Origin of the sequence: Streptomyces sp. NPDC048352 (genome assembly GCF_040651895.1) — a bacterium.
In the GTDB taxonomy this organism is placed as follows: domain Bacteria; phylum Actinomycetota; class Actinomycetes; order Streptomycetales; family Streptomycetaceae; genus Streptomyces.
In genome coordinates this window covers 55,899-108,537 of sequence record NZ_JBEZKZ010000003.1, presented here as the reverse complement: position 1 = coordinate 108,537, position 52,639 = coordinate 55,899, and the positions used below count along the sequence as shown (strand labels likewise).

Sequence of the window (52,639 nt, the reverse complement as noted above, 5' to 3'; positions counted from 1 at the left end):
CTCCCGCAGGGTCGGGATCCCGCCCTGCGCGAGTTCCTTCAACTGCGGGGCCGTGACGGCGTCCAGGCGCACGTCGTGCCCCCACAGCCGCTCCAGCGTCTCGTCGTGCAGCAGGACCGGCACACCGTCGCGGGTGAGCCGTACGTCGATCTCCACCGCGTCCGCTCCGCGCGCGAAGGCGGAGCGGACGGAGGCGAGGGTGTTCTCACGGAAACGGTAGGGATCGCCGCGGTGGCCGACGGCAGTCAGGGTGCTCATGCCCCCATTCTCAGGGGCGCCGGCGGTCAAGTGGACTCAGCGGGCGAGCCATTCGGCGGTGTACGCGTCGATCTCCGCGATGAGCTCCGCCTTGCCGGCCGCGTCCAGGAAGGAGGCCTCGACGGCGTTCTTGGCGAGCTGGGCGAGGCCGCGCTCGTCGAGGTCGAGGAGGCGTGCGGCGACCGCGTACTCGTTGTTGAGGTCGGTGCCGAACATCGGCGGGTCGTCGCTGTTGACGGTGACGAGCACACCCGCCGCCACCATCTCCTTGACCGGGTGCCGGTCCAGGTCGGTCACGGCGCGGGTGGCGATGTTGGAGGTGGGGCAGACCTCCAGGGCGATGCGGTGCTCCGCGAGGTACTTCAGCAGCTCCGGGTCCCGGGTGGAGCTGGTGCCGTGGCCGATGCGCACGGCGCCCAGCTCGCGGATGGCGTCCCAGACGGTCTCCGGGCCGGTGGTCTCGCCGGCGTGCGGCACGCTGTGCAGGCCGGCGGCGCGCGCCCGGTCGAAGTACGGCTTGAACTGCGGGCGCGGGACGCCGATCTCGGGTCCGCCCAGGCCGAAGGAGACCAGGCCCTCGGGGCGCAGGTCGACGGCGAGGCGGAGGGTCTCGGCGGCGGCCTCCAGGCCGGCCTCGCCGGGGATGTCGAAGCACCAGCGCAGGACGACGCCGAGTTCGGCCTCGGCGGCCTTGCGGGCGTCCTCGATGGCCTCCATGAAGGCCTGCTCGTCGATGCCGCGGCGGGTGGAGGAGTAGGGGGTGATGGTGAGTTCGGCGTAGCGGATGTTCTGCCGCGCCATGTCGCGGGCCACCTCGAAGGTGAGGGTGCGCACGTCCTCCGGGGTGCGGACCAGGTCCACGACCGACAGGTAGACCTCGACGAAGTGGGCGAAGTCGGTGAAGGTGAAGTAGTCGGCCAGCGCTTCGGGGTCGGTGGGGACCTTCGAGTCGGGGTGGCGGGAGGCGAGTTCGGCCACGATGCGGGGGGACGCGGAACCGACGTGGTGGACGTGGAGTTCGGCCTTGGGCAGCCCCGCGATGAAGGGGTGCAGGTCGGACATGGAGGCCTCCGGGAGGACACGCGTGCGGGCAGGTCGGGTTCATCGTAGGCAGGCCCCGGCGGTGTCGGTGGCAGCGCTTAGCATGGCCGTACGAGAGGGGGGCGCCGTATGACCGACCACAGCCCTGAACCGAGCGACCCGTGGGCGCCGCCCGAGCGACCCGCGGCCGATCCCGGCGGGCGCCCGGCGGACCGGTCGGTGCCGCCGGTGCACGAGCAGCCCACGATGGCGGGGATGCCGGGAGTGCCGCCCGCCGCCGCCCCCTCGGCGTACCCGCCGCCCGCGCCGGCCCCTTCCGCGTACCCGGCGCCCCAGCCGGCCCCGCACCCCGGGTACCCGCAGCCGCCGGCTCCCGGGCCGGCGTACGGGTACCCGGCACAGCCGGGCCCCGGAGCGTACGCCTACCCCGGTGGGCCGGTGCAGCCGGGCCACCCCGGGTACCCCGGATACCCGGGCGGGCCGGGAGTCCCCGGGTACCCGTACCCCTACGCGGCGCCGCCCGCGAGCAACGGCTTCGGGGTCGCCTCCCTCGTGCTCGGCATCATCTCCGTGATGGCCTGCGCCACCATGATCGGGCCGATCGCCCTCGGCATCGCGGCCGTGGTCTTCGGGGCGCTGGGCCGGGGCAAGGCCGCCCGCGGTGAGGCGACCAACGGGGGCGTGGCCCTGGCCGGCCTCATCCTCGGCGCGGTCGGCATCGTGCTGGGCATAGGCATGACGCTGCTCGTCTTCGTCCTGCCCGAGGTCGGCGACTCCGACGACGGCGGCGACGCCCCGTCCTCGGTCTCGCAGGTCGACACCCGGGCCCGCGAACGGGTCTGATCCGCCCGCCCGGACGGCCCGGCCCCGCCCGGCCCCGGTTACCGCGGGACGGCCGACAGCAGGGTCGGGACCATGTACGGCCCGTCCGGGGCGGCGCGGGGGAGCGGGACCCAGGTCAGCCCCACCATCCGCGGGCAGGCGCAGTCCAGGTGGCCGTCGACCCCCAGCACCGGCTCGCCGGGGGCGACCTCCACCCGGAAGCAGGTGGTCCACCCGGAGGGGTAGGGCGCCTCGTACGCGTACCGCACCTCCAGGGGTCGCAGCCCCGTCTCCTCGGCCACCTCCCGCCGGACCGCCGCCTCCAGATCCTCGCCGGGCTCCACACCGCCCCCCGGCAGCGTCCAGTACTCCGCCCCGTCGTGCCGCCCGGACGGCCCCCGTCCCCGCTCGCGCACCATCAGCACACGGCCCTCGCGCACGATGACGGCCGCCACCCGGAGCCGGCCCGTCACGCGGCCTGCGAGCGCAGCCGCTCCCGCGCCTCCATCAGGGCGAAGCCCAGCAGGTTCAGGCCGCGCCAGCGGGCCGGCTGGAGGGCCCGCTCGTCGTCGGGCGCCAGCCCGATGCCCCAGATCCGGTCCACCGGGCTCGCCTCGACCAGCACCCGCGACCCCGTGCCCAGCAGGTAGGAGCGCAGCGCCGGGTCGGAGCCGAACTTGTGCACGCTGCCCTCGACGACCAGCGCGAACCGCTCCCGCTGCCAGACCTGTTCGTCGAAGCCCCGCACCAGCCGCCCGGCCTTCTTCGCCGCTGCCGGACTGCGCGCCTCCAGCGCGGCTCGCCCGGCCTCCATGTCCCCGAACAGGCGCGCCTTGCCGGCCATCATCCAGTGCTCGGCCGTTGCGTACCGGACGTCACCCACAGTGAAGGGAGACGGCCACCACTGGCTGAGGCAGCTCCGCCCGAGCTTCCCGTCCGGCTGCGGCCGGTGGCCCCAGAAGGGCAGGTACTTCACCCGCTCACCCCGGCTGACCTGCCGGATCAAGTCGTCGATCATCTCCATGCACGCGAGTCTGGCAGTCACCACTGACACTTCGTACGGGATTTCGGGGATGCCTCGACATATGGTCGACCGATTCCGTCGCGTAATCAAAAGGCAACAACGGAATCACTTGGCGGGGGAGGGCGCCTCTGTCAGGATCGGCACTCAACTCGAGCTGTAGCTACGGAGAGCGTGAGAGCGATGGGTAACCGCTTCCAGGTCAAGGACCGCTTCGCAGACGGCGCGCAGTACATCGACGGCAGGCTCCGGTCGGGCACCTCGGGGCGGTCGCACACCGTCGTCGATCCCGCCACCGGCCAGGAGGTGCTCACCTACGAACTGGCCGGCCCGGCGGACGTGGACGAGGCCGTGGCCGCCGCGAAGCGGGCCTTCCCCGCCTGGTCCGGCGCCACCCCCGGCGAGCGCTCGGACGCCCTGCACCGGCTGGCCGCCGTACTGGCCGCGCAGGCGGAGGACTTCGCGTACGCCGAGTCGCTCCAGTGCGGCAAGCCCCTCAAGCTGTCGACGGAGTTCGACGTGCCGGGGACCATCGACAACACCGCCTTCTTCGCGGGTGCGGCCCGCCACCTCCAGGGCCAGGCGGCCGCCGAGTACTCGGGGGACCACACCTCCTACGTACGCCGCGAGGCCATCGGGGTCGTCGGCTCCATCGCCCCCTGGAACTACCCCCTCCAGATGGCCGCCTGGAAGATCCTCCCGGCGATCGCCGCGGGCAACACCATCGTCCTCAAGCCGGCCGAGCTCACCCCGCTCACCTCGCTGATGTTCGCCCAGGCCGCCACGGAGGCGGGCATCCCCGACGGCGTGGTCAACATCGTCACCGGCGCCGGACGGGACGCCGGCGAGCACCTGGTCGGCCACCCGGACGTGGTCATGACCTCCTTCACGGGCTCCACCGCGGTAGGCAAGCGCGTCGCCGAGATCGCGACCGCCACCGTCAAGCGGCTCCACCTGGAGCTGGGCGGCAAGGCGCCGTTCGTCGTCTTCGACGACGCCGACCTGGAGGCCGCCGCCCAGGGCGCGGTCGCCGCCTCGCTGATCAACACCGGCCAGGACTGCACCGCCGCCACCCGGGCCTACGTCCAGCGCCCCCTCCACGACGCCTTCACGGCCCGCGTCGCCGAGCTGATGGAGGGCGTCCGCCTCGGCGACCCCTTCGCCCCCGGCACCGACCTGGGCCCGCTCGTCTCGCACGCCCAGCGCGACCGGGTCGCCGCGTTCGTCGAGCGCGCCCGCGCGTACGCCACCGTCGTCACCGGCGGCGAGATCCCGCAGGCCGGCGAAGGGGGCGGCAGCCTCGCCGAAGGCGCGTACTACCGGCCGACCCTGATCTCCGGCGCGGCCCAGGACAGCGAGGCCGTCCAGTCGGAGATCTTCGGCCCGGTCCTGGTCGTCCTGCCCTTCGACACCGACGACGAGGGCCTGGCCCTGGCCAACGACACCCCGTACGGCCTCGCGGCCTCCGCCTGGACACGGGACCTCTACCGGGCGAACCGCGCCACCCGCGAGCTCAAGGCGGGCTGCGTCTGGGTCAACGACCACATCCCGATCATCAGCGAGATGCCGCACGGCGGCTACAAGGCGAGCGGCTACGGGAAGGACATGAGCGCTTACTCGTTCGAGGAGTACACGCAGGTCAAGCATGTGATGTTCGACAATACTGCGGTCGCCGCGAAGGACTGGCACCGCACCGTCTTCGGGGACCGATAGAAGCCTGCCGCCCGACCCGCGGCCACGAATCCCGAAAGGGCAACGCGCATGGAGCAGTTCGAGCCCGACCGTCTCTCGGCGGCGCAACTCGCCGCGATGCGGCGCAGCCTCACCAGCGGGCGCGGCGCCCTCACCCGCCGCTCCCTGCTGCGCGCCTCCGGAGTCGGGGCGCTCACCCTGGGCGGCCTCTCCGCCCTCACCGCCTGCGGCATCCCGCCCGCCAGGCGCGAGGGCGGCGCGGTGGCGTCCGACGACCACTCGGACCAGGAGAAGGAGATCACCTTCTCCAACTGGACCGAGTACATGGACACCAGCGACGACGAGAAGACCCGTCCCACGCTGGAGGAGTTCACCAAGCGCACCGGGATCCAGGTCAAGTACACCGAGGACATCAACGACAACGTCGAGTTCTTCGGCAAGATCCGCCCGCAGCTCGCCGCCGGCCAGGACACCGGCCGCGACCTGATCGTCGTCACCGACTGGCTCGCCGCCCGCATCATCCGCCTCGGCTGGGCGCAGAAGCTCGACCCCTCCCACCTCCCGCACGCCTACGCCAACCTCATCCCGCAGTTCCGCAACCCCGACTGGGACCCGGGCCGCGCCCACAGCTACCCCTGGACCGGCATCGACACCGTCATCGCCTACAACTCCAAGGCCACCGACGGCAAGAAGGTCGACTCCGTCACCCAGCTCCTCGACGACCCCTCCCTCAAGGGCCGCGTCGGCTTCCTCACCGAGATGCGCGACTCCGTCGGCATGACCCTGCTCGACCAGGGCAAGGACCCGGCGCACTTCACCACCGCCGACTACGACACGGCGATCGGCCGGCTCCAGAAGGGCGTCGACACCAAGCAGATCCGCCGCTTCACCGGCAACGACTACACCGCCGACCTCGACAAGGGGGACCTGGCGGCCTGTCTCGCCTGGGCGGGCGACGTCATCCAGCTCCAGGCCGGCAACCCCGACATCAAGTACGCGATCCCGGCGGCCGGATACATCACCTCCAGCGACAACCTGCTGGTCCCCGTCAAGGCCCGGCACAAGGCCAACGCCGAGAAGCTCATCGACTACTACTACGAGCCCGAGGTCGCGGCGCAGCTGGCCGCGTTCATCAGCTACGTCTGCCCCGTCGACGGCGTCAGGGAAGAGCTCGCCAAGATCGACCCGGCGCTCGCGGACAACCCGCTGATCGTCCCGGACAAGGAGATGGCCTCCAAGGCCCGCGCCTTCCGCTCCCTCACCAGCGAGGAAGAGACGGCGTACGAGGAGAAGTTCGCCAAGCTCATCGGCGCCTGACCGGACCGACGTACCGGCACCCCACCCGCGCCCCGCCCCCTTCCACGACACCACCACCGAAGGCCCAGGCCCATGACCGACAAGACCGCGAGCGGCGACGTCCGCCTCGCCGGGATCAGCAAGCACTACGGCTCCTTCACCGCGGTGCACCCGCTGGACCTCACCATCCCCCAGGGCTCCTTCTTCGCCCTGCTCGGCGCCTCGGGCTGCGGGAAGACCACCACCCTGCGCATGATCGCCGGCCTGGAGGAGCCCTCCACCGGCACGGTCAGCCTCGGCGACCGCGAGGTGACCCACCTGCCGCCGTACAAGCGCCCGGTCAACACCGTCTTCCAGAGCTACGCGCTGTTCCCGCACCTGAGCATCTACGAGAACGTCGCCTTCGGGCTGCGCCGCCGCGGCGTCAAGTCCGTCAAGAAGCAGGTCGACGACATGCTGGAACTGGTCCAGCTCGGCCAGTTCGCCCAGCGCAAGCCGCACCAGCTCTCCGGCGGCCAGCAGCAGCGCGTGGCCGTCGCCCGCGCCCTGATCAACCACCCCCAGGTGCTGCTGCTCGACGAGCCGCTGGGCGCCCTCGACCTCAAGCTGCGCCGCCAGATGCAGCTGGAGCTGAAGCGCATCCAGACCGAGGTCGGCATCACCTTCGTCCACGTCACGCACGACCAGGAGGAGGCCATGACGATGGCCGACACGGTCGCGGTGATGAACGGCGGCCGCGTCGAGCAGCTGGGCGCCCCCGCCGAGCTGTACGAGAACCCGCGCACCACCTTCGTCGCCAACTTCCTCGGCACCTCGAACCTGATCGCGGCCTCCGTGGAGTCCACCGGCTCCGACGTGACCGTCTCGGCGTCCGGCACCGCCCTCCGGCTGCCCGCCGCCCGATGTTCGACCACGCCCCGCGCGGGCGGACAGCTGCTCGTCGGCGTGCGCCCCGAGAAGATCTCGCTGGTCCCGGCGGCCGAGGAGCACACCGTCGCCGCCGGCCGCAACAAGGTCACGGGCAGGATCGCCGACTCCTCCTTCATCGGCGTCTCCACCCAGTTCGTCATCGACAGCCGGGTCTGCCCGGAGCTGGAGGTGTACGTCCAGAACATCGAGCGGGACGAGCGCCTGGTCCCCGGCGCCGAGGTGGTCCTGCACTGGAACCCGGAGCACACCTTCGGCCTGGACGCCGCCCAGGACATAGAGGCGGGCATCGAGACGGTCGAGGAGAGCGCGTGACCGCCACCGCCGCGCCCCCCGGGGCCCCCGCACCCGCCGAGCCCCCGGTCCACAGGGCGTCGCTGAAGAAGCGCCTGATCCCGTACTGGCTGCTGCTGCCCGGCATCGTCTGGCTGCTCGTCTTCTTCGTGCTGCCGATGGTCTACCAGGCCTCCACCTCGGTCCAGACCGGCTCCCTCGAAGAGGGCTTCGAGGTCACCTGGCACTTCCAGACCTACTGGGACGCCCTGACCGAGTACCTCCCGCAGTTCCTGCGCTCCCTGCTCTACGCCGGCACCGCGACCGTGCTGTGCCTGCTGCTGGGGTACCCGCTGGCCTACCTGATCGCCTTCAAGGCCGGCCGCTGGCGCAACCTCCTGCTGGTCCTCGTCATCGCCCCCTTCTTCACCAGCTTCCTGATCCGCACGCTGGCCTGGAAGACGATCCTTGCCGACGGCGGCCCGGTCGTCGGCGCCCTCGACGCCGTCGGCTTCCTCGACGTCACCAGCTGGCTCGGCATGACCGAGGGGGACCGGGTGCTGGCCACGCCGCTCGCGGTGGTCTGCGGTCTGACCTACAACTTCCTCCCCTTCATGATCCTGCCGCTCTACACCTCGCTGGAGCGCATCGACACCCGCCTCCACGAGGCCGCGGGCGACCTGTACGCCCGCCCCGCCACCGTGTTCCGCAAGGTCACCTTCCCGCTCTCGATGCCGGGAGTGGTCTCCGGGACCCTGCTCACCTTCATCCCGGCGAGCGGCGACTACGTCAACGCCGAACTGCTCGGCTCCACCGACACCCGGATGATCGGCAACGTCATCCAGTCGCAGTACCTGCGGATCCTCGACTACCCGACAGCGGCCGCGCTGTCCTTCATCCTCATGGCCATCGTGCTGATCATGGTCACCGTCTACATCCGCCGAGCGGGCACGGAGGACCTGGTCTGATGCGTTGGCTCCGCCGCAATCTCGTGGTCATCGCGGGCCTCGCCACGCTCGCGTACATGATCCTGCCGAACGTCGTCGTGACGGTGTTCTCCTTCAACAACCCCACCGGGCGGTTCAACTACGCCTGGCAGGAGTTCTCCCTCGACGCCTGGAAGGACCCCTGCGGGGTCGCCGACCTGTGCGGCTCCCTCGCCCTCTCCCTCCAGATCGCCCTGTGGGCCACCCTCGGCGCCACCGTCCTCGGCACCGCCATCGCCTTCGCGCTCGTGCGCTACCGGTTCCGGGCGCGCGGCGCGGTGAACTCGCTGATCTTCCTGCCGATGGCCATGCCCGAGATCGTGATGGCGGCCTCGCTGCTCGCGCTCTTCCTCAACATGGGCATCCAGCTGGGCTTCTGGACGATCCTGATCGCGCACGTGATGTTCTGCCTCAGCTTCGTCGTCGCCGCCGTCAAGGCCCGCGTCCTGTCCATGGACCCGCGCCTGGAGGAGGCCGCCCGCGACCTCTACGCCGGACCGGTGCAGACCTTCCTGAGGGTCACCCTGCCGATCGCCGCCCCCGGCATCGCGGCGGGCGCGCTGCTGTCCTTCGCCCTCTCCTTCGACGACTTCATCATCACCAACTTCAACTCGGGCAACACCGTCACCTTCCCCATGTTCGTGTGGGGCTCGGCCCAGCGCGGTACGCCCGTCCAGATCAACGTCATCGGTACGGCGATGTTCGTCATCGCGGTCCTGGTGGTCCTCGCCGGCCAGTGGGCCGGCAACCGCCGCAAGAAGGCACAACCGAAGTAGACCCCTGTAGGGAGTTGGAAGCCATGGCCCCAGTCGCCATGCGTAGTGTTGCGAAATCCCTTTCCGAAGCGAAGCCGGTCTCGTACTGGCTGGACGACCCCGGCCGCCCCGCTCCGCAGCCGGCCCTCACCTCCGACGAGCGCTGCGACCTGCTGGTCGTCGGCGGCGGCTACAGCGGCCTGTGGACGGCGCTGCTCGCCAAGGAGCGCGACCCGGGCAGGGACGTCGTACTGATCGAGAGCAAGGAGGCGGGCTGGGCCGCCTCCGGCCGCAACGGCGGGTTCTGCGCGGCCTCCCTCACCCACGGCCTCTCCAACGGCCTCGCCCGCTGGCCCGGCGAGCTGGCGAAGCTGGAGGAGATGGGCGCCCGCAACCTCGACGCCATCGAGGAGGCCGTCGCCCGCTACGGCATCGACTGCGACTTCGAGCGCACCGGCGAGATCGACGTGGCCACCGAGCCGCACCAGGTCGAGGAGCTGCGGGAACTGTACGAGGAGGCGAAGCGGCTCGGCCTCGGGGACGGTTCCGCGTGGCTGGAGGGCGAGGCGCTGCGCGCGGAGGTGAACTCGCCCACCTTCCTCGCGGGCCTGTGGGACCGCGAGGGCGTCGCCATGCTCAACCCGGCGAAACTGGCCTGGGGCCTCAAGCGGGCCTGCCTGGAGCAGGGCGTGCGGATCTACGAGAACACGCGCGGCCTGAAGCTGGCTCAGGCGGGCGCCGGGATGACGGTGGAGACCCCCTACGGCACGATCCTCGCCCGCCGGGTCGCCCTGGGCACCAACATCTTCCCGTCCCTGGTGAAGCGGATCCGCCCCTTCACCGTCCCGGTCTACGACTACGCCCTGATGACCGAGCCCCTGGACGATGAGCAGCTGGCCTCGGTCGGCTGGAAGAACCGCCAGGGGCTGGGCGACAGCGCCAACCAGTTCCACTACTTCCGGATCACCCGGGACAACCGGATCCTGTGGGGCGGCTACGACGCGGTCTACCCCTACCGCGGGAAGCTCGACTCGGAGTACGACCACCGCCCCGAGACCTACCTGAAGCTCGCCGAGCACTTCTTCACGGCCTTCCCGCAGCTGGAGGGGGTGGGCTTCAGCCACGCCTGGGGCGGGGCGATCGACACCTGCTCCCGCTTCTCGGCCTTCTTCGGCACCGCGCACTCCGGGAAGGTCGCCTACGCCGCCGGGTACACCGGGCTCGGCGTGGGCGCCACCCGCTTCGGCGCCGACGTCATGCTGGACCTGCTGGACGGCCTGTCCACCGAGCGCACCCGGCTGGAGATGGTGCGGTCCAAGCCCATGCCGTTCCCGCCCGAGCCCTTCGCCTGGACCGGGATCGCCCTCACCAAGTGGTCGCTGGCCCGCGCCGACGCCCGGGGCGGCCACCGCAACCTGTGGCTCAGGACGCTGGACCGGCTCGGGCTGGGCTTCGACAGCTGAGACCCGCCCGCCCGCAGCCGCCGTACGCCCCGGCGCGCACCCGGCGCCCGCCCCGCGAGCCGCTTCACCCCCACGGGGCGCGCAACCCGCGTCATAACGCCGCCCGGCCCCGCTCTCTCCCGGTGAGAACCCTCACCGCGACGAGACGAACGGAGGCCGGGCGATGACCCTCCCGGGGGCGAGGACCGCAGTGGAATGGCTGGTTTCGACGGCGCCGGACCCGGACGCCTGCCGGTGGGAGTGGGAGCGCAGCCCCCTCGGGGTCGCGCTGCTGCCCGCCGGCCGGGACTGGGACGTGCTGATCGTGCCGGGGGAGCTGGGGCGGGGCGCCCTCGGCGTCCTCCACCTGCTGGCCGGCCCGCCCGGCCCGGTGCTCGCCCACTCCGGCGGCGGCCGCGTGGGCTTCTTCGTGCCCCCGGGCACGGCGGCCCGCTGGATCGGCACGGGCGTACGGGGCGCCGGGCGCGGGAGCTGGGTCGTGGTCCCGTACCCCGGCCGGGCGACGGGCGGGGTCCGCTGGCTGGTGGTCCCGGACGGGCGCGGAACGCTCACCGACCCGGCGGCGCTGGAGCTCGCGCTGCACGAGGCCGCCGCGGAGCGGGCCCTGGCGGAGCGGGACGGCACGCCGTGACCCGGTCGGGGGCCGGCCGGAGCCTCAGCTCCCGCTCCGGCCCCCGACCGCCCGGCGGACCCCCAGCAGGAGCGGCATGCACAGCAGGACGCTGGCCAGCACGTCGAGGGGCCAGTGGAACCCGCGCAGCACCAGGCCGGCGGCCGTCGCCGCCGACAGCGTGAGGGCGGCGGCCATCGGCCACGCCCGGCGGGTGTACGGGGAGAGGAGCAGGGCCGCGCCCACGTACGCGGTCAGGGCCGTCGCCGTGTGCCCCGAGGGGTAGTAGCCGGCCGCCCAGGGCTCCAGCGGGCCCGGGCGGGCGGTCCACGCCTTGAGGGGGACGACCAGCGCCGGGACGACGGCCATCGCCAGGCCGGCCGCGAGCGCCGCGAGGCGCCGGCCGCGCCGGACGGCGTACGCCATGGCCAGCACGAGGACGGGCACGGCGACCGGGACGTTGCCGAGGTCCGCGAGGCGCTCGGTGACGGCGTCGGGGACGGTGCGCACCAGGGCGCGGCTGACCGCGTGGTCGGTGGCCAGGAGCGGGCCCGACACCAGGACCTGCCAGGTGATCAGGGCGAAGAGGGCGGCGCACAGGAGCAGGGCCGCGGGGAGGATGGCCGGCCGTCCCGGAACAGGGGGGATGGTTCCGGGACGGCCGCCCGGACCGGGTTGCCGTACGCCCCGGGGGGTTTGGGGCGGACGGCCGTCCGATCTGAGAGGAGCGTGCGCGAACGCATGACCAGTACGGCGCTGGGGAAGCCCGGTACCGGTATCGCCCCCGGTCTCCCGGGAACGGTCTGTCTCACTCATCTGCAGAAACCGTACGCCAGCGAAAGGGGGACCGACAGCGGGAACGCGCTCCCGCCATCGGCCCCCCACAGCTTCTTCACAGCGCCCGCCCGTTACCGGTGGTACGAGGCGCGCGCTGCGTCCGTGCGTTCCAGTCCTTCGAACTGGACGTTCGGTCAGATGCCCGCGAAGGCCGCCTCGATGATGTCCAGGCCCTCGTTCAGGAGGTCCTCGCCGATGACGATCGGCGGGAGGAAGCGGAGCACGTTGCCGTAGGTGCCGCAGGTGAGGACGAGCAGGCCCTCGGCGTGGCAGGCCTTGGCCAGCGCGCCGGCCGCCTCCGGGAACGGGGTCTTGGAGACCGGGTCCTTGACGAGCTCGATCGCGATCATGGCGCCGCGGCCGCGGATGTCGCCGATGATCTCGTACTTCTCCTGCATGGCCGTCAGGCGGGTCTTCATGACGGACTCGATCTTCTTCGCCGCGGCGTTGAGGTCGAGCTCCTTCATGGTCTCGATGGAGCCGAGCGCACCGGCGCACGCCACCGGGTTGCCGCCGTAGGTGCCGCCCAGGCCGCCCGCGTGGGCGGCGTCCATGATCTCGGCGCGGCCGGTCACGGCGGCGAGGGGCAGACCGCCCGCGATGCCCTTGGCGGTGGTGATCAGGTCCGGGACGATGCCCTCGTCCTCGCACGCGAACCACTGGCCGGTGCGGCAGAAGCCGGACTGGATCTCGTCGGCGACGAAGACGATGCCGTTGTCGTTGGCGAACTTCACGATCGCCGGGAGGAAGCCCTTGGCCGGCTCGATGAAGCCGCCCTCGCCGAGCACCGGCTCGATGATGATCGCGGCGACGTTCTCGGCGCCGATCTGCTTGACGATGTTGTCGATCGCCTGGGCGGCGGCCTCGGGGCCGCAGTTCTCGGCGCCGGTGGGCCAGCGGTAGCCGTAGGCGACCGGGACGCGGTAGACCTCGGGGGCGAACGGGCCGAAGCCCTGCTTGTACGGCATGTTCTTCGCGGTCAGCGCCATCGTCAGGTTCGTACGGCCGTGGTAGCCGTGGTCGAAGACGACGACGGCCTGGCGCTTGGTGTACGAACGGGCGATCTTGACGGCGTTCTCGACGGCCTCGGCGCCCGAGTTGAACAGGGCCGACTTCTTGGCGTGGTCACCCGGGGTCAGCTCGGCGAGCGCCTCGCAGACCTCGACGTAGCCCTCGTAGGGGGTGACCATGAAGCAGGTGTGCGTGAAGTCGGCGAGCTGCGCGGAGGCGCGGCGCACGACGGCCTCGGCGGAGGCGCCGACCGAGGTCACGGCGATGCCGGAGCCGAAGTCGATCAGACGGTTGCCGTCGACGTCCTCGATGATGCCGCCGCCCGCGCGCGCCGTGAAGACGGGGAGCACGGAGCCCACGCCGCCGGCCACCGTCTCGAGGCGGCGGGCCTGCAGCTCCTGCGACTTGGGGCCGGGGATCGCGGTGACGATGCGGCGCTCCTGCGGGACAGCGGTCATAGAGGGCTCCTGGGGGGTGTTTTCGGACGCACTTGTGTCTTTGTCCGCAGGCTAGGCCCGGCGGCGGGGGGAAAGCATGCTCCGTTCGGGAGTGGTACCCGCGTGTCCTTGTCCGCGGCGGCCATAGGAAGGATCCGGCACCGTCCCGGCGATCACCGCGGGGTGCGGCCCGAACGGCCTGACCGGGCACTAGATTGAGCGCCGCGGCGCGTTGGGAACGGGCAGGGGGCAGGGGTACATGGACACCGAGGGCATGCACGACGGACAGTCGACCCGCCGGGGTCACGTCCCCCGGCCGGCGGGCCCCCCGCCACCCCTCGGGGCCCCGCCGAAACCACAGCACGCACCGGCCTCCGGTGCCCCCTTCACGGACTGGCTGCGCACCCCGCGCCCTGAGGCCGAACCGGGCGTCTGGCGCTTCGGGCACGTCCCGCGCGCCGGGGGCGAGGAGGATCCCGCCACCGACCGGTCGCTGCTGAGCGGCGCGGTCATCTCCTTCCTCGCCTGCGTCCTGCTGTGGTCCCTGATCACCGACAACTACATCCCGTACACCGACCTGCCGGTCAAGCTCCTCACCCCGCACGACTGGTGGGAACTGGGCGGGGCGCCCAAGGACGGGCCGGGCGTCGCCGCCCTCCAGGCGTACATGCTGCTCGTCACCGGGGCGCTGGTGTGGTGGTTCAGCCGCCTCGGCTCCTGGGGCACGGCCTTCGAACGGCTCGTCGCCGCCCGGGGTCCCCGTGCCCGGTTGGCGGGCGCGGCGGCGGTGGCCCTGTTCGTGGCGGTGACCATCTGGACCCGGACCGTGCCGCTCATCGACCTGCTCGGCGGCCACCTGCCCCTGGCGCAGATGAGCCGGGGAACACAGCAGCTCGTCACCTACCTCGTGTACGGGGTGGCCCTGGCGCCGGCGCTTGTCCTCTTCGCCCGGCTGGCCCGCAAGCCCGTCCCCGACGGCGGCACCCGGGCCGTCCCCGCGCCGGCGCCCGCCGGCGCCGACCCGGCCGGATGGCCCGAACTTCGGGACGCCGGGCTGGGGGAGGTGGCCGCTCGGCTCGCCGGAGAGGCCGGGGCCGGGCGGATGAACGATGTCGACTATGCGCGCATCCGGCGGGCCTGGGACTCCGTCCGGGCCGATCCCGCCCGGCTGCGGGCCTTCGACGCCGCCGTGAGGGACAAGGGCGCCGCCGCCTGCGTCCACCCCTCGGGCGACCGCGACCTGCCGGTGCGCGCCGCCCGCCACGACCTGCTGGCCCGCCAGGTGCTGCTCGGCACCGTCGAGGACGGCGAGCGCAACCCCCGCGCCCGCCGCGGCACCGGGCTCGCCCTCGACCCCGGGGTGCTCGGCACCTCCCTGCTGGCCGTCGGCCCGTCCGGCACCGGCAAGACCGCCCGCCTGGTGCGGCCCGTCGTCGAATCGCTCGCGCTCCAGGCGCTGGCCGGGCAGGCCGCCGTCGTCGCCGTCGGCGCGGCCGGCTCCCAGCTGGGCCCCGATGGCGCCTACGACATCGTGGTGCGCATCGGCGACCCCGCCTCCGTCCACGACCTCGACCTCTACGGCGGCACCGCCGACCCCGACGAAGCCGCCGGCCTGCTCGCCGAGGCCTTCGTCGGAGACGTCCCCGGCATCGACGTACGCCGCGCCGCAACCGCACTCGCCCAGCTGATCGGCCCCTTCCGCGAGGCGTACGGCCGCTTCCCCGCCGTCCCCGAACTGCGCGAGCTGCTCGACGGGGTGCCCTCCGCCCTCACCGCGCTCCGCCAGGCCCTGGAGGGCACCGGGCGCCAGGCCATGCTCCGCGAGCTCGACGCGCGGCTGCGCCAGCAGGGGGCCCCCGGGGACCCCGGCCCGGCCCTCGCCGACCGGGCCGCCCTGCTCGACCGGCCGGCCTTCGCCGGGTTCTTCGACGTCGGGGCCTCCGCCAGCGGGGCCTTCGGCGCCGCCGCCGGCCCCGGCTCCGAGCGGCGGGGGCGGCCCTTCTCGCTGCGCGCCCTCGAACACCCGGTCCGGGTCCGCGTCGACCTCCCCGAACGCGGGCACGCCGACGCCTCCCGGATGCTGGCCCGGCTCCTCCTCGCCCAGTTCAACGCCTCCGCCGCCGCCCGCGCCGACCGCTCGCTGTTCGCCTTCCTCGCCCTCGACGACGCCTCGCACACCCTGACCCCGGAGACCGTCCGGGGGGTGCAGCGGCTGCGCTCGGCGAACGCCGGGGTCCTGCTGACCCTGCGCACCCTGGACGACGTACCGGAAGGGCTGCGGACTCCGCTGCTCGGTGCGGTCGGCTGCCGGATGGCCTTCTCGGGGGTCACCACCTGGGACGGGCAGCGCTTCGCCGAGGCCTGGGGCACCGAATGGGTCGAGACCCGGGACGTCACCCACCGGACGGTCTTCGCCGACCAGCCGCTGACCCGGGCCGTCCACGCCTTCCGCAAGCTGGTGACCGGCAAGGCCGTGACCACCGACGCGGTCACCGTCCGCCAGGTGGAGCGCGAACGCTGGTCCGCTTCCGAGCTCGCGCACGCCGTGCCGCCCGGGTGCGCGGTGCTCTCGCTCACCTCCGTGCGGGGGGAACGAGCCGCTCCGCTGCTGCTGCGGCTCTCGGGCACCGGGTGAGCAGCGGCTGAGAGGACCCGTACGGGGTGGCAGAATCGAAAAGGGCCGTTCATACGCCATGGCGAAAACCCGCCCGGCCCCCTCCTCCCTCCCCGTCTGGAACCCGATGCCGCTCACCCTCGCCTCGCTCGTCCAGCACTCGGCGCTGAAGCTCACCGTCCGGGCCGGGGAGAGCCGCCTCGACACCCCCGTGCGCTGGGCGCACGTCAGCGAGCTCGCCGACCCCGTGCCGTACATGGAGGGCGGCGAGCTGCTGCTCGTCACCGCGATGAAGCTGGACGCCGACGACCCCGAGGAGATGCGGCGCTACGTCCGCCGCCTCGCCGCCGCCGGCGTCGTCGGCATCGGCTTCGCCGTCGGGGTCAACTACGAAGCCGTCCCCGAGGCGCTGCTCCAGGCCGCCCGCGAGGAGGACCTGCCGCTGCTGGAGGTACCCCGGCGCACCCCGTTCCTCGCCATCAGCAAGGCCGTCTCCGCCGCGCTGGCCGCCGACCAGTACCGGGCCGTGACCGCCGGGTTCGAGGCGCAGCGGGAGCTGACCCGGGCCGCGCTCTCCTCCGACGGCCCCGGTGAGCTGCTGGCGAAGCTGGCGGCCCACGTGCACGGCTGGGCCGCGCTGTACGACACCTCGGGCGCCGTCGTCGCGGCCGCCCCCGACTGGGCCGCCCGCCGGGCCGCCCGGCTCACCCCCGACGTGGAGCGGCTGCGGGAGCGGCCGGCGCCGGCGAGCGCGGTGGTGGGCGGCGCCGAGGACCGGGTCGAGCTCCAGTCCCTCGGCACCGGCCGGCGGGCCCGGGGCGCGCTCGCCGTGGGGACGGGGGCCCCGCTGGGCACCGCCGAGCGGTACGCGGTGCACTCCGCCGTCGCGCTGCTGACCCTGACCACCGAGCGCTCCCGGTCGCTGCACGACGCGGAGTCCCGGCTCGGGGCGGCCGTGCTGCGGATGCTGCTGGAGGGGGAGCCGGAGCACGCGCGGGCCGTGGCCGGAGACCTGTACGGGGCCCTGCTGGAGGCACCGTTCCGCATCATCGTCGCGGAGCCGGCGCTGCCGGGGACGGCCCAGCCGGAGGGGCTGGCGCTGCTGGCCGACGCGGTGGAGTCGGCGGCGGCCCGGGCCGGGGAGGCGCTGCTGGTGGTCCCGGAGCCCGGCCGGCTGGTGGTGCTGGCCGCCGACGGGGGCGCGGCGGTACAGGCGTGCGCGGACCACGCGGAGGCCCTGGAGTCCCGGCGCGGCCGGGAGTCGGTGGGGCCGGAGCCCGACGAGCTGGTGGTCGGCCTGTCGGCGCCGGCCGGCCCGGCGGGGGTCGCGGCCGCCTTCAAGCAGGCCGACCAGACCCTCGCCGTGGCCCGGCGCCGGGGCCGGGCGCTGGTCGAGCACGAGGACCTCGCGGCGGGATCGGTGCTGCCGCTGCTCGCCGACGACGCGGTACGCGCCTTCGCGGACGGCACGCTGCGGGCCCTGCGGGAGCACGACGCGACGGGCCGGGGCGACCTGGTGGCCTCCCTCCAGGCGTGGCTCTCCCGCCACGGCCAGTGGGACGCGGCCGCCGCCGACCTCGGCGTACACCGCCACACCCTGCGCTACCGCATGAAGCGGGTGGAGGAGATCCTCGGCCGCTCCCTCGACGACCCGGACGTCCGCATGGAACTGTGGCTCGCCCTGAAGGCCAGCCCGGCCGCCTCCTGACGCGCCGCTCCCCTTCCCGACGCGCCGCTCGACCGGCCGGCCGCAGGCGGCCGCCCGGCGCGAGGGGCGCATGGCTGCCCGTAGCGGTACGCCATCCGCGGACGGCCCCGACCCCGGCCAGGCTTCCGGCGCCCAGCCGGCAGGCCACCGGACCGAGGCCGGCGCGCCGGCGCGGAGCCGGCAAGCCGCGCGCGGCCGAGCCGTGCGAGGGGCGCGTCGGGAAAGGCACAGTGCCAAAGCGGCGCAGGGGCGGCGGAAGGTGCTCCATGCCGGATAAACACCGAAGGCCCGGCGGAGTCCTACCGTGGTGGAGACAACGACCCGCCCCCAGCTACCGCTGGGAGGTGCCCCCAGCACACACCGAAGGGCCGGGATTCGCATGACTTCCACCCACGCCTTCTGGCTCGCCGGCCGCCAGGCCACCGGCGAGGACAGCTTCGACGTCCACAACCCGTGGGACGGACGGCTGGTCGGCACCGTCAGCGTGCCCACCGACGCCCAGGTCGAAGAGGCCGTGGCCGCGGCGTACGCCGTGACGGCGGAGTTCTCCGCGACCCCCGCCCACGTGCGGGCCGCCGCCCTGGACCACGTGTCCAAGCGGCTCGCCGAGCGCACCGAGGAGATCGCCCAGCTGATCTCCGCCGAGAACGGCAAGCCGGTCAAGTGGGCGCGCGGTGAGGTCGGCCGTGCGGTGTCCGTGTTCCGTTTCGCCGCCGAAGAGGCCCGCCGCTTCAACGGCGGAGAGGCCCAGCGCCTCGACACCGACGCCGGCGGCGTCGGCCGCCTGGCCCTGACCCGCCGCTTCGTCAAGGGCCCGGTCCTCGGCATCGCGCCGTTCAACTTCCCGCTGAACCTGTGCGCCCACAAGGTGGCCCCCGCCATCGCCGTCGGCGCGCCGATCATCCTGAAGCCGGCCCCGGCCACCCCGCTGTCCGGCCTCATCCTCGGCGAGCTCCTCGCCGAGACCGACCTGCCGGCCGGCTCCTGGTCCGTGCTGCCCGTCGCCAACGACAAGATGCCGGCCCTCGTGAAGGACGACCGCCTGCCGGTCATCTCCTTCACCGGCTCCGACACCGTCGGCTACGCCATCCAGCAGTCGGTGCCCCACAAGCACTGCACCCTGGAGCTCGGCGGCAACGCCGCGGCCGTCGTCCTCGCCGACTGGTCCTCCGACGCCGACCTCGAGTGGGCCGCGACCCGTATCGCGACCTTCTCGAACTACCAGGCCGGCCAGTCCTGCATCTCGGTGCAGCGCGTGATCGCCGACGCCTCCGTCTACGACCGGCTCCTCGAGAAGGTCGTCGAGAAGGTCCGGGCCCAGGTCACCGGCGACCCCGCCGACGACGCCACCGACGTCGGCCCGCTCGTCTCCGAGGACGCCGCCAAGCGCGTCGAGTCCTGGGTGGACGAGGCGGTCTCCGCCGGTGCCAAGCTGCTCACGGGCGGCAAGCGCGACGGCGCCACGGTCGAGCCCACCGTCCTCGCGGACGTCCCGGCCGGCGTGAAGCTCGCCACCGAGGAGGTCTTCGGCCCGGTCCTGACCCTGACCAAGGTCGAGAACACCGACGAGGCGTTCGCCGCCGTCAACGACTCGAAGTTCGGCCTGCAGACCGGCGTCTTCACCCGCGACGTCCAGGTGGCCTTCCGCGCCCACCGCGAGCTCGAGGTCGGCGGTGTGATCATCGGCGACGCCCCCTCGTACCGGGCCGACCAGATGCCGTACGGCGGCGTCAAGCAGTCCGGCGTGGGCCGCGAGGGCGTCCGCTACGCGATGGACGACTACACGTACGAGCGCGTCCTGGTCCTCACGGGCCTCGACATCTGACCGACTCGTACGGTCACAGACCGACGGCCGGAGCCTACTGTGCGGGGGCTCCGGCCGTCTTTCTTTATCCATGCGCTGACCTGCTGCGATGGTGGGATGTTGGCCGGTTCCTGTGCACCCTTGGGAACACGGTGGGAACACCGGAGTACTGTCACCCGCTATGGCGAGCGTTGTTCCACGCAAAAATGCGGCCGGCGAGGTCACCAGCTACCAGGTGAAGTGGCGTGATGGTGGGTCGAGGACCGGCGACTGGCAGAACGAGCGGTTCGAGGATGAGGACTCAGCGAAGGTCTTCAAGGACTCCGTTGACGAGCACGGTCAGAACTGGCCCCCGGGGTGGGTGAAGGGCAAGGGGTACATCGACCCGGAGTCCGAGGACGAACTGCGTTACCGGTTCGACCAGTTCGCCCGTGCCTCCATCGACAACCGCACGGCGGGCGACTACTACAAGCGGCAGCGCATCAGGAACCTGGAGATGTATATCTTCCCCACGTTCCAGCACTGCGACATCCGGAGCGCCGAGCACTTCAGCAAGGCGACGATCGGCGCCTGGATCAACAAGATGCGGGCCACGAAGGTTCGACGTGGGGGCGGTAAGCCGAAGGACATGTCATCAGGAACGCTGCGGGGACTTCACGGCCTGCTCTCGTCGATCCTGAAGGAAGCCATGGTGGCCGAGCCGCCACTACGCGACCGCAACCCATGTGACCTCACCCGGCTACCGAAGGACGACGAGCACGGCGTCGAGGACAACTCTGGCGACGAGATGGAGTTCATGACTCCCCAGGAGGTCGCCGGCCTGGTCGCCTGCTTCCCTCGCGCCTCGGACCGGATGCTCGTACGGACTGCCTACGGCACCGGGCTCCGCTGGGGCGAGATCACGGCCCTGGCCACCAAGCACGTGCGCAACCCCGTACCGGACAGCTACGAGGTGCGCGTCACCCGGGCCTGGAAGCGGCAGACGCCCTCCGTCTTCTACCTGGGGGCGCCCAAGTCTCCGGCCAGCCGGCGGACGGTCGAGATCACGGCCGGGCTGTGGCGGGAGCTCCAGGACTACATCCCGGCCGAACATGGCATGGACGAGCTCGTGTTCCCTGGCCAGGACGGTGAGCGCATCAAGTACGGCACGTTCTGGGAGCGTTGGAACCGGGCGGTCAAGAAGGCCAAGAAGGAGGGCCTGCTGCCTCACTGGAAGTTCCCCACCTTCCACGACCTTCGGCACTCCCACGTCGCTGCGCTGCTGTCGGACGGGCACAGCTTGACCTACGTGCAGCGGCGCCTGGGGCACGAGTCGATTCAGACGACCAGCGACCGGTACGGGCACCTCCTCGAGTCGGCACACAAGGCCGCGCTGGTCACGCTCGACCGTGTCCTGGATGTCCGGCTGGAGAGCGATCCCGCCGTAAAGGCCGTGGCCGAGTTGGTCAGGTTGCCGCAGCAGAAGCAGGGCGAGCAGGTGCACGCGGTCCACGTGGGGGCTCAAGTCCTCGGGTTCTGGGACGCGGACGACGCCGCGGCCGTGGCTGAGCAGTGGGAGCTGGACCGGGGCGAGGCCGCACTGGTTGAGGCGGTCTCGGCGGCCTGGTGGCAGCGCGCGGTTGCCGGCGGCCGGGACACTGTACGCAGCCACATTCCGGCCCGCGTCCAGGCGTGGAGCGTCGGGCCGGCCTGCTACGAGCCGGACGGCACGGAGCGCGTGGCCAGTCCCGAGATGCACGAGCCGCGGCGGGGGTGGGTGTGGGAGTGGGAGGAGACCTACACCACCGAGGCGGCCGTCCGGCACACGGAGCACCGTCCTGAGGGTCACACCGAGGCTTCCGCGTGGGGGCTTCAGCGGGAGGCGGTCCTGGCGGCGTACGCGGCAGCCCGCACGGAGGCGCTGCGGGTGTGCGCGCTCAATCCCTGGACGCGGACGGCGACGGAGGACGGACAGGAGTCAGTGGCCTGACGATTCGCGGACATGCAGAAGGGCCCCGTCCAGCGGGGCCCTTCTGCATGTGGGGCGAGGGGCTATCCGGCGTCGCCAACGCCTTCGGTCGCGCGGGTGTGCTCGTCGTGCGGCTGCGGGATGGCCGTGAGGGAGGTGCGAAGCCGCGCCGGCCCGTGGGGCGTGGGGGACCCCGCGGAGCCGGAGGTTGAGGAACTCGCCGGGCGGCTGGCACCTCGGGTGAAGGCGGAGGCTCGCTCTCGCAGGACCTCCACGATCAGTGCGTTGTGATCGGCCGCGAGCTGATCGAACTCCGTCTTGAGCACGGCACGGAGGTGCCGCTCCGTCTGTTGTCCGGCCAGTGCCTCGTCAAGGCGCTGGGCCAAGCTGACGAGTTGGGTGTTGTGGGCGTCTGAGAGCTGATTCAGCCGCTCCTCGCGGGCCTGGATTTCCAGCAGTCGACGGCCGTGGTCTTCGTCAAGCTGGCGGCGCAGTTCCGCCATGTCGTTGAGCTGCCCTTGGGTACGTGCCTCGTGGGCGTTGATCCACTTCTTGGCGAACGCCAGGGCGACCACCGTGACGGCCATCATCGGGAGCAGTCTGGCGGCAGCAAACAGAAGGATGCTGCCGATGTCACCGGGTTCGTACTCGCTCATCGCCGCGATAGTGAGGGTGATACCAGCGCCGAGCCCGCACATCACGGCGATGGTGTTTCTACCCGGCATACAACGTCCCCCTTGCTTCGTGCCTTGCTTACGGGCCCCCTGTAGACGCCGTTCCCGGCTGATCTGCCTCGTGCTGGAGCCGAATCGCCTCAACGATGTTGCTCAGGAGCATGCCGCGAATGATGGGGTTCTTGATGCCCCATGCATCGGCTGCTGCTTCTGGGGTGAGTGGGTGTGTTTGTGAGGTAGCTGAGCGTACATCTGTGCCAGCGCTTTTGCGCCTGTCTTCCTCGGTGAGAATTCCGCCTTCAACCATGAGGTCGAGGACGTCGACGTCGAGAGCGCGGGCCAGGCCGGCGAAGTTGCTGGGGTTGGGGAGCGTCTGGCCGTCGAGCATTCGGCCAACGCTGCTCTTGTGCATGCCGCTGCGCCTGGCGAGTTCTAGCCGTCCGCCGGCACCTGGGGTGAGGTCGTAGCCCGCGCGCGTCGCGAGGGCGTGAATGAGGGCACCGAAGCGCTGCGCCACGGTCCCCTCCTTGGGGGGTTCCATACTCCGCATGGGCGGAGGGTAGCGCCCATGCGTGCAACTGGCGAGCGCTTGCATGCGTGCAATCGACCAGGTGAGAGGCACCTTTCGCCTTACCGCAGGTGGGATGCCCATCCGCCCTGGTCCAAGGTCAGAAAATTCATCTTCGGATTTCGCATGCCGCCAGTTGCACGCATGCAAGCAACTGATCTAGGGTTGCACGCAAGCAACCGTGTTGCAGCGATGCAACTCACGCGAAGGGAGGGACTGTGTCCATTCGCCTCCGTAGCGACGTTCTCAACGCCAAGGCCGAGGAGGCCGGGGATCACACGAGCCTCGCGATTGCCACCCGCGCCGGGGTGCAGAACTCCACCATCACGCGGCTCCTCGCCGGCGAGACGACGCCGAGCATCACGACGCTCGTCAGGCTGAGGGACGCGTACGGGCTCGACACTCTTGACGAACTCCTGGCGCTCACAAGCGAAGTGCCCGAGGTCGAGCAGGTACCGGCATGAGCCGGGCTCTCCAGGTCCGTGCAGCGGCCGTGTCCGCCCGGCGCGAGTACTGCCGGTGCACCACCGTCCGGAACTACAGGTACCCCGAGGCCGCCGACAAGCTCGGCTGCAAGGAGGGGTGGCTGCGTGACCACATCAGCAGCCTGCCGCACCAGCGAATTGGCGAGGCAGCCGTCTTCTGCGAGTGCGAACTCGCCATCATCCAGGCCCTTTGCAGCGTCATGCCGACCACGGTCGAGCCGGCGCTGACCCAGGCCGAGGCCGCACCCACCAGCGCGGAGACTCCCGCCGCCAACCTGCGCACAATCCGCCCCGCCCAGGGGCGCAAGCGCGGCGCCTGACGGCGAACGGGGCCGCCCGGACCATGCCGGGTCCTGACGACCCCGCCCACCCAGTCACCTCAACCACCAGTGAATCGAGGGACCGTGACCGCACACTCTAACTCCCAGGCCCAGGCCGCTACGGCGCTGAGCCAGCTCCTTGCGGAGCACCCGGACGTTACCGGGCTCACCTGGTCGATCGACCCCCTGGGCGTCCTCCGGGGAGAGCGCCACGCCGAATCCGGCGACGGCAAGATCGTGGACGAGGTTGCCCAGATCATCGGCGGCACCGCCGCACACGTCTGCTTCACCCGTGACGGCGACCGTCAGGGACTGGCTCAGCTCACCACCGTTTGGCGTGACGTCCCCGTGCACGTGTGGGCGAGCTACCCCGAGGCCCCATTCGGCGGTGCCCGGTGAGCACCTTCCTCCTCGCCGCCATGGCCGCGGCCTTCCTCGCCCTGGTGGCCTCGATCGTCGCGCAGCGCCGGGCCACCGACGCCCCCGTGGACGAGCACAGCACGGGCTGCCGCCACTGCGCGGCCCTGCGCCACCCCTCCCAGCTCGCGACCCGCGCAGCGCTCTCCACGATCCCCGGCCAGAAGGGAGGCGAGTGATGGCGATGCGCTCCCCCTACCGAGCCGCGACCGACCACCATTCAGCCGCCGAGGCCGCCCGCGCCCAGCGCGGTACCTGGGTCCTCGCCGGAGTCTTCTCCAGCACCATGAGCGCCAAGACCGCCGCGCGCCTCATCCGCACCGGCTCCGAGAAGTACGTCTGCTACCAGCCTGCGGGGGCGTTCGAGGCATACGCCATCCCGACCGGCGACGAGGTGACCGTCTGGGTGCGGTACGTCGCCGGTGAGGAGCCGGTCCCGCCGCTCCCGGACCGCATGACCGTCCGGATCCGCCACGACGGCGACGGCCCTGGCTACAGCGGGGTCGGCGTCGTGACCGTGACGATCTCTACCCGGTGCCCCGCTTGTGGTGGTCCCCGTGGTTGGGAGACCGTCCGCCCTCACCACTTCCACCACGACGGCGACCAGTACACCGTCGACCGCTGGACGAACCCCTGCGGCCACACGGACATGTACGTCGCCGTACTGCGGGAGTCCCGCGACCGGCAGCTCCCGCCGCCACGCCCCGCGCCGCCGGAGCAGGCGGCACCGCCGGCCGAGGACGGCCCTGTCGCCCTGGTCCTCGCAGCCGCCGCAAGCCGCCGGGGGATGCACGCCAAGCAGGCCGCCTTGCTCCTGGAGGAGCACGGCCACGGTGACGCCGCCGCGCTCATCCGCGCCGAGCTCAAGGAACGCCGGGGCCACATGTCCGCCAAGGGCGCCGCGAGTTTCCTCCGTGACCTGGCCAGGCCCATTCCCGACTCCGCCGCGAGCTCCACGACCACGAGGAACGTCCCGTGACCATCACCACCACCGAGCGGTCCGGGGCTTCGGCCCCGGCCGCCGGTCGGCCCGATGCGCCGACCGCTCGCCTGCTGCTCCCCGCCACCGCCTCCGCCGACGAGTGGCACGCGGTGCGCCGCTCCGGGATCGGCGGCTCGGACGTCGCCGCGATCCTCGGCCTGGACAAGTACCGGGGACCGCGCCACGTCTACGAGGCCAAGCACGGCCGGGACACCGAGGCCGACAACGAGGCGATGGAGTTCGGCCGGGAGCTGGAGGACGTCATCGCCCGCAGCTTCTCCCGCCGCGCGAACGTCCCGATCGTCACCCCGCCCGGCACCCTCGTCCACAACGAGCACCCGTGGATGCTGGCCAACGTCGACCGCTACGCGCTGGACGAGGCGGGCGCCGTCGCGGCCCCGGTCGAGTGCAAGAACAGGTCGGAGTACCAGGCTGACGACTGGGAGGAGGGCGTCCCCGACTCCCCGGCGATCCAGGCCCATTGGTACATGGCTGTGGGCGGCTGGGACTACGCATGGGTCGCAGCCCTCATCGGCGGTAACCGGCTGCGCTACCACCGGCTGGAGCGCGACGAGGAGCTGATCGGCTACCTCGTCCAGCACTGCGGCGACTGGTACCAGCGCCACGTGGTCGAGGGATTCCCGCCGCCGGCCGACGGCCTGGAGGCCACGAAGGAGCTGCTGGGCCGCCTGTGGGTCGCCAAGCCCGAGGACATCGTGGAAGTCGACCGCGACCGCGCCCGTGAACTGCGCGCCCAGCGGGCCTACCTCCGGAAGCAGATCGAGTCCCTGGAGGCCGATCTGACCACGGTCGAGAACGAGATGCGGCTGGTCAACGAGGCCGCCGAGGTCGCGAAGTGCGGCAACGACGTGGCCTGGACGTGGAAGCAGAACGGCAACTTCGCCGCAAAGCGGTTCCGCGAGGCGCACCCGGAGCTGGCCGCCGAACTGACCCACGTGGTCGAGCAACTGGACGTCGACCGGCTCAAGGCCGAACACCCCCACCTCTACACCGAGTTCCGCGCGCGCGTGCTGCGCGTGCCCGCGAAGGAGCTGTGACATGGCGACCAGCCTCAAGGACCGAGTGAAGGCCGCCACCGAGCGCGGCACCGGGCCGGTCGGCCCGGCCCTGGACGACGTGCACGAGCGGACGGCGGACGGCGAGGGCGAGCAGGGCGCCGGCCACCCAGACGGCGCCGAGGGCGTCATGGAGTGGCTGCGCCGGTACGAGGAGCACTTCAACGAGGCCCTGCCCGCCCACCTGGAGACCGGTCCGTTCTTCGCCGCCGTGCGCGCCATCCTGCCCTCGCTGAGTAGGTGCACCCCGGCGTCCAAGCTCCAGGCCCTGCTGACCTGTGCGCGGTTCGGCTTGGTCCCGGACGGTCAGCAGGCCGTCATCACCGCGTCCGGGAACGTAGCCACGTTCATCCCGACCTACCGGGGCTACGTCGAGCTGATGTACCGGTCCGGCCGGGTGGAGTCGGTCCACGTGCTGATGATCCACGCGAACGAGGAGTGGAGCTACGAGCCCACCGCCCCGTACCCGCTGGACTTCACGCACAAGCCGCGGCCGGACCTGCCGAAGGCCGAGCGCGGCGAGGCGAAACTGGCCTACGCGTTCTGCCGGATGAAGGGTGGCGGCCGGTCGCAGGTGGTCCTGCTCAACCGGGAGGACGCCCAGGAGATCCGCGACGAGTACAGCGAGGCGTACCGGCGCGCGGAGGAGTCCGGCGCGCGGGACTCCTTCTGGCACCTCCGCTTTGACGACATGTGGTTGAAGTCGGCGATCCGCCGCCTGGAGAAGGTCGTGCCGACCTCGGCGGAGCTGCGCGCACTCGGCGCCGTCGAGGACGCCGGCGACGCCGGGCAGCTCCAGATCCTCCACGCCCCGGACCCGGAGACGGCCGCGCTTGTCGCGGAGGCGGAGCGAGCGCACCGAGCCGCCGAGGCACCCCAGTTGATCGCCGTCCAGCCGCTGCCCGTCAAGGGCAAGGGTCGGGGCCGGTCCAAGCCCAAGAAGAACCGGGGCGGTCGCCGGTGATACCGGCCCCTCGCCCCTTCCCCGTGGGGACTCGTCACGGTCGCCCGGCCGTGGCGGGCCCCCCGCGGTCCGGTCTCTGCACGTCGGAAGGAACGGCATGAGCTGGCATCGGAAGCCCTTTTGCGGCTTCGACCTTGAGACTTCCGGGACCGACCCGGAGCACGACCGCATCGTCACCGCCTCGGTCGTCCACTACGGCGGCGGCCAGCCCACCACCGGCCGGTCGTGGCTGGCGGACCCGGGTGTCGACATCCCCGCCGGGGCGACCGCCGTGCACGGCATCACGACGGAGTACGCCCGCTCTGCGGGCCGCCCGGCCCCGGACGTGGTCGCGGAGATCACCGAAGCGCTGGCCGAGGCCGCAGACGCTGGCGTGCCTATCGTCGCCATGAACGCGCAGTTCGACCTGACCATGCTGGACCGGGAGGCACGGCGCCACGGCGTGCGTCCGCTGTTCGAGCGAGCTGCCCCGCGCGTGCTGGACCCGCGCGTCCTGGACAAGAAGGTGGACCGGTTCCGCAAGGGCGGCCGGACCCTGACCGACCTGTGCCGGCACTACGTGGTCCAGCTCGACAACGCGCACACGGCCCAGGCCGACGCGGTCGCGGCGTGCGCCGTGACGTGGAAGCTCGCCAACCGGCACCGGTGGCTCACGCGCGTGGACTTGGACGACCTCCACGAGCAGCAAGTCCACTGGGCACGCGAGCAGGCCGAAGGGCTGCGGGACTACTTCGCCAGAACGGACGGCAAGGAGCACTTTGCAGCGAGCGTCCGGCTGGACTGGCCACTGATCCCGGCCACTCTGGCGGAGGTGCGGTCATGAGCCGTATGTCCCGACGCGCCGCGCGGCAGGTGGCTGCCGCCGAGGCCGCCGCCCAGGTGTGCCAGGCCGAGAACGAGCGGCTCCGCGCCGAGAAGACCGCATTGAGCCGTGAGGCCGAGGCACTGCGCGTCCAGCTCCGGGAGACCTCCCGCCTGCTGTACCTCTCCGAGGGCGCCCGGCTCAGCCTGGACCGGCAGATCCGCGCTGAGCACCGCTCGCTCGACTACCTGTGCCGCGAGGCCGTCGACCGTGCCGGGACGCTCGCCCCGGTGCCGGCGAAAGGCGGTGCGTCCGGTGAGTGACCTCTACCTGATCGGCGTGAGCGTGACGGCGTGCAGTGCCGGGCTGGTGGCGGCCGCGGCGTACATCGTCGCCCCGCTCGTACAGAGCTGGCGCCGCGCCCGCCGCCTTGCCTTGGCCCTCCCCGTAAACGCCGAGCCCTGCGAGTTCCACCCCTGCCCCAACGAGCGCCGCACCCGGCCCCACGCCGTCCACGCCGACGGCTCCCGGAGCTGCTGGTACTGCGGGCACAACTCCCCTGGAGACCAGTGACGATGATCACCGAGACGTTCGGGCCGGAGTACGTCCGCCCGGCCGAGAGGGACTGTCCCAACTGCGAGTGCTGTACGGCCCGTCTGTGCGAGAAGGGCGCGACGTCCATCCTGGAGTGCTTCGGCCACACCGCCACCGAGGACACCCGGAGGGTTGTCGCCGGCTGTCCTTGCTCGTCGGAGGAGACGAGCGGCACGGCCGCGTGGCGGGCCGGGAAGATGCGCGCGACGATGCGGGCCGAACTCAATCCGCTGCCGGTCGACGTGGAGGCGGCGCTGCGCTGCGTCGCAGCTGGCGAGTTGGTCGCCGAGCACCTCGACCAGATGACCCCGCTGGGGCTGCTCCGCTACGTCGCGTTCGTCGACTCCCGCCCGGTCATCACCGAGCTCGGGGCCACGTACCTGGCAGCCCGGCGCGAGCCGAGGTTCACCACCCCTGTGGAGGTGGAGATGGTCGACGTGGCCGCGCGCACGGCGCGGGTGATCGTCGTTGGGTGGAGCCTGACCGAGCCGGCGACCGTGCTCCTGGACCAGCTCATCAGTGCCACCGGCCTGAAGGCCGAGGAGCTGCCGGGCAAGTTCCTGGAAGCCACGGCCAACTGCTACACCGAGCACGCCGACGACCTGGTGCTCACGAACATCACCCTGGCGCCGCCGCTGCCGTCGTCCTGGACGGCCGGAGACATCCCCCTGGTACAGGACGAGACGGCCGACGCCGACCAGCCGCAGGGGCGCGTGGACGGCGCCTCGTCGGGTGGTGAGGCGTGATGGAGACCTTCCCCCTGTTCGAGGTCGAGGCACCGCCCCCGGCCCCGCTGGCCGAGGGCGAGGAGGCGACGGAGGAGGCGCTGGCGCCCGCGCTGGTGGTTGTCGTGCGCGGCCTGCCCGGTCCCCAGGGCAGTAAGCGGCACGTCGGCGGCGGCCGCATGATCGAGTCGTCCGCGAAGGTCAAGCCGTGGCGCGAGGCCGTGGTGTGGGCGGCGGTCGCGGCCCGCACAAGGAACAAGGGCTTTACGAAGCTGGACGGGCCGCTCGCGGTCGACATGGTGTTCACCTTCGACCGGCCGAAGGGGCACATGGGCTCCGGCCGGAACGCCGGCCTCGTGCGCCCCTCGGCGCCGGTGCGCCCGCACGTCAAGCCGGACCTGAGCAAGTTGGTGCGGTCCACGGAGGACGCGCTGACGACGGCCGGGGTGTACGGGGACGACGCGCTGATCGTGGAGTACCGGCAGCTCGGGAAGCACTACACGACCGACCACGGCGTGGTGCCCGGAGTCCTCGACGGCCCCGGCTGCACCGTGCGCCTTTGGCCCATCGAGCGGCCGAAGGCGGTGGAAGAGTGATCACCAGGGAGGACATCGCCGCCGCGCTGGACGGCGCCGACCGGTCCAATCTCGCGGTCGCCCGCACCCTGGGCGTCAGCCCGGCACGCGTGCGCCGGGTCCGGGCCGCGGCCGGGGTGCCGCCGTACCAGCGCGGTCGCCGGCGCTCCTGCGAGACGTGGCAGGAGGCATTCGAGACCCGGACCGTGGCCGTCGAGGGTGGCCACCTCCAGTGGACTGGGCCGACGAACGAGCACGGCACCCCGCTGCTGCGGCACGGCCTGGAGGCCGAGACCGCGTACCGGTACGCCTTCCGGATCCACCACGAGCGGGAGGCGGAGGGGAAGGTCGGCCCGTCGTGCGGCTACCCCCGGTGCGTGGCAGGTGCCCACCTCGAGGACCGCGTCCTCCGTGAGGAGCGGCGTGCGACGGAGCAGCGGCAGGCGCCGCGCGGGGTGTTGGTGCCGCCGGACTGCGCGACGTGGCACAGGGACGTGGACCTCGTGGCAGTCGAGCGGGTCACGCGGGGGGACCACCCGCTGCCGGAGTTGACCGAGGTCGAGCAGCGGTACGCCGTGGTCGTGATGACTCGCGACGCCGGCATGGGCGCGGAGGAGATCGCGGAGCGGCTCGGCATCGCGGAGCGCACGGTCACCCGGTGGCGGGATGAGGCGGGGCTGACCAATGACCGCCCTTGACCTCCTGATCGTCGTGGACGTGTTCATCACGGTGGCGACCACGGCGCCGGTGTGGGGTCCAGCGCTCGCCGTCCTGCTCGCGGCCGCCACCTGGTGGCGGCTGCGCCCGACCGGCCGTCACCGCAGCGGCCGGCCTCCCCTGCGGACAACCGTCCGGACTGCTGTCCGTGAGGTTGTCCGCCACCTCGCGGACACCGGTCCGGACCCGGCCGCGAACGATGCGCTGATCTGCGCGGACACGCGTCCGGACGTGTCCGCCGAGCACTGTCCGGCGGTGTCCGGACACGACGAGGAGGGAGAGCGCTGATGCCTCGTCCGACCCACTACGGCCCGCACCGGGCCCCGGACACCGTCGCGCGGCCGACGCACTGGGACCGGCGTGCCGCGTGCCGCCACGAGGACCCCACGGTGTTCTTCCCGGAGGGCAGCGAGGCCGACGTCATCGCGATGACGGCCATGGCCAAAGAGATCTGCCGCACCTGCCCGGTGTCCGGGCGCTGCCAGATCGAGGCCCTGGAACGGCGCGAGCCGTTCGGCGTCTGGGGCGGCCTGGACGAGCACGAGCGGGCGGAGATCCTGCGCCGGGCCGCCGAGCACGCCGCCGCCCGCTTCAAGGAGGAGGCCGCGGCGAAGGAGGCGGCCGATGCCCAGGCGCCGGCCCCGGCAGCAGCCTGACCCCCCGCCCGCCGGGCTCCTGGACTGGACGGACTCCCGGCACTGGAGCCAGCAGGCCCGCCCCTGCCGGTACTGCGGGGAGCTCACCCAACTCCGGGACTCCCAGCGCAGGGCCGCGCACAAGACGTGCGCTGAGGCCGCCCTGACGCAGCAGCACCAGGACATGGCCGCGGCCTACGAGAACGAACGACTGACCTGACCAGCACCACCCCGAGAACGGAGCCCTCGTGGCGATCACCGACAAAGAGATCCGCACCCGCTTCGCGCCGCCGGCGGCCGACGAGGCGCGGACGGCCATAAAGGCCCGACTGGCAGCGGCGGCGCAGGAGTTCGCCCTGCTGGTCCACGAGCTGGTGCCCGGGTCGCGCGAGGAGTCCGAGGCGATCTCGTCCGTGGAGCTCGCGTTGTGGTGGGCCCAGGCCGGAGTGGACCGCCGTGTCCAGCCTCGCGCCCAGACTTCACGGCTCGCGCCCGTCGACGCGGAGGCCGCCTGCCTCGCAGCCATGGCCGAGGCGGACATCGCGTCTGCACCCGGGCGGGTGTGATGGCCCTGGTGCTCACCGGGCTCGGCCCCGGCGACGTCGCGGAGGCAGTGGAGTGCCTGATCGCGTGCGCGGAGAGGTCCACGGAGCCGGAGATGTCCGCGTACAGGCGGCACCTGGCCGACCTCCTGGGCGATGCCCTGGAGACCCTGCCCACGCCCACCGGGGAGGTGGAGGAGTGATCGGCCCGGCCGGTCTGGGGCCCCTGGTGGGCGACCTCCTGGACCACCTCGTCGCTGGCGAATTCGACGGGGCCGCGGCCGTCCTGGACCACGTGGTCCAGGACGGGGACGACGCCGACGTGTACGGCCTGTGCATCGCGGCTGCCGAAGCCGTACGGACCGCGCTGCAGGAGCCCGCTCTGGACGGGCCCCTGTGCGGGCTGCTCACGGAGGGCTCGGTGCCGGCCCATCCGCACCGGCTGGTCGCGGCCCGGTTCCTGGCCGCGTACGGGCGGGGGGACCGGGAGATGACCGTTGCCCTGTTCCGCGCCGCCGCCGAGGCCGGCGACCCCCTGGTGCTCACGGAGTTCGTGTGCGCCCTGCTTGCCCTCGTGTCCGGCCTGCTGCGGGCCGGGCTCACCAACCCTTGCACCGAGAGGACTTGACCATGTCCAGCACTACCGCCCGTCTGGCCACCAGCTACCGGCCCCGACTGCGGGGCGAGGACCGGGCCCGGGTCGCCCGCGAACTCGCCGAGGGATACGACGCCGGGTCCTCGATCCGGGCCCTGGCCTCCGGGTCGGACCTGTCGTACGGCACCGCGCGCACCCTGCTGCTGGAGGCCCAGGTCAAGCTGCGCGGTCGCGGCGGCTCCCGCTGACCCTGTCCGGACACCTGTCCCGCCGGTGTCCGGACACCCCTTCTTCCTCGTCCCCGGGCGCGGTCGTGTGCCCGGGGAGTTCCTCGTCCCACACGCGGAGTCTCCTCATGACCTCACCCCAGCAGCCGGATGCCGTGCGGTACTTCCACGGCGGCGTGCCCGGCCTCAACCCTGGTGACCTGCTCGCCCCGCACCGGCCCAACACCGTAGACGGCTGCCCGATCTGCGCGGCGAAAGCCGCCGGCGAGCAGCCGATTGTGCCCGGCCTGGGCAACGTGGACCCGCTCACGGAGCGGCCGGACCGCATCTACATCACCACGGACCGGGAGTACGCCCGGTTCTACGCCTCCAAGTGGTGGCTCGGGGACCTGTACGTGGTCGAGCCGTTGGGGGCGGTCGAGGAGTCGACGGAGGACCTGTTCCCCACCTGGTGCGCGCAGGGGGCGGTTGTGGTCTCGGTGGTGTCCAGGGCCGTGCGCCTGACCGACAGGCAGCGGCGGACGCTGCTGCGCCGGTGGGGCGCGCTGGAGGACGCCGCGAGGCGTGAGCGGCTGCGGATCGTTCCTGGGGCCGGTCAGTGACGGGGTGGCGGGGAGACGGCCCGTAACCCATCCTAGTGTTGCAACTTGACCATGCAACATAGGAGTGCAACATTAGGCAACGAGTTGGGTGGGGCGTGTGGACGTCGCCCCGACCGCACTCGACTGCCCTGACCAGCAACGACGAAGAGAGCGCGCATGGCCAGCACGAGCACCGACCGCGTGCAGACCGTCCGTAACGCATGGATCAATCGCCTGCGTGACGAGGTACTGCGCACGGGGCGTGCCGAGGTCGCGAAGTGCGCCAGAGTCGGCGTGTGGATCGCGACGTACGCGGACGCCGACGGATCAAGCGCCTTCCCCTCGAACGAGACCCTGGCAGCCCTGGCCGGTTGCACCGACGAGACCGTGACCCGGGCCGTGAAGGTCCTCGTCGCCGTGGGGCTGTTGGTTCGCCGGCGCCGCCCCAACAGGTCGTCCATCTTCCAACTGATGCTGCCCCCCGGCCGCCTGGCGTGGGACGCCCACCTGCACCTCTACACCGACACCCGCCAGGCCCGCCGCAAGAAGGCGCAGAAGGTGCAGGAGATCGAGGAGCAGCGGAACCCGTCGCGGAACGGTTCCCGGAACCCGTCCTCCACAGGGGTTCCGGAACCCGTTCCCGCCGGGGATTCCGAAGAATCCGGAAACCGTTCTGGAACGGGTACGGACACCGTTCCGCACCGGGTTCCGGAACCCGTTCCCGCCGGGGGGGACCATTACCCCCCTACCTACGGTAGGGACCCAGACACCCACCACGACACGGTTGCTGTAGTACCTCAGCCACAGGACGCGGGTGCGCGAGGCGGCGACGAGCAGGGTTCCCCGGAGGAGGGCAAGCCGTGGGGGAGCTGCGCTCACCCGGGGTGCGGGGTCCGGCTGATCCGCGCCGCGAACGGCGGGCTTTGCCACGGTCACCAGAAGGAGGCCGAGGGGGCCCAGCAAGATCCCCAGGCGCCGGTGCAAGGGGCCTTCCTGACACCGATGCCCTCGGGTCCCACCGGAGGCACCGCAGCCCCGCAGGCAGGCACGCAGCCGTTCAAGATCCCCGCACAGGACCCCGGCGCCCCGCTGAGGCTGTGCCAGTGCGGGCGGGAGCACCGGGCGCACAAGCCGACCGACCGCTGCCCTGACTGCCAGTGGGCCCAGCACGCCGAGGCGGTAGGCCGATGAACCGCACCCCGCTGCCCTCCCTGGTGACCGTGCTGCGCACCCTCGGCAGCTACGGCGAACGCCTTTCGCCGGCGGAGGCCACCCCGGAGCAACTGGCCATCGTGTCCCAGGCCGTCGAGGAAGCGCGCCGCCTGCTCGCCAACGCCCACCGGCCCGCCCCGGCCACCGGGTGCACGGCCCACCCCAACGGCCCGGTCGACCCGACGGACGGCCTGTGCCTCCTGTGCCGCCGCCGCCGTCACCTCGCCCGCCTCCAGGCCGAAGCCGTCGACCGTGACCTCGGCGCCGTCGCCCGCACCCTCGCCGAGCACGGCGAGACCGAGGCCGTACACCAGCACGGCGCCCGCGCCGTCGCCCGCGCCCAGGCCGCCGCCGGCCGCGGCACCCACAAGTACCCCCCCAACGCCCGCCCGGCCGCCCTCGCCGCGCGCCAGGCCGCCACCGAGACGGAGGCCCCCTGATGCCCGGACGTCGTGTCGAGCCCCACCCCCAGGAGCAGCAGATCCGCGCCCTGCTGGAGCAGGGCCTGCCCAACACCGAGATCAGCCGACGCCTGTCCGTCGGGCCCCGCGCGGTCGCCCGCATCCGCGAGGAGGCCGGCATCCCGGCCGTGCCCCGCAACGCCTACCGCCGCCCCCAGCACCCAAAGCACCAGGAGATCCTGGCCCTGCTGAACGAGGGTTACAACGACGCGGAGATCCGGCGCCGGACCGGCGCAGATGTCGGCACCGTCGCCCGGATCCGCCACGAAGGCGGGTTCGGCCGGGCCACCCAGCCTCGCCCCTCCCGGCCACACCCGAGGGACGCCGAGATCCGCGCCCTACTGCGACACATGAGCAACAACCAGATCGCCCTGGAGCTCAAAGTCGACCGGGCCGCCATCCGCCGCATCCGGGGCGAGGCAGGCATCACGTACATGCCGCCGAAGCACAGCAGCGCCGAGGAGAAGTGGGCCGGCCTCGTCCGCCAGGTCGAGGGCGGACACCTGGAGTGGCTCGGGGAGCGGGCCGGCGGCAGCGGCACCCCGGTCATGCGCTTCCGCGAGAAGTCCGTGAGCCCGGCCGGAATCGCATTCACGAAGCGCACCGGCCGCCCGCCGGTCGGACAGGTCCGCGCGGAGTGCGAGTTCCGGCACTGCGTCGCCCCGGCCCACGTGGACGACGAGCCCGGCCGCCTGCGCGTACGGGAGCAACTGCGCGCCATCACCGGCGCACCCGAACGCCCCAAGGTCTGCCGCTACGGCCACGACCAGGCCGCCCACGGCCGCCTGGAACCGGACGGCGCCCCCTACTGCGGCGTCTGCAAGCGCGACCAGAAACGCGCCCACCGTGCCCGCACCACCTGACCCGACCGCCCACCCCTGGAGACCCGCATGTCCCTGATCACGCGCGACGAGGCGACCGGACTGCGCCGCGGATTCATCCGGTACCCGGACGGATCCCCGCCCGAGCTGGACGGCTGCCGCTGGTGCGGCACCCCGCACGAGACCCACGGGCTGCGCTGGAGCGACGCCGCGAGCTGGCACCAGTGGGCCCGCCCCACCCACGCCCAGGTGGAAGCCCGCGCCCGCGCCCACATCGTGCACGGCATCCCGCGCCCTGCCCTCCCGGCCGGCGCCGCACCCTCGCTCCTCGAGGCCGCGATCGGCGCGTTCCAGACCGCCAACGACCACATCCGCGACGGGTGCACCACGTGCGCCCCGGCCGCCCGGCTGCCGGACATGTGCCCGGAGGGCCAGCACCTCGCGCTCGCCGCCGTCCACACCCTGGCCACCGACCCCACCGACGGACCCGAAAGGCAAAGCCCGTGAACCGCTTCACCGTGGGGCTCCTCCTGGGAGGCATCTCCGGAGGCTTCACCTACGCCCTCACCGCCGACACCACGCCCGCCGTCGTCGTCGGTGCGATCGCCGCCGTCCTCACCTGGCTCGGCCTGGCCACCTTCCTTCTCGCCGACGACTGACCCGAAAGGCAACGCTGTGCCCACACGAGACTTCACCCGCGACGAACTCGCCGCCCTGGGCGTCCCCCCGGACAGCCCCGAGGACGTCCGGTGGTCCGAGACGCTGCTGGCCGACGAGCCGATCGCGACGCTCAAGTACACGCAGAAGCGCCGCGCGGTCGTCCTCGCCGACGACGAGCGGACGTACGCGGTTGAGTACGAGGCTCCGATCGACGCCGGCGACCACGAGACCGGCCCGGCGCCTGACGGCCACGGCTGGCACGGGGACACCGTCCAGGCCGTCCAGGTCATTCGCCGGCCCGTGGTCGTCGACCAGTGGACCCCCTACGTGCCCGCGTTCCACGACGGTCCGGACAGGTCCGTCCTCCAGGAGCTCACCGAGATCTATGAGGAGGGCGGCCTGCGCACACGTGACGCCCGGCAGAACGCCGCCGAGCTGCTGGCCCGGCACGCCGCCGAACTGGGAGCCACCGCCCAGCACCTGGTCGTGGAACGGGGGCCCGGCCGGTGACCCGCCTGTCCCGCGCGCTCCTGGCCGTCTACCTGGTGGCGTTCGTCTGGCTCGCGTACGTCTCGGCCGTCTGCCTCCAGCACCAGGCGCCCGTCCAGGCCGCCGCGTTCTACGCCACCGCTACGGCCCTCGCCGTCGCGGCCGGCAGGGAGTGGCGGCACGCCACCACCCGCCAGGCCGCGGCCGTCCGTGCCCGGCGCTCTCGCCCGCGCACCTACCCCAGCGACCTGGAGGCGGTCCTGCGCGCCGAGCTCGCCGGCGCCTGCCGCTGCGAACGGTGGTGGACCACCCTCGGCACCGACCACGACCCCACTTGCCCGCAGCAGACCCACGCCACCAACCACCGACAAGAAGAGGAGAGTTGACCATGAGCCCCACCGACACCGTTCTCCACCACGTCACCGAGGCCCTGCTGACCGAATGGCACCAGCGCGTCGAGGACGGCATCGTCGCCGACCCGGCCGCCCACTGCGCAGCCCTGGCCGCTGCCGCTCTCGCCCAGATCGGCCACCGTCCCGCTCCGGCCGCGCCCGCCGGTACCGAGCTGCCGCCGTACAGCGGCCCGGACACCCTGTGCGCGAAGTGCTCCCACGACCAGGCCATCACCCGCTACCGGGCCGAGGGCGAGCACGGCACCGACGAACACGGCCCCTTCGGCCGCTCCCGCCGAGGGGAGCGCTTGGAGCGCCAGTGCTGGAGCTGTGACTACGTCTGGGACGAGGCACTGAACCCGCCCGCCGGCGATCCGCGCCTCATCGACGTCCCCACCCTCGCCCGTGCGCTGCAGGAGGCCCACGACGGGTGGGCCCTGGACCTCTCCCCGGAGTGCGCCGAGCACATGGCCCGGCAGCTCCTGGGCAACCTCGTCGTCTACCGCAACCACGTGCCCGACGAGGAGCCCGCCGCGGCCGACGCCGAGGACGGAGCAGCGGCATGAAGCGCGTTCGCCTGGACGACATGACCACCGACGACCTGGACGATCTGTATGCCCGGCTGGAGGCCGCCGAGGCCCTGGCCGAACGCCTCTCGTACGCGGACCCTCACATCCGCCGCGCCCTGGAACAGCTCCCCGAGCGCTGCCGGTACCACGGCGAGCGCCTGGACCCGGATCACTACTCCTGGGGGCGGGAAGCCTGCTGCGACACCGGCACCCCCTCGCTCCTCCGGCGCCGAGCGCTCGCCGCCCTGGACCAGCTCACCGCCCCGCCCCCGGACACCGGTCCGGACACGTCCACGGACACCGTCCCCGCGTCCGGCGGCATCGTCCGGACACCTGTCCTCGCCGGGGAGACCGTGGACTGCGGCCCCCTGCCCACCAGCACGGACAGTGTCCGGACAGGTGAGGACACGGACACCGAGGACACCGGACATGGCGTCCGGATCCAGTACCGCGCCCGCGTGCCTCGTCACCTGGTGGGCGACGCCGTCGCGGAGGCCCTGGGCATCATCGCCCGGGAGACCGCGCCCCGTCCCGAGGAGCCGGCCGCCATCGACCCTCCACCTGATCACCTCTGACGGCTACGCTCGCGCACTGTGGGACAGCGCCCCCGTGCCCCCGCCCTCCGAGCCCAGGGCGGGGGCACACCCCCGTCCGGCCCCTGAACACACGTGACCCCCCGCAGCCGACTGCGGGGGGTCACGCGCGTCACACCGTAGGGATCACAGCAGCCTGTCCGTCACCGCCTCCAGCAGCGCCGTGTTCGCGGCCGTGTCGTGTCCCAGGACGAGCGACTGGTGCGGCAGGTTGGCCAGGACGCCGGCGAGGCCGGCGGCCGGGCGGCCGGTCGGCAGCAGCCGGAACACGTCCGGGTACCGGTCCTCGGTCTTGGCGTTGAAGAAGTCCCGGTCCTCGACGGTCCGGTCCTCGTCGGACACGGCCGGGACGGCGCCGGCCGTGATCCGGGGGAACAACAGCGCGGCAGCCCGGCCCTCCCGGGCCAACCTCATGCCCAGCATCGTGTCGAGCTGGTCGGGGAAGAACTGCGGCTTGAGCTCCTTCCCGGACGACTTCCACAGCGGCTTCCGCTGGTCCGCGAGCAGTGCGTCAGTGACCCGCTGGTGCTGGGTGGGGTGCATCTGCTCCCCATCCCGCAGCCGGTCCCGAAGGATGTCGTACAGCCCCATGGCGTCCAGCAGGCCGAACCCGATCGCGGCCGCCGACGGCCACGGCAGGATGCGCACCGCCCCGTCCTCGACGCGTACGAACACCCGGTCGTTGGCGAGCAGCCCCCACCCGGCCCGCGCGAGGAGGAACCCGACGGTGGTCTTCCCGGCCCCCTTGTCGCCCAGGGACAGGACCGCGCTCCCGTCCGGCCGGGTCACGGCCGAGGAGTGCAGGATCTGCCACCCGTCGTGGAGGAGCTGCCCGCGCACCATCTCCCGCGCGAGCCGGGCCGCGGCCGTGGCCACGGCGGTCTCGTCCGCGCCCAGGACCGTCATCCGGCGCAGGCCGGGCTCCCACCGGTAGGCCATCCCCGCGTCCGGCTGCACGGCCCGGACCACCCCGTCCCCGTTGACCGCGTACAGCATCCGGTCGTTGGCGTACTCCACCTCGGCGTGCTGGTCGCCGGTGACCCGCCCGGTCAGAGCAGCCACCTCGCCCGGGTCGACGTCGGCGACCACGACCGGCCCGGCGACGTCGGCCGCGTCCACGCGCTCCGCGTTCCACCACGAGCCGAAGTACCGCACGGCCCAGTCCGTGACGGACTCTGCCCGGCTGGTGACCGTGACGGCGTACCCCTCGGCGGGCGTGATGCGGGTGGCGAACATGTCGGTCATGCGGTCCTCTCCTTGATCGTCTGGTGGAGCTGGTCGTACGCGGACCGGATCTTGACCTCTGCGGCGTCGAGCTGCCGGGTCTCACCGGGGTCGAGGGGCGGGATGCACACGGTGGGGCGGCCGGCGGTGAACCGCAACGGGATTCCGAGCCACCCGGTCCTCCAGGAGGTGGACAGCTCGATCACCCCGTCCGTGTGCCCGAGGGTGTGTTCCAGGGCGGCCAGCGTCGCGCCGGCCGGGCCGCACCTGGTGCGGCCGATCCCCGCGTTGATCCGGCCGGGACGGGCCGCGAGCTCGTCGCGGACGGCTTGCACCGGCACGGGCACGGGCCGGCCGTTGACCGTGGTCGAGGAGGCACAGATCACCGCATGGGTGCCGTGCTCCCCGATCACGTGCCCGGCGACCGCCGACGGGGACACCGTCAGCAACCGGGCCAAGATGAGGCGATATCGGGCCGTGTCGGTGTTGGAGCCGACACCGAACACCCGGTCACAGCCGGACACGGCGGCGAACAGTCGGCTCATGACGTCCACCGGGTTGGTCACCACGACCACGACGCCCCGGTAGCCGGCGAGCGCCCGGCCCAAGGCCGCGATGAGGGGGCCGTTCGCGGTGAGCCCGGCCATGCGGATGTCGCTGGTGGCCCGGTTGGTGAACTGGGCCCGGGGGCATACCACGACCGCGTCACAAGACCGCATCCGTTCGAGGTCGCCGTGGACCACCCGTACGGGGGAGCCCGTCACCTGCCCCATGTCCTCCAGGTCCGCGACCAGTCCGGCCGCGGAGCCCCCGCTGCCGGAGGTGATGACCACCTCCTGGCACCACCTGGTGGTGAGCAGCAGTGCGCCGAGGGATTGGCCCACGGCCCCGGCACCGATCACGCCGACCCCGCTCATGCGACGACCCCCCACACGGCGTCATCCAGGCACACCCGCCACCAGGCATGCGTCGACGCCCGGCTGGCCATGGACACCGTGGCGTGGTCCAGCATCTGCACCACGGCCTCCGCCCGCTCGACCACGGCCGCGGCGAGGGCCGGCAACGGCAGACCGGGCGGGGCCGACAGGTACGTGGTCAGGATGTTGACCGTGTCCATCAGCCACAGCAGGACGAACCGCCGCAGCCAAGCGTCCCGTTCGTCGGTCTCCAGGTCGGCCGTCAGCCGGGCCGTGAACGCCGTGATCCCGCTCAGCACCGCGCGGGAGTCCTCGCGCGAGGGAGCACCGGCCACCAGGCCGAGGACCGTACGGGACACCAGCTTGGCCACGTCCGCCCCCGGCCAGCCGCGTTGCAGCCCCGGGTCGAGGAACACGATCGGCCCGTCCACGTGGCCGGACGAGAACACGGCGTGCTCCGGCTTCAAGTCGCCGTAGATCACCGGCGGGTACGGCACCGCCCGCAGCGGCATCGCACGCAGCCGGTCCACCACCGTGCCCAGCAACTCACCGTGCCCGGTGCTGCGCAGATACGGGCCACAGCCGGACGTGAACTTCCTGCCGAACGTCTCCGCGATCGAGCGCTCCGGGATCGCCACCCGGTCCACCCGCGCGGCGAACCCCGGCCGCTTCAGCCCCCTGCCGAGCTGGTCCATGACGCGCCCGAGGAGCACGGACGTGCTGTGCGGGTCCCGCGCCACCAGGTCACCCAGCGACCGGCCGGCCACGGGCTCCGTGAACAGCACGCCCCCGCCGCAGCCGGCGACCCTCGGCACCAGCACCCCGGCCGCGGCCAAGGTCTTGAGCTGCTGCGCCTCGCGCCGCACCAACGAGTCCGGCGCCTGCGCGTAGGCGGCCTGGGCAGCCTTCACCGTCGGCCAGTCCCCGCGAGCTCCGCGCAGCACCGACACCAGGGAGGCGCCCAGGATCGGCAGCTTCCCGTACAGCGGCCGCCCGTCGACCTGGACGCACTGCACGTAGCTCGTGACGCTCGGGGTGGCCTGCCCGGCCTGGACGGTGGAATGAGGCCACAGGGCTTGAGCGGCTTTCACGGTCTGGGCCGCCGCGTACGCCAGCACCTCCTCGGCCGGGGGCGGCATGAGCCCCTGTTCCCTCGGGGCGGGTACGGTCAGGGCCATAGGGATCCTCCTTCGGCCAGCGGACAGCCCGGAAGGCACACCGGATGCGGTAGCACTCGGCCCCCGGGTGGTCACGCAGACACGGAATGTGACCCCTGAACCCTCCAGCCGGCGAAGCGGTCTAACCCCTAGGTTTCCTATGGGCGTTCACGTGCTCGACTCCCACGCCCCACCCGCCCCGGCTCATGACGGCCAGTGCTCCGGGCCGCCGCCTCGCCACTCGATCAGTTCCGACCGGGCAACGGCGACCTCGTCCAGCCCTTCCAGGCCGGCCCGCCGCAAGAACTCAACCAGGTCCGCCAGATTGAACGCGAGCCCCAGGATCTGGCCGTCCACACGCACCCGGCGCCCGCCGGTCGGGCTCGGCGGGTGCACGATCACAGGCAGGCTCCCAGACATACCCCCACCCTCCGCTCAGTCTCGGCCAGGCGCATCCGGACAACGTCCGGACACTGTCCAGACGCGCAGCGGCCCTCTCCCTCTGCGGGAAGGGGGCCGTTCTGCGCGCCTCCGCAGCAATAGGAACGCGGGTTCTATTCTTGTAGGGCGGTGTCCGTCCACCGCCTCCACGACAGGACCGATCATGAGCAGACCCATCCCATCCCCGCCGCCGATCTACGCCTCCAGTCAGGCCGGCCCTTGCGCGAAGTGCCACCAGACCATCCAGCGTTACGGAGTCGGCGGGAACCCCCTCTGCCCCACCTGCCGCGCGCGGGTCGAAGCTCTCCGGGCGAAGAAGACCGCCCCCGCCTGACAGTCCGGCGGCGTCCGGACGACGACGGCCCCCTCCCGCGCGCTGCGGGTAAGGGGGCCGTCTTCATGAGGTTCAGCGCGATCGCGCGATAACGGCCGGGCGGACGTCCACGGCGCCCGGCCACGCCGGTGAACTACTCGCCGCCCCCCTCGTCGTCGGCCTCGCCCTCCCCCTTGCGTGGCCGACTCGACCAGGTGCCGGTATGGCCACGCAGGATGTCCTGGACGGTCCCGAGGGAGGTATGCACCTCGGCCGCGATCTTCCGGTAGGACATGCCATCGGCGCGGAGGCGGCGCACGGTGTCGTCACGCAACGCCTTGAGTCGCTTGTTCCGGTTCGGTTGATCTTTGAGCAGCTCGTTCACCGCTCGCGCGCGGGCTACGGGGTCCTCCATCGCCTCGACTTGATCAAGCGCGTCTAGCACCCGCCGCACCTCCTCCGTGGGCTCCTCTGTCACACCCATGCCCCTCAATCCGGGCGGGTCGCTTGCGCCAGTGTATGGAGTTCCATACGCTAGCGGAAGCGACTCAGCTACCGGGGTCGCACGTACAAGTCGGCCCCCGGTCGGGGCCTAGGAAACGCCGACCGGGGGCCACGTCAGATGGAGCTGACGCATGGCCCAGATTACTGATCGGAAGCCGGAGGACGTCCAGGAGGCGGCGCGGAGCGTTGTGCTCGCCGTCGCGGACCACCTCACGGCCACGAACCCGACCGACGTCCTGGAGCGCACCAACCTCCTCGTGTGCGTCGGGGCGGAGGCATACCTCCTCGCGGACCGCAGCTACAACGGCAAGGGGCAGGCGATCTCCCAGGCCGCCATGGACCTGGTGCCGGAGCTGACCGAGGGGACCGCGCGCGGCGCGTACGCCGAGCTGCTGCGCGAGGTCCTGGCCGCGAACGGGGGGCAGGCATGATGACCACCCTCCTGGAGCGCGCGCCTCTGGCCGCCGGCCACGAGTGGCCCGACGGCGACAACGACCGGGCCATTCCCCGCATCCCCGGTATCCCCGCTCCGCGCACGGAGCCGGTGCCGGTGCCGGTGCCGGTGAAGATCCCTAAGCAGCCCGGCCCGGCACAGTCCACGGGCCCGACGTGCTGCGGGCGGAGGATGCGCCGCGACGGGCAGCAGCTTGTGTGCTCGAACTGCGGCGGGTGGACCGACGCCGGGGTCGCGCTCGTGACCGTGGCGCCGGCCGCCGCCCGCCAGTGCGGCACCTGCCAGGGCCAGGGCGGCAAGACCGTCGACACCTCGTCCGGCGGCGTGACCCGCAAGCAGTGGAAGACCTGCGCCGACTGCCGGGGACGGGGGACGCGCTGATGAGCAACGCAGCCAAGCTCCTCGCCGAGGCCCGCGACGCCTACCGCAACGCGGCCCCGCAGCGCGACCAGGCCAACGTCGCCGCCGCCACCCAGACCGCGCGCCAGAGCGGCGCGCAGTCAGCCGGAGCCGACAGGGGTGGCCGCTGATGGGCCTCCTCGACCGTCTGATCGGCAATGACCGAAAGCTCGCGGCCACGAAGTACGCGGGCCGTGAATCCGCCTCCGACCGGGCCGCCCGGGTGCGGCAGCACCAGCACCGCGCCCGGGGGGTCCGGGAGGCGGCCCAGCAGGGCCAGGCGTGGGAGGACGCCGACCGGCAGCGCGAACGCACACGCGGACGCCGGTAACCACCTCCTCGCCCCCGCCCTTGACCGGCCGGGCCCACCTCGTGTGGGCCCGGCTCTCCGTCCGTTCCACAAGCGCGAAGGGCGCCCCGATGACCCACCCCACCCCCGATCACGAGCAGCAGCCGCGTATCCCCGGCCGCCGGTACTGCGAGGTCACCCGCTACCGCACGGAGACGACCACGATCAACGGCATCTCCGCGACCGAAGAGGTGCCGTACACCACGTGGGAGCCGGTACCGCCGCGCGACTGGGACGGCATGGTCATCCGTGGCGTGACCGCCGGCGCAGTCGGCGTCACCCTCCTCGCCACCACCAGCACGGCCGCCGCCATCGGTGGCCTGCTGGACAAGACGGTGCCCGCCCCGGTCGCGTACGCCGCAGCCGTGGTGTTCACCGTCCCGTGGCTTGCCTGTCAGGGCGTCGAGTACGTCCTGCGCCGCGAGCCGGACCGCGCCCGGAAGGCCCGGATCGCTGGGTGGGTCCTACTGATCATCTCCATGGCCACCGTCGTCGCGTACGGCGTCGACAAGGGCGAGCCCATCGCGGGTGCGGCTGGCGCAGCGGTCGACCTCATGTCCAAGGGCATGTGGGTCCTTGTGCTCAGCCTCCACGCCGTGCCGCTCTCCAGGGGCGTGGCGAACTGGCTCCGCCAGCGCAAGGAGAAGCTGACCGCCGAAGCCGTGGTGGCCGCCGACATCCGACGGCAGGACCAGTTCGAGGCGTACATGCGCGCGGTCTTCCCCAACTACGAGACCGTCCAGGCCATCACGACCGTGGCGGAGCAGCCTGCGCTGCAGAGCGGCACCCCCGTGCAGACCGTTGTGTCCGGACAGGCTCCGTCCGCGTCCGTGTCCGGACATGCCTCCGTACCTGCGCCGGTCCCGGCCGCGGCTCCCACTCCGCAGCCCGCCCCGATCGCGCAGCCGACCGCCCCGGCCACGGCCGCCGCACCCGTACCGGTCTCCGCTCCTTCGGTCCCTCCGGTCCCTCCGGCGACCACTCAGGGCGACGAGCAGCAAGCCCCGGCCGATACGCCCGTCCCGCCGACTCCGCCGACTGACCCGACTACCGGCACCGCACGGCCCCCGCTGCGCGCCGTGGGCGCCCCCACCAAGTCAGACACCATCCGGGCCGCCCTGGCGGCCAACTCCTCCATCTCCGACGCGGCCCTGATCCAGCGCGTCAACGAGGTGCACGGCGAAGACTCGAAGAACCTCGACACCGTGCCCCGGACGCGCCGCCGGATCGAGGACAAGCTCAAAAAGAAGGCGTCATGATTTACCTCTTCCTCGGGGCCGGCCTCCTCGGCCTGGCCTTCGCCCTGTACGGGCGACACGGCGACATCCGGTTCGTCGGCGGCCTCGCGGCCGCCGCCGGGCTGGTGACCGCGCTCCTGAACTGGGGTGCCTGGTGACCGCCGCCCCTGGAGCCGACGAGCTCCGCGTCCGGGGGATCCTCCTCCGGCGCGGCCTCGGGCTCAACGACATGCCTCCCGTCCCGCACCGTGCCGACGAGGACGACGACCCCGAGCGCTGCCGCCTCGAGGACGACGTCGCCCAGGACCAGCCCGCCGCCGGTCTCCTCGTAGCCCTCCTCAACTGGGGGGCATGGTGAGTGACACGACCGAGGAGGAGACCCGCGAGGTCGACACCCGGGACGACGAGCGCCCGTTCCGCGTGCGCGACGTCTTCCAGTTCGGCCGCACGGGCACTCCGGAGACGGACGAAGAGGCTGCCGACGAGGAGGCCGCGCCGGAGGAGGGCGCCGACGAGGAGACCGCGCCCGAGGCGCTGACCATCCCGGCGGCCCGGGTGGGCCGGGCGGCCCGCCTGGACAACCACCACGTGCCCGACTGGTGGAACCCCGCCAAGGACATCACCCTCGCCGCGCCTACGGGCCAGGCGTGCCAGCACCCGAACCCCTACACCTTCCGGATCGAGTCGACGGGCGAGGTCGTCCCCCACTGGTGCCCGGACTGCAAGACCGACCTCACCCCGGACGTCCCGGAGGCCAAGCCCGCGCCGACGGCGCCCGCGCGCCCGCCCGGCAAGCCGTGCCAGCACCCGGAGCCGCACGAGGTCCGCAGCAAGGTCACCGGGCAGCTCGTCGCGTTCTGGTGCGCCGACTGCGAGACCCAGCTCGACGTCCCCGAGGACTACGACGAACTCACCGACGTTACCGAGGGGGACGGCGAGGATGGCGACGGGGGAGAGGACGGCCAGCCCGTTGACGAGGTCCCGCCCTCGATCCGTAGACGCTGGGGGCAGGGCCTCCGGGGCACCGGTGGCAAGTCCTACAGCCGCCCCGTCTACGGCAAGGACTCCGCGGAGCAGAAGAAGGCTCTGATCGAGGTCTGGGGCCAGATGCCCCGCAAGACCCGGCACCTGCTCTACAACGGCAGCGCGCTCGGGGGCGGCTTCTACCTCGGCGTCCCGCAGTTCTTCACCGCAGAGGTCGCCTACCTGGTCGACACCTACGGCTCCTGGACGGACTTCTACGTCTGCGTCTGGTACGGCGTCGCGGTCGCCATCTGGGTCCTGGACTACCGCACCCGTGGCTGGTTCCCGGTCTTCGCCTGGGCCACCCGCATCCCGCTCGTCTCGATGATCGTCGGCGTGCTGCTGTACGGCAACCCGGCCGCCTGACCACCCACCCCCTGAACGGAAAGCAGCATGAGCAGCAGCCTGATCCCCGCTTTCGGCGCCGCCGGCCTCGCCCTCGGCCTGACCGGCTTCCTTTGGTTCGGCACCTCCAGCGGTGGCAAGGTCAAGCCGCTCGGCTGGTGGTGGACCCTGTTCCTGGCCATGGTCGCCGGTGCCTCGTACAAGGCGGCAGGGCCGCCGTTCGACCTCGTGTCCAGCTTCGTCAACGACTTGCTCGGCCTGTTCGGTGACGTCATTCCCGGCACCACCATGGCGGGCATCGCCCTGTTCCTCACCGGCGTGATCCTCTACAAGAAGCTCACGACCCGGCAGGTGGCCGTGATCGGCATCATCTACTGGTACGTCGCCTCCGGCGCGGGCGGAGGGTTCTCCCTCGTCGCCGAGAAGATCGACACGATCATGCAGAGCTTCGCCTGATGGCCGCGCACCTCCACGTCGTCCCCGCCCCCGAGCCCGAGGTGCCGGGGGCGGGGGAGCGGCCTGTCCTGGTCCCCGCCCCGGCCGCGGCCGTCATCGCGCCCCGCCGGGCGCGCGAGCCGGACGCCGGCCGCGACCAGCACGACGACGAGCCCGACGAGAGCGCAGCCCACGGCCCGGACGAGGCCGACGAGGACCACGTCCAGGACCACGACGACGAGGCGGGAGAGTACGACGACGAGGACGACGCGGGGGAGTACGACGAGGACGAGGAGGCGCCGGCGAGGCGCGGCTACATGACGGTCCCGGACCTCCGTCCGTACGTCGACCCGCGCCCCCTCCGCGAGCTTGGCCCCCTCGCCGTGGAGGTCGGGAGGACCGCCGGCCCCCCGCTGCTGCGCGCGGTCGGCAGGCTCCTGCGCGACCTGGGCCGGATGCTCTCGTGGTACGGCCGGGGGATCGGCGTGCTCCTGGTCCTCCTCGCCGGATGGCTGTCCGGCAGGTACGGCAAGCGCGGCAGTCTCGGAGCGCGCTTCGCTGGGGTGGCCTTCCTCGTGTACGCCGTCGTCAGGCTGTCCATCCAGTACCCCTACGCGCCATGGATCGCCTGCTTCCTGGCGCTCGCGGCCACCGTCGCGGCCTCCATGGGTGCCATCGAGATTCCCGTGAGCAAGCCCACGAAGAAGGAGTCCGGCAAGGGGAAGGGGTCCAAGGGCAAGGCCGACCAGGCCCCCGCGCAGGACAAGACCGCCCCGGCCGAGGACTCCCCGGAGGACGCCGACGAGGTTTCCAAGGACAAGCCGGCCGAGGCTCCCCGCGCGGCCTGGGCGGCCCGCCTGTTCCGTCGCTCGGCAGCCCCTGCCGAGGCCCCCGCCGAACTCCTCGACGGCACCCCCGACGAGGACGACGAGGAGGGGCCGGAGGAGTCCCCCGAGGACATCGAGGAGGAACCCCCGGCGGCCCCCCTGGAGGACCCCCTGACCGCCCTCCTGCGGGACGCGATCGGGGGCGAGAACGGGGTGCACCTGGAGGACCTCCGCCCCCTCATGCGGAAGGGCCTCCCCGGCCTCTCCCAGGCCACCGACAAGGAGCTGCGGGAGCACCTCATCCAGGCCGGCTACAACCCCACCCGTAAGTTCCGCGCCAGGGGGGTCGCCGGGCGGGCCGGAGTGCACCGCACAGACCTCCCTCCCCTCCCCTCCCCAGAGGGGACCCCAGGAGCGGCCGGTGACCACTCTCCACCCACTCTCCACCCCTCCCGACCTGCGAACTCTCCGGGGAGCGGAGAGCAACGGAGAGAGGCCGGAGAGAGGCCGGAGAGGTGGACAGCGGAGGAGAAGGCACGCGGGTTCCGGTCCGTCCCGGACCCCGAGCGGGGGCCGTCCGCGTCGAGGATCGAGCCCTGGCGGGGCTGACCCACGGTGGTCGATCGGCAGCAGCACGTAGCAGTGGATCAGAGAGGTGGGCCATGATGGGGGTGATCGGATTCAAGGGAGGGGCGGTTATGAGCCACGACCAGCGCGCACACCCGGCACAGTGCTGCTGCTGCGCCCGCGCCGCAGCGGCACAGGCCGCGGCCGAGGAGCGCGAGCCGTTCCGCCTGGCCGACCTCGCCGACGTCCCCCGGAACCAGTGGATCGGCGGCGGGATCATGCTCCTCGTGGTCGTCGTCCTGATCCTGGTCCGCCACACGTAGGCCCTCCGCCCCGGGAGCCGCGCACGGTCCGCTGTGCGCGGCTCTCGCGCGTCCGAGGCCAGATACGCTCCCGGCCCCCACGGTAGGTGGAGCTGAACCGGGGACGACGAAGGGGCCGCGCACCCCCCGGTGCGCGGCCCCTTCCGGCTCGTCCCCCGCCGGTCCTCAGCCCCGGATGAGCGGGGCGCCGGCGGCCTTGACGATCCTGCCGACGTGGTTCCGGTCGTACGGGACGTGTTCCGCGATCACGCCAGGGCCCAAGGTGCGCGCGCTGTAGTTCCTGACGATCGCCTCGTGGAGGGGTCCACGGGCGTCCTCGACCTTGCCCTCGGCCTTCCTGTACGCCGCCGTCAGCTTGTCCAGCTCGGCCAGAGCAGCGGCCTGAGTCGCTTCGTCGTACTCCGGGGCCGGCGCCGCGTTCGGTCCGCGCAGCGGCGGCACCCCGGCAGCCTTGCCGAGTCGGCCGACGTGGTTGCGGTCGTAGGGGGTGTGGTCCGCGAGAACACCGGGGGGTGCACTGCGCGCCCGGAGGTGCTTGACGATGGCCTCATGCAGGGGCGTGCGGGCCTTTTCGAGGTTGTCCTCAGCCTTGGTGAACGCCTTGGTCAGCCGTTCCAACTCGGCCGCTGCGGCTTTCGCTGCCGCCTCGTCTGCGGGTGCGGGGTCGTGGGTCGCCATGTCGGCAGTGTGTCACATCAGGTTGCAACCTGGTACCGCTTCCGCGTGTCGCACGCCCCCTCACATTGCAACTTGACATCGCAACATGAGGATGCAACGCTATGTGTGTTGGGTGGGTGAACAGCCCACCCCCGCACCGAGGAGGACCCCATGGCCCAGACGCTCGCCGAGATCGCAGCCGACATGACCCCCCGCATGACCGAGGCCGTCGTCTTCTGGGGCGACCGCAACCCCCAGGGCAGCGCCGCCCGCACCAACCTGGGCCGGGGAGGCGGCACCCACGGAGCCGTCCACCGCCGCGGCCTCATCGCCGAGGGCCACGACGAGCGCGGGGGCACCGGCTACTTCCTCAGCCCCCTCGGCTGGGCCCTCTACACCCACCTCACCGGCAAGCCTCGCCCCGCCGACACCGGCCGCCTGACCCCGGCGGAAGCGCTCGCGGAGGCGTACGGCACCGATACCGCCGAGGCGCCGGCCGCTCCCCCGGCCGCGCGCCGCTACCTCGCGGACTACGCGACCACCCTCGACGGGGAGCGGCGCGTCCAGCGCATCACGGTGACCCTGGAGGGCGAGACCACCCCGGTCCTGGACGAGGAGCTGGCCTACGACCCGCAGCGCAACGCCGCCCGCGCGCTGGAGGCCCTGGGTTGGACGATCACAGGCATGGAGACGTACGGCGGCCCGTGCCTGTTCCGGGCCTGGGTCACCCCCTCCACCGTCCAGGCCGCCCCGCTCCTCATGCCCGACCAGGCGCGCGGCATCGTGATGCAGGTCCACGCCGACGCGAACGACTTCCGGACCGTCGAGGACGCGACCGGCAAGCTCCTGGGCTACACCTTCCGCTCCACCACCACCCCGGCCACCCGGTACGGGTTCATCACCCTCGACCGCACGTTCTCCATGGCCCTGGAGCCCACCCGGGAGGACGCCGCCGCGACGCTGCCGACCGCCGTCCTGTCCGACGAGCGGCACGCCAACCGCCGGGACCCCGCCGCCCAGCGCGCCGCCGCCCTGGCCGAACAGCGGGCGAAGGCCACCGCCGCCCGCGCCACCTACCGCGCGACGATGGACGACCGCAGCGCCGCCGAGGCACACCGCCACGGCGCCACCTTGCCCCCGGCGACCGTCGACCGCATCGCGGAGCGCATGGCCGAGCCCGGCCAGCCCGGCCCCTTCAAGCCCGGCGACTTGATCGTGTGCGCGGACGGCAAGGTGCGCACTGTCTCCGCCATGGCCCCGGAGTTCGCCGGCGAACCGCTGCGCGTGATCGTGGAGGGCGGCGCCCAGTGGATCGCGAGCGAGTGCGAGCACGCCCGGGAGCTGGAACTGCACGCCCCCGAGGGCTGCACCGGCCCCCGTGCCCTGTGCGGCTACGCCGACCACCTCGCCCCGGCCCGCCAGGACGGCACCCTCGACGTCCACGAGCGCACCCCGGGCACCATGGGCCACTGCCCCGGCAGCCTCCTGACCCCGCGCGCCCACCGCGAGGAGCTGACCCGCCGCCACACCACCGCGTTCAGCTACAACCCGCCGCTCCCGAACTTCCTCGCCACCACGGCCAAGGCCGGTGACGTCGTGGAGCTGGACGGCGAGACGTTCACCGTGACGGACTGCCAGCCGCACGAGCACAACCCGCACTTCGTGAGCCTGGTCCTGGACGGGTGCGCCTACCCGGTCCAGTTCGAGGTGAGCGACCGGATCACCTTCCGGCGCCGTGTCCGACGCCACGATGTCCGCTGCCAGGAGTGCGGGGTGTACGTGGTGGAGTCCAGTGACGAGGCAGCGGACGGCGTCCCGTTCCAGCGCCTTTGCGGGGTGTGCGACCACCCGGACGCCCTCAACCCGGAGCACCGCGCCGCCGTCCTGGAGGAGGCCGTCGCCCGCATCACCGCCCGCGCCGCGTACGCCTCCTCCGCCGTTTTCCAGCCCGTGGGTGCCCCCGACCGTGACCGGCCGGTCGGCTGGACCTTCCGCACCGGCTACGGCACCCAGGCCGCTTACGGGTGGGTGACCGCGTACGGGCGCCTGATCTCCCAGGTGGGCACGGAGTACCGGTGGCAGTCCGAGCGCGCCGTCCTCGACCACCACGAGGCCGGCACCCTGGCCCCCACGAGCCACGACCTGATGCCCGCGCTCGCCGAGCGCCCGGTCGCGGAGATCCGCCGGGGCCTGGACGCCCTGCGTGCGAGCGACAGCACCCCGCACGAGAACGCCCCGGCCCGGAGGGTCGTGGAGGGCGTGATCGTCCAGCACGACGGCGCCACGGAGGGATGCGTGCCCCGCGACGTCGAGCACCCGGACGTGCTCGCCGCGCGCCGCGCGCTCGCCGGCCTCGCCGCCGCGCGCCTGACGGACCACCACGACGTCTCCGAGCCGACCGAGGAGGGGCAGGACGTACGCGGGTACATGGTCAACCCGCGCGGACAGGGCCGGGTGGCCATCTACTGGCTGGAGGGCGGGGCGATCATCCGCCGGGACACGCCGCTGCACGGCGCGGCCCTGGACTGCCTGGAGGACCGGATGCGCCGGCAGGGCTGGGAGACGGAGCGCATGGGCCGGTCCGCCTCGTGCCTGTTCGCCCACGTGCCGGACGCGCAGCGCCAGGGGTGACACCCCGGCCCCGGTAGCCGCCCAGGACGCCCCGCCCCGCCCGAGGACCGGGGCGTCCCGTCGTTGCGGCCGGCGCCTCGTGACCCGCAGGGGTGAAGGTGGTCCACGGACCTCCTTGCACCTTGACATTGCAACCTCATGTTGCAACACTATGGGTATCGGGACGGACGAACGGACCGCCCCACAAACCCAGGAGGACACCATGGCCGCCACCACCGCCACCGCCCAGTACGCCCCGGCCCAGGTCGGCAACGGCCGGACCGCCCACAAGACGGACGCCGAGCAGTTCAGGACGGACACCCTGTGCGAGCGGACGGTGTCCCGGGTCCTGACAACCGCCGAGGCCACCAAGATGAAGGAGTGCGTCGCCTGCAACCGGATCGCCGAGGAGCGCGCCGCCGCCCCGACCGAGCAGGTCGAGGAGACCCCGGCCGCCGAGGTTGAGACCCTGGAGGTCGAGGAGACCGAGGCGCCGGCCGCCGAGGAGCCCGCCGTCCCGGCCACCGCCGAGGAGGCCCCGGAGGTGGACGAGGTCGAGCCCGTCGTCGCCGAGCTGGTCCAGGTCGAGGCGCCCGCCCAGGTGGAGGACGCCCCGGAGGCGGACGACATCGAGCCCGCCCCGGCCGCGCTGGTCCAGGTGACCGCGTACACCGCCG

69 protein-coding genes (2 of these 69 only partly in view) are annotated in these 52,639 nt (G+C 72.5%); 55 read left to right on the top strand and 14 right to left on the bottom strand.

Annotation, left to right across the window (positions count from 1 at the left end):
- Together AB0D45_RS02955 and AB0D45_RS02950 are read right to left on the bottom strand one after the other, a co-directional pair.
- Positions 1-258, bottom strand: the start of a protein-coding gene (locus AB0D45_RS02955; protein WP_361597940.1) for a glycerophosphodiester phosphodiesterase. Its footprint begins 438 nt before the window's first position; 258 of the gene's 696 nt are visible here — the first part of the coding sequence; its start codon is at positions 256-258; its stop codon lies off the left edge, out of view.
- A 36-nt stretch (positions 259-294) separates the two neighbouring features.
- A complete protein-coding gene (locus AB0D45_RS02950; protein ID WP_361597937.1) occupies positions 295-1,320 on the bottom strand; it encodes an adenosine deaminase in 1,026 nt (341 codons plus the stop codon).
- Positions 1,321-1,428: 108 nt separating this feature from the next.
- Here AB0D45_RS02950 and AB0D45_RS02945 point away from each other — a divergent pair, with 108 nt between their 5' ends.
- Positions 1,429-2,142 (top strand): DUF4190 domain-containing protein, encoded by a 714-nt coding sequence (locus tag AB0D45_RS02945; protein ID WP_362455016.1) that lies wholly within the window; start codon positions 1,429-1,431, stop codon positions 2,140-2,142.
- Between the two features lie 38 nt (positions 2,143-2,180).
- Here the strand turns inward: AB0D45_RS02945 and AB0D45_RS02940 are convergent, their stop codons facing one another.
- Positions 2,181-2,594 carry an NUDIX domain-containing protein gene (locus tag AB0D45_RS02940; RefSeq protein ID WP_362455015.1) on the bottom strand — a complete coding sequence of 138 codons (414 nt, stop codon included), beginning with the start codon at positions 2,592-2,594 and terminating at the stop codon, positions 2,181-2,183.
- Entirely contained in the window at positions 2,591-3,145 is a 555-nt protein-coding gene (locus AB0D45_RS02935; protein WP_362455014.1) for an NADAR family protein, read from the bottom strand. Before AB0D45_RS02935 ends, AB0D45_RS02940 begins: the two co-directional genes overlap by 4 nt.
- A 180-nt stretch (positions 3,146-3,325) precedes the next feature.
- Here AB0D45_RS02935 and AB0D45_RS02930 point away from each other — a divergent pair, with 180 nt between their 5' ends.
- The 7 genes from AB0D45_RS02930 (at position 3,326) to AB0D45_RS02900 (ending at position 11,165) form a co-directional block, all read left to right on the top strand.
- Positions 3,326-4,855 (top strand): gamma-aminobutyraldehyde dehydrogenase, encoded by a 1,530-nt coding sequence (locus tag AB0D45_RS02930; protein ID WP_362455013.1) that lies wholly within the window; start codon positions 3,326-3,328, stop codon positions 4,853-4,855.
- A gap of 48 nt (positions 4,856-4,903) precedes the next feature.
- Positions 4,904-6,151 (top strand): spermidine/putrescine ABC transporter substrate-binding protein, encoded by a 1,248-nt coding sequence (locus AB0D45_RS02925; RefSeq protein WP_362455012.1) that lies wholly within the window; start codon positions 4,904-4,906, stop codon positions 6,149-6,151.
- A 72-nt stretch (positions 6,152-6,223) separates the two neighbouring features.
- On the top strand, positions 6,224-7,372 hold the full coding sequence (locus tag AB0D45_RS02920) for an ABC transporter ATP-binding protein (RefSeq protein WP_361597919.1): 1,149 nt from the start codon (positions 6,224-6,226) through the stop codon (positions 7,370-7,372).
- A complete protein-coding gene (locus tag AB0D45_RS02915; RefSeq protein WP_361597916.1) occupies positions 7,369-8,298 on the top strand; it encodes an ABC transporter permease in 930 nt (309 codons plus the stop codon). The genes AB0D45_RS02920 and AB0D45_RS02915 overlap by 4 nt, the downstream gene beginning before the upstream one ends.
- The gene (locus AB0D45_RS02910; RefSeq protein WP_362455011.1) at positions 8,298-9,092 is read left to right on the top strand and encodes an ABC transporter permease; all 795 of its coding nucleotides are present in this window, start codon (positions 8,298-8,300) and stop codon (positions 9,090-9,092) included. The genes AB0D45_RS02915 and AB0D45_RS02910 overlap by 1 nt, the downstream gene beginning before the upstream one ends.
- A gap of 23 nt (positions 9,093-9,115) precedes the next feature.
- Complete coding sequence (locus AB0D45_RS02905; protein WP_362455010.1) at positions 9,116-10,534, top strand: FAD-dependent oxidoreductase; 1,419 nt, start codon at positions 9,116-9,118, stop codon at positions 10,532-10,534.
- Positions 10,535-10,697: 163 nt separating this feature from the next.
- Positions 10,698-11,165, top strand: coding sequence for a hypothetical protein (locus AB0D45_RS02900; protein WP_362455009.1), 468 nt, complete (start codon positions 10,698-10,700; stop codon positions 11,163-11,165).
- 24 nt (positions 11,166-11,189) lie between these two features.
- Here AB0D45_RS02900 and AB0D45_RS02895 read toward each other — a convergent pair whose 3' ends face one another.
- A complete protein-coding gene (locus AB0D45_RS02895; RefSeq protein WP_362455008.1) occupies positions 11,190-11,960 on the bottom strand; it encodes a phosphatase PAP2 family protein in 771 nt (256 codons plus the stop codon).
- A gap of 155 nt (positions 11,961-12,115) precedes the next feature.
- Positions 12,116-13,450, bottom strand: coding sequence for a 4-aminobutyrate--2-oxoglutarate transaminase (gene gabT, locus AB0D45_RS02890; protein ID WP_361597901.1), 1,335 nt, complete (start codon positions 13,448-13,450; stop codon positions 12,116-12,118).
- A 238-nt stretch (positions 13,451-13,688) separates the two neighbouring features.
- On the opposite strand from gabT, the gene AB0D45_RS02885 reads away from it, so the two are divergent.
- The 4 genes from AB0D45_RS02885 to AB0D45_RS02870 all read left to right on the top strand — a co-directional run bounded on the left by AB0D45_RS02885 (position 13,689) and on the right by AB0D45_RS02870 (position 21,524).
- Positions 13,689-16,064, top strand: coding sequence for an ATP/GTP-binding protein (locus tag AB0D45_RS02885; RefSeq protein WP_362455007.1), 2,376 nt, complete (start codon positions 13,689-13,691; stop codon positions 16,062-16,064).
- Positions 16,065-16,170: 106 nt separating this feature from the next.
- Entirely contained in the window at positions 16,171-17,751 is a 1,581-nt protein-coding gene (locus AB0D45_RS02880) for a PucR family transcriptional regulator (protein ID WP_362455063.1), read from the top strand.
- 379 nt (positions 17,752-18,130) lie between these two features.
- Entirely contained in the window at positions 18,131-19,576 is a 1,446-nt protein-coding gene (locus tag AB0D45_RS02875; protein ID WP_361597892.1) for an aldehyde dehydrogenase family protein, read from the top strand.
- 160 nt (positions 19,577-19,736) lie between these two features.
- The gene (locus AB0D45_RS02870) at positions 19,737-21,524 is read left to right on the top strand and encodes a site-specific integrase (protein ID WP_362455006.1); all 1,788 of its coding nucleotides are present in this window, start codon (positions 19,737-19,739) and stop codon (positions 21,522-21,524) included.
- Between the two features lie 62 nt (positions 21,525-21,586).
- Here AB0D45_RS02870 and AB0D45_RS02865 read toward each other — a convergent pair whose 3' ends face one another.
- On the bottom strand, positions 21,587-22,159 hold the full coding sequence (locus tag AB0D45_RS02865; RefSeq protein ID WP_362455005.1) for a hypothetical protein: 573 nt from the start codon (positions 22,157-22,159) through the stop codon (positions 21,587-21,589).
- A 97-nt stretch (positions 22,160-22,256) separates the two neighbouring features.
- Positions 22,257-22,694 (bottom strand): helix-turn-helix transcriptional regulator, encoded by a 438-nt coding sequence (locus AB0D45_RS02860; RefSeq protein WP_362455004.1) that lies wholly within the window; start codon positions 22,692-22,694, stop codon positions 22,257-22,259.
- Positions 22,695-22,963: 269 nt separating this feature from the next.
- Between AB0D45_RS02860 and AB0D45_RS02855 the strand changes: the two genes are divergently transcribed.
- From AB0D45_RS02855 to AB0D45_RS02710, 30 genes are all read left to right on the top strand, one after another.
- The gene (locus AB0D45_RS02855; protein ID WP_362455003.1) at positions 22,964-23,209 is read left to right on the top strand and encodes a helix-turn-helix transcriptional regulator; all 246 of its coding nucleotides are present in this window, start codon (positions 22,964-22,966) and stop codon (positions 23,207-23,209) included.
- The gene (locus AB0D45_RS02850) at positions 23,206-23,550 is read left to right on the top strand and encodes a hypothetical protein (protein ID WP_362455002.1); all 345 of its coding nucleotides are present in this window, start codon (positions 23,206-23,208) and stop codon (positions 23,548-23,550) included. The genes AB0D45_RS02855 and AB0D45_RS02850 overlap by 4 nt, the downstream gene beginning before the upstream one ends.
- 84 nt (positions 23,551-23,634) lie before the next feature.
- Positions 23,635-23,949 (top strand): hypothetical protein, encoded by a 315-nt coding sequence (locus tag AB0D45_RS02845; RefSeq protein WP_362455001.1) that lies wholly within the window; start codon positions 23,635-23,637, stop codon positions 23,947-23,949.
- Complete coding sequence (locus tag AB0D45_RS02840) at positions 23,946-24,146, top strand: hypothetical protein (protein ID WP_362455000.1); 201 nt, start codon at positions 23,946-23,948, stop codon at positions 24,144-24,146. Before AB0D45_RS02845 ends, AB0D45_RS02840 begins: the two co-directional genes overlap by 4 nt.
- The gene (locus AB0D45_RS02835) at positions 24,146-24,946 is read left to right on the top strand and encodes a hypothetical protein (protein WP_362454999.1); all 801 of its coding nucleotides are present in this window, start codon (positions 24,146-24,148) and stop codon (positions 24,944-24,946) included. Before AB0D45_RS02840 ends, AB0D45_RS02835 begins: the two co-directional genes overlap by 1 nt.
- Positions 24,943-26,007, top strand: coding sequence for a lambda-exonuclease family protein (locus AB0D45_RS02830; RefSeq protein ID WP_362454998.1), 1,065 nt, complete (start codon positions 24,943-24,945; stop codon positions 26,005-26,007). The genes AB0D45_RS02835 and AB0D45_RS02830 overlap by 4 nt, the downstream gene beginning before the upstream one ends.
- A 1-nt stretch (position 26,008) precedes the next feature.
- Complete coding sequence (locus tag AB0D45_RS02825) at positions 26,009-26,989, top strand: recombinase RecT (RefSeq protein WP_362454997.1); 981 nt, start codon at positions 26,009-26,011, stop codon at positions 26,987-26,989.
- A 97-nt stretch (positions 26,990-27,086) separates the two neighbouring features.
- Positions 27,087-27,812 carry an exonuclease domain-containing protein gene (locus AB0D45_RS02820; protein ID WP_362454996.1) on the top strand — a complete coding sequence of 242 codons (726 nt, stop codon included), beginning with the start codon at positions 27,087-27,089 and terminating at the stop codon, positions 27,810-27,812.
- Positions 27,809-28,114 carry a hypothetical protein gene (locus AB0D45_RS02815; protein WP_362454995.1) on the top strand — a complete coding sequence of 102 codons (306 nt, stop codon included), beginning with the start codon at positions 27,809-27,811 and terminating at the stop codon, positions 28,112-28,114. The genes AB0D45_RS02820 and AB0D45_RS02815 overlap by 4 nt, the downstream gene beginning before the upstream one ends.
- A complete protein-coding gene (locus AB0D45_RS02810) occupies positions 28,107-28,364 on the top strand; it encodes a hypothetical protein (protein WP_362454994.1) in 258 nt (85 codons plus the stop codon). Before AB0D45_RS02815 ends, AB0D45_RS02810 begins: the two co-directional genes overlap by 8 nt.
- 2 nt (positions 28,365-28,366) lie before the next feature.
- The gene (locus AB0D45_RS02805) at positions 28,367-29,131 is read left to right on the top strand and encodes a hypothetical protein (protein WP_362454993.1); all 765 of its coding nucleotides are present in this window, start codon (positions 28,367-28,369) and stop codon (positions 29,129-29,131) included.
- Positions 29,131-29,706 (top strand): RusA family crossover junction endodeoxyribonuclease, encoded by a 576-nt coding sequence (locus tag AB0D45_RS02800; RefSeq protein WP_362454992.1) that lies wholly within the window; start codon positions 29,131-29,133, stop codon positions 29,704-29,706. Before AB0D45_RS02805 ends, AB0D45_RS02800 begins: the two co-directional genes overlap by 1 nt.
- On the top strand, positions 29,703-30,383 hold the full coding sequence (locus tag AB0D45_RS02795) for a helix-turn-helix domain-containing protein (protein ID WP_362454991.1): 681 nt from the start codon (positions 29,703-29,705) through the stop codon (positions 30,381-30,383). The genes AB0D45_RS02800 and AB0D45_RS02795 overlap by 4 nt, the downstream gene beginning before the upstream one ends.
- Entirely contained in the window at positions 30,370-30,690 is a 321-nt protein-coding gene (locus AB0D45_RS02790; RefSeq protein ID WP_362454990.1) for a hypothetical protein, read from the top strand. Before AB0D45_RS02795 ends, AB0D45_RS02790 begins: the two co-directional genes overlap by 14 nt.
- Positions 30,690-31,058 (top strand): WhiB family transcriptional regulator, encoded by a 369-nt coding sequence (locus tag AB0D45_RS02785; RefSeq protein ID WP_362454989.1) that lies wholly within the window; start codon positions 30,690-30,692, stop codon positions 31,056-31,058. Before AB0D45_RS02790 ends, AB0D45_RS02785 begins: the two co-directional genes overlap by 1 nt.
- A complete protein-coding gene (locus tag AB0D45_RS02780; protein WP_362454988.1) occupies positions 31,027-31,257 on the top strand; it encodes a hypothetical protein in 231 nt (76 codons plus the stop codon). Before AB0D45_RS02785 ends, AB0D45_RS02780 begins: the two co-directional genes overlap by 32 nt.
- 28 nt (positions 31,258-31,285) lie before the next feature.
- Complete coding sequence (locus tag AB0D45_RS02775; protein WP_362454987.1) at positions 31,286-31,603, top strand: hypothetical protein; 318 nt, start codon at positions 31,286-31,288, stop codon at positions 31,601-31,603.
- Positions 31,603-31,782, top strand: coding sequence for a hypothetical protein (locus AB0D45_RS02770; protein ID WP_362454986.1), 180 nt, complete (start codon positions 31,603-31,605; stop codon positions 31,780-31,782). Before AB0D45_RS02775 ends, AB0D45_RS02770 begins: the two co-directional genes overlap by 1 nt.
- Positions 31,779-32,207: a hypothetical protein gene (locus AB0D45_RS02765; protein ID WP_362454985.1), complete on the top strand. Its 429-nt coding sequence runs from the start codon at positions 31,779-31,781 to the stop codon at positions 32,205-32,207. Before AB0D45_RS02770 ends, AB0D45_RS02765 begins: the two co-directional genes overlap by 4 nt.
- Positions 32,208-32,209: 2 nt before the next feature.
- Entirely contained in the window at positions 32,210-32,422 is a 213-nt protein-coding gene (locus tag AB0D45_RS02760) for a helix-turn-helix domain-containing protein (RefSeq protein WP_362454984.1), read from the top strand.
- A gap of 107 nt (positions 32,423-32,529) precedes the next feature.
- The gene (locus AB0D45_RS02755) at positions 32,530-33,003 is read left to right on the top strand and encodes a hypothetical protein (protein WP_362454983.1); all 474 of its coding nucleotides are present in this window, start codon (positions 32,530-32,532) and stop codon (positions 33,001-33,003) included.
- Between the two features lie 156 nt (positions 33,004-33,159).
- Positions 33,160-34,173, top strand: coding sequence for a helix-turn-helix domain-containing protein (locus AB0D45_RS02750; protein ID WP_362454982.1), 1,014 nt, complete (start codon positions 33,160-33,162; stop codon positions 34,171-34,173).
- Positions 34,170-34,634, top strand: coding sequence for a hypothetical protein (locus AB0D45_RS02745; RefSeq protein WP_362454981.1), 465 nt, complete (start codon positions 34,170-34,172; stop codon positions 34,632-34,634). Before AB0D45_RS02750 ends, AB0D45_RS02745 begins: the two co-directional genes overlap by 4 nt.
- Complete coding sequence (locus AB0D45_RS02740; RefSeq protein ID WP_362454980.1) at positions 34,634-35,518, top strand: hypothetical protein; 885 nt, start codon at positions 34,634-34,636, stop codon at positions 35,516-35,518. The genes AB0D45_RS02745 and AB0D45_RS02740 overlap by 1 nt, the downstream gene beginning before the upstream one ends.
- 27 nt (positions 35,519-35,545) lie before the next feature.
- Positions 35,546-35,983, top strand: coding sequence for a hypothetical protein (locus AB0D45_RS02735; protein WP_362454979.1), 438 nt, complete (start codon positions 35,546-35,548; stop codon positions 35,981-35,983).
- A complete protein-coding gene (locus AB0D45_RS02730; protein WP_362454978.1) occupies positions 35,980-36,135 on the top strand; it encodes a hypothetical protein in 156 nt (51 codons plus the stop codon). The genes AB0D45_RS02735 and AB0D45_RS02730 overlap by 4 nt, the downstream gene beginning before the upstream one ends.
- A 16-nt stretch (positions 36,136-36,151) precedes the next feature.
- Positions 36,152-36,646, top strand: coding sequence for a hypothetical protein (locus AB0D45_RS02725; RefSeq protein ID WP_362454977.1), 495 nt, complete (start codon positions 36,152-36,154; stop codon positions 36,644-36,646).
- A complete protein-coding gene (locus AB0D45_RS02720; RefSeq protein ID WP_362454976.1) occupies positions 36,643-37,011 on the top strand; it encodes a hypothetical protein in 369 nt (122 codons plus the stop codon). The genes AB0D45_RS02725 and AB0D45_RS02720 overlap by 4 nt, the downstream gene beginning before the upstream one ends.
- Positions 37,012-37,013: 2 nt before the next feature.
- Positions 37,014-37,583, top strand: coding sequence for a hypothetical protein (locus AB0D45_RS02715; RefSeq protein ID WP_362454975.1), 570 nt, complete (start codon positions 37,014-37,016; stop codon positions 37,581-37,583).
- Positions 37,580-38,161 carry a hypothetical protein gene (locus AB0D45_RS02710; RefSeq protein ID WP_362454974.1) on the top strand — a complete coding sequence of 194 codons (582 nt, stop codon included), beginning with the start codon at positions 37,580-37,582 and terminating at the stop codon, positions 38,159-38,161. Before AB0D45_RS02715 ends, AB0D45_RS02710 begins: the two co-directional genes overlap by 4 nt.
- Positions 38,162-38,305: 144 nt before the next feature.
- Here AB0D45_RS02710 and AB0D45_RS02705 read toward each other — a convergent pair whose 3' ends face one another.
- The 5 genes from AB0D45_RS02705 to AB0D45_RS02685 form a co-directional block, all read right to left on the bottom strand.
- A complete protein-coding gene (locus tag AB0D45_RS02705) occupies positions 38,306-39,424 on the bottom strand; it encodes a hypothetical protein (protein WP_362454973.1) in 1,119 nt (372 codons plus the stop codon).
- Positions 39,421-40,320 carry a lactate dehydrogenase gene (locus AB0D45_RS02700; RefSeq protein ID WP_362454972.1) on the bottom strand — a complete coding sequence of 300 codons (900 nt, stop codon included), beginning with the start codon at positions 40,318-40,320 and terminating at the stop codon, positions 39,421-39,423. The genes AB0D45_RS02705 and AB0D45_RS02700 overlap by 4 nt, the downstream gene beginning before the upstream one ends.
- Complete coding sequence (locus tag AB0D45_RS02695) at positions 40,317-41,498, bottom strand: hypothetical protein (protein WP_362454971.1); 1,182 nt, start codon at positions 41,496-41,498, stop codon at positions 40,317-40,319. The genes AB0D45_RS02700 and AB0D45_RS02695 overlap by 4 nt, the downstream gene beginning before the upstream one ends.
- A gap of 183 nt (positions 41,499-41,681) precedes the next feature.
- Positions 41,682-41,897: a hypothetical protein gene (locus AB0D45_RS02690; protein WP_362454970.1), complete on the bottom strand. Its 216-nt coding sequence runs from the start codon at positions 41,895-41,897 to the stop codon at positions 41,682-41,684.
- Between the two features lie 488 nt (positions 41,898-42,385).
- Positions 42,386-42,709 carry a hypothetical protein gene (locus AB0D45_RS02685; protein ID WP_362454969.1) on the bottom strand — a complete coding sequence of 108 codons (324 nt, stop codon included), beginning with the start codon at positions 42,707-42,709 and terminating at the stop codon, positions 42,386-42,388.
- Between the two features lie 157 nt (positions 42,710-42,866).
- Here AB0D45_RS02685 and AB0D45_RS02680 point away from each other — a divergent pair, with 157 nt between their 5' ends.
- The 11 genes from AB0D45_RS02680 (at position 42,867) to AB0D45_RS02630 (ending at position 48,695) form a co-directional block, all read left to right on the top strand.
- A complete protein-coding gene (locus AB0D45_RS02680; protein ID WP_362454968.1) occupies positions 42,867-43,166 on the top strand; it encodes a hypothetical protein in 300 nt (99 codons plus the stop codon).
- A complete protein-coding gene (locus AB0D45_RS02675) occupies positions 43,163-43,570 on the top strand; it encodes a hypothetical protein (RefSeq protein WP_362454967.1) in 408 nt (135 codons plus the stop codon). The genes AB0D45_RS02680 and AB0D45_RS02675 overlap by 4 nt, the downstream gene beginning before the upstream one ends.
- A complete protein-coding gene (locus tag AB0D45_RS02670; RefSeq protein ID WP_362454966.1) occupies positions 43,570-43,719 on the top strand; it encodes a hypothetical protein in 150 nt (49 codons plus the stop codon). The genes AB0D45_RS02675 and AB0D45_RS02670 overlap by 1 nt, the downstream gene beginning before the upstream one ends.
- A complete protein-coding gene (locus AB0D45_RS02665) occupies positions 43,719-43,919 on the top strand; it encodes a hypothetical protein (RefSeq protein ID WP_362454965.1) in 201 nt (66 codons plus the stop codon). The genes AB0D45_RS02670 and AB0D45_RS02665 overlap by 1 nt, the downstream gene beginning before the upstream one ends.
- Positions 43,920-44,008: 89 nt before the next feature.
- Positions 44,009-45,196: a hypothetical protein gene (locus tag AB0D45_RS02660; protein WP_362454964.1), complete on the top strand. Its 1,188-nt coding sequence runs from the start codon at positions 44,009-44,011 to the stop codon at positions 45,194-45,196.
- The gene (locus AB0D45_RS02655; RefSeq protein ID WP_362454963.1) at positions 45,193-45,333 is read left to right on the top strand and encodes a hypothetical protein; all 141 of its coding nucleotides are present in this window, start codon (positions 45,193-45,195) and stop codon (positions 45,331-45,333) included. Before AB0D45_RS02660 ends, AB0D45_RS02655 begins: the two co-directional genes overlap by 4 nt.
- On the top strand, positions 45,330-45,533 hold the full coding sequence (locus AB0D45_RS02650; RefSeq protein WP_362454962.1) for a hypothetical protein: 204 nt from the start codon (positions 45,330-45,332) through the stop codon (positions 45,531-45,533). Before AB0D45_RS02655 ends, AB0D45_RS02650 begins: the two co-directional genes overlap by 4 nt.
- The gene (locus AB0D45_RS02645; protein WP_362454961.1) at positions 45,527-46,564 is read left to right on the top strand and encodes a hypothetical protein; all 1,038 of its coding nucleotides are present in this window, start codon (positions 45,527-45,529) and stop codon (positions 46,562-46,564) included. Before AB0D45_RS02650 ends, AB0D45_RS02645 begins: the two co-directional genes overlap by 7 nt.
- A gap of 27 nt (positions 46,565-46,591) precedes the next feature.
- Positions 46,592-46,999 carry a hypothetical protein gene (locus tag AB0D45_RS02640; protein WP_362454960.1) on the top strand — a complete coding sequence of 136 codons (408 nt, stop codon included), beginning with the start codon at positions 46,592-46,594 and terminating at the stop codon, positions 46,997-46,999.
- Positions 46,999-48,414 (top strand): hypothetical protein, encoded by a 1,416-nt coding sequence (locus tag AB0D45_RS02635; RefSeq protein WP_362454959.1) that lies wholly within the window; start codon positions 46,999-47,001, stop codon positions 48,412-48,414. Before AB0D45_RS02640 ends, AB0D45_RS02635 begins: the two co-directional genes overlap by 1 nt.
- A gap of 89 nt (positions 48,415-48,503) precedes the next feature.
- On the top strand, positions 48,504-48,695 hold the full coding sequence (locus AB0D45_RS02630; protein ID WP_362454958.1) for a hypothetical protein: 192 nt from the start codon (positions 48,504-48,506) through the stop codon (positions 48,693-48,695).
- 165 nt (positions 48,696-48,860) lie between these two features.
- Here the strand turns inward: AB0D45_RS02630 and AB0D45_RS02625 are convergent, their stop codons facing one another.
- Positions 48,861-49,373, bottom strand: coding sequence for a hypothetical protein (locus AB0D45_RS02625; RefSeq protein ID WP_362454957.1), 513 nt, complete (start codon positions 49,371-49,373; stop codon positions 48,861-48,863).
- A gap of 150 nt (positions 49,374-49,523) precedes the next feature.
- On the opposite strand from AB0D45_RS02625, the gene AB0D45_RS02620 reads away from it, so the two are divergent.
- Both AB0D45_RS02620 and AB0D45_RS02615 read left to right on the top strand, forming a co-directional pair.
- Positions 49,524-51,983 (top strand): hypothetical protein, encoded by a 2,460-nt coding sequence (locus tag AB0D45_RS02620; RefSeq protein WP_362454956.1) that lies wholly within the window; start codon positions 49,524-49,526, stop codon positions 51,981-51,983.
- 202 nt (positions 51,984-52,185) lie between these two features.
- Positions 52,186-52,639: the 5' portion of a hypothetical protein gene (locus AB0D45_RS02615; RefSeq protein WP_362454955.1), read on the top strand. Its footprint extends 698 nt past the window's final position; 454 of the gene's 1,152 nt are visible here — the first part of the coding sequence; it begins with the start codon at positions 52,186-52,188; its stop codon lies off the right edge, out of view.

Coding starts and splice junctions, on each gene's coding strand:
- AB0D45_RS02950 (WP_361597937.1), bottom strand. CDS start 1,320: ATGTCCGACCTGCACCCCTTCATCGCGGGGCTGCCCAAGGCCGAACTC.
- AB0D45_RS02945 (WP_362455016.1), top strand. CDS start 1,429: ATGACCGACCACAGCCCTGAACCGAGCGACCCGTGGGCGCCGCCCGAG.
- AB0D45_RS02935 (WP_362455014.1), bottom strand. CDS start 3,145: ATGGAGATGATCGACGACTTGATCCGGCAGGTCAGCCGGGGTGAGCGG.
- AB0D45_RS02930 (WP_362455013.1), top strand. CDS start 3,326: ATGGGTAACCGCTTCCAGGTCAAGGACCGCTTCGCAGACGGCGCGCAG.
- AB0D45_RS02925 (WP_362455012.1), top strand. CDS start 4,904: ATGGAGCAGTTCGAGCCCGACCGTCTCTCGGCGGCGCAACTCGCCGCG.
- AB0D45_RS02920 (WP_361597919.1), top strand. CDS start 6,224: ATGACCGACAAGACCGCGAGCGGCGACGTCCGCCTCGCCGGGATCAGC.
- AB0D45_RS02910 (WP_362455011.1), top strand. CDS start 8,298: ATGCGTTGGCTCCGCCGCAATCTCGTGGTCATCGCGGGCCTCGCCACG.
- AB0D45_RS02905 (WP_362455010.1), top strand. CDS start 9,116: ATGGCCCCAGTCGCCATGCGTAGTGTTGCGAAATCCCTTTCCGAAGCG.
- AB0D45_RS02900 (WP_362455009.1), top strand. CDS start 10,698: ATGACCCTCCCGGGGGCGAGGACCGCAGTGGAATGGCTGGTTTCGACG.
- AB0D45_RS02895 (WP_362455008.1), bottom strand. CDS start 11,960: ATGAGTGAGACAGACCGTTCCCGGGAGACCGGGGGCGATACCGGTACC.
- gabT (WP_361597901.1), bottom strand. CDS start 13,450: ATGACCGCTGTCCCGCAGGAGCGCCGCATCGTCACCGCGATCCCCGGC.
- AB0D45_RS02885 (WP_362455007.1), top strand. CDS start 13,689: ATGGACACCGAGGGCATGCACGACGGACAGTCGACCCGCCGGGGTCAC.
- AB0D45_RS02880 (WP_362455063.1), top strand. CDS start 16,171: ATGCCGCTCACCCTCGCCTCGCTCGTCCAGCACTCGGCGCTGAAGCTC.
- AB0D45_RS02875 (WP_361597892.1), top strand. CDS start 18,131: ATGACTTCCACCCACGCCTTCTGGCTCGCCGGCCGCCAGGCCACCGGC.
- AB0D45_RS02870 (WP_362455006.1), top strand. CDS start 19,737: ATGGCGAGCGTTGTTCCACGCAAAAATGCGGCCGGCGAGGTCACCAGC.
- AB0D45_RS02865 (WP_362455005.1), bottom strand. CDS start 22,159: ATGAGCGAGTACGAACCCGGTGACATCGGCAGCATCCTTCTGTTTGCT.
- AB0D45_RS02850 (WP_362455002.1), top strand. CDS start 23,206: ATGAGCCGGGCTCTCCAGGTCCGTGCAGCGGCCGTGTCCGCCCGGCGC.
- AB0D45_RS02835 (WP_362454999.1), top strand. CDS start 24,146: ATGGCGATGCGCTCCCCCTACCGAGCCGCGACCGACCACCATTCAGCC.
- AB0D45_RS02825 (WP_362454997.1), top strand. CDS start 26,009: ATGGCGACCAGCCTCAAGGACCGAGTGAAGGCCGCCACCGAGCGCGGC.
- AB0D45_RS02820 (WP_362454996.1), top strand. CDS start 27,087: ATGAGCTGGCATCGGAAGCCCTTTTGCGGCTTCGACCTTGAGACTTCC.
- AB0D45_RS02815 (WP_362454995.1), top strand. CDS start 27,809: ATGAGCCGTATGTCCCGACGCGCCGCGCGGCAGGTGGCTGCCGCCGAG.
- AB0D45_RS02805 (WP_362454993.1), top strand. CDS start 28,367: ATGATCACCGAGACGTTCGGGCCGGAGTACGTCCGCCCGGCCGAGAGG.
- AB0D45_RS02800 (WP_362454992.1), top strand. CDS start 29,131: ATGGAGACCTTCCCCCTGTTCGAGGTCGAGGCACCGCCCCCGGCCCCG.
- AB0D45_RS02790 (WP_362454990.1), top strand. CDS start 30,370: ATGACCGCCCTTGACCTCCTGATCGTCGTGGACGTGTTCATCACGGTG.
- AB0D45_RS02785 (WP_362454989.1), top strand. CDS start 30,690: ATGCCTCGTCCGACCCACTACGGCCCGCACCGGGCCCCGGACACCGTC.
- AB0D45_RS02780 (WP_362454988.1), top strand. CDS start 31,027: ATGCCCAGGCGCCGGCCCCGGCAGCAGCCTGACCCCCCGCCCGCCGGG.
- AB0D45_RS02770 (WP_362454986.1), top strand. CDS start 31,603: ATGGCCCTGGTGCTCACCGGGCTCGGCCCCGGCGACGTCGCGGAGGCA.
- AB0D45_RS02760 (WP_362454984.1), top strand. CDS start 32,210: ATGTCCAGCACTACCGCCCGTCTGGCCACCAGCTACCGGCCCCGACTG.
- AB0D45_RS02755 (WP_362454983.1), top strand. CDS start 32,530: ATGACCTCACCCCAGCAGCCGGATGCCGTGCGGTACTTCCACGGCGGC.
- AB0D45_RS02750 (WP_362454982.1), top strand. CDS start 33,160: ATGGCCAGCACGAGCACCGACCGCGTGCAGACCGTCCGTAACGCATGG.
- AB0D45_RS02745 (WP_362454981.1), top strand. CDS start 34,170: ATGAACCGCACCCCGCTGCCCTCCCTGGTGACCGTGCTGCGCACCCTC.
- AB0D45_RS02740 (WP_362454980.1), top strand. CDS start 34,634: ATGCCCGGACGTCGTGTCGAGCCCCACCCCCAGGAGCAGCAGATCCGC.
- AB0D45_RS02735 (WP_362454979.1), top strand. CDS start 35,546: ATGTCCCTGATCACGCGCGACGAGGCGACCGGACTGCGCCGCGGATTC.
- AB0D45_RS02715 (WP_362454975.1), top strand. CDS start 37,014: ATGAGCCCCACCGACACCGTTCTCCACCACGTCACCGAGGCCCTGCTG.
- AB0D45_RS02710 (WP_362454974.1), top strand. CDS start 37,580: ATGAAGCGCGTTCGCCTGGACGACATGACCACCGACGACCTGGACGAT.
- AB0D45_RS02705 (WP_362454973.1), bottom strand. CDS start 39,424: ATGACCGACATGTTCGCCACCCGCATCACGCCCGCCGAGGGGTACGCC.
- AB0D45_RS02700 (WP_362454972.1), bottom strand. CDS start 40,320: ATGAGCGGGGTCGGCGTGATCGGTGCCGGGGCCGTGGGCCAATCCCTC.
- AB0D45_RS02695 (WP_362454971.1), bottom strand. CDS start 41,498: ATGGCCCTGACCGTACCCGCCCCGAGGGAACAGGGGCTCATGCCGCCC.
- AB0D45_RS02690 (WP_362454970.1), bottom strand. CDS start 41,897: ATGTCTGGGAGCCTGCCTGTGATCGTGCACCCGCCGAGCCCGACCGGC.
- AB0D45_RS02680 (WP_362454968.1), top strand. CDS start 42,867: ATGGCCCAGATTACTGATCGGAAGCCGGAGGACGTCCAGGAGGCGGCG.
- AB0D45_RS02675 (WP_362454967.1), top strand. CDS start 43,163: ATGATGACCACCCTCCTGGAGCGCGCGCCTCTGGCCGCCGGCCACGAG.
- AB0D45_RS02670 (WP_362454966.1), top strand. CDS start 43,570: ATGAGCAACGCAGCCAAGCTCCTCGCCGAGGCCCGCGACGCCTACCGC.
- AB0D45_RS02665 (WP_362454965.1), top strand. CDS start 43,719: ATGGGCCTCCTCGACCGTCTGATCGGCAATGACCGAAAGCTCGCGGCC.
- AB0D45_RS02660 (WP_362454964.1), top strand. CDS start 44,009: ATGACCCACCCCACCCCCGATCACGAGCAGCAGCCGCGTATCCCCGGC.
- AB0D45_RS02655 (WP_362454963.1), top strand. CDS start 45,193: ATGATTTACCTCTTCCTCGGGGCCGGCCTCCTCGGCCTGGCCTTCGCC.
- AB0D45_RS02645 (WP_362454961.1), top strand. CDS start 45,527: ATGGTGAGTGACACGACCGAGGAGGAGACCCGCGAGGTCGACACCCGG.
- AB0D45_RS02640 (WP_362454960.1), top strand. CDS start 46,592: ATGAGCAGCAGCCTGATCCCCGCTTTCGGCGCCGCCGGCCTCGCCCTC.
- AB0D45_RS02635 (WP_362454959.1), top strand. CDS start 46,999: ATGGCCGCGCACCTCCACGTCGTCCCCGCCCCCGAGCCCGAGGTGCCG.
- AB0D45_RS02630 (WP_362454958.1), top strand. CDS start 48,504: ATGAGCCACGACCAGCGCGCACACCCGGCACAGTGCTGCTGCTGCGCC.
- AB0D45_RS02625 (WP_362454957.1), bottom strand. CDS start 49,373: ATGGCGACCCACGACCCCGCACCCGCAGACGAGGCGGCAGCGAAAGCC.
- AB0D45_RS02620 (WP_362454956.1), top strand. CDS start 49,524: ATGGCCCAGACGCTCGCCGAGATCGCAGCCGACATGACCCCCCGCATG.